General features: G+C 46.2%; 36 protein-coding genes, 3 tRNA genes and 1 pseudogene. 6 read left to right on the top strand and 34 right to left on the bottom strand.

Annotated features, from left to right (window positions below):
* From QZZ36_RS10750 to QZZ36_RS10650, 21 genes and pseudogenes are all read right to left on the bottom strand, one after another.
* Nucleotides 1-81, bottom strand: a pseudogene (locus tag QZZ36_RS10750) (30S ribosomal protein S17); the annotation flags it as partial.
* A 19-nt stretch (nt 82-100) separates the two neighbouring features.
* Nucleotides 101-301, bottom strand: coding sequence for a 50S ribosomal protein L29 (gene rpmC, locus QZZ36_RS10745; protein ID WP_019680107.1), 201 nt, complete (start codon nt 299-301; stop codon nt 101-103).
* The gene (gene rplP, locus QZZ36_RS10740) at nt 301-726 is read right to left on the bottom strand and encodes a 50S ribosomal protein L16 (protein ID WP_295081304.1); all 426 of its coding nucleotides are present in this window, start codon (nt 724-726) and stop codon (nt 301-303) included. The genes rpmC and rplP overlap by 1 nt, the downstream gene beginning before the upstream one ends.
* Nucleotides 726-1,508 carry a 30S ribosomal protein S3 gene (rpsC, locus tag QZZ36_RS10735; RefSeq protein ID WP_295081302.1) on the bottom strand — a complete coding sequence of 261 codons (783 nt, stop codon included), beginning with the start codon at nt 1,506-1,508 and terminating at the stop codon, nt 726-728. The genes rplP and rpsC overlap by 1 nt, the downstream gene beginning before the upstream one ends.
* Before the next feature lie 19 nt (nt 1,509-1,527).
* A complete protein-coding gene (rplV, locus tag QZZ36_RS10730) occupies nt 1,528-1,863 on the bottom strand; it encodes a 50S ribosomal protein L22 (RefSeq protein WP_295081300.1) in 336 nt (111 codons plus the stop codon).
* Between the two features lie 20 nt (nt 1,864-1,883).
* A complete protein-coding gene (rpsS, locus tag QZZ36_RS10725; protein ID WP_009984992.1) occupies nt 1,884-2,168 on the bottom strand; it encodes a 30S ribosomal protein S19 in 285 nt (94 codons plus the stop codon).
* A 22-nt stretch (nt 2,169-2,190) separates the two neighbouring features.
* Nucleotides 2,191-3,024: a 50S ribosomal protein L2 gene (gene rplB, locus QZZ36_RS10720; RefSeq protein ID WP_295081298.1), complete on the bottom strand. Its 834-nt coding sequence runs from the start codon at nt 3,022-3,024 to the stop codon at nt 2,191-2,193.
* A gap of 74 nt (nt 3,025-3,098) precedes the next feature.
* Nucleotides 3,099-3,392 (bottom strand): 50S ribosomal protein L23, encoded by a 294-nt coding sequence (gene rplW / locus QZZ36_RS10715; protein ID WP_295081296.1) that lies wholly within the window; start codon nt 3,390-3,392, stop codon nt 3,099-3,101.
* Nucleotides 3,392-4,015, bottom strand: coding sequence for a 50S ribosomal protein L4 (gene rplD, locus QZZ36_RS10710; protein ID WP_295081294.1), 624 nt, complete (start codon nt 4,013-4,015; stop codon nt 3,392-3,394). Before rplD ends, rplW begins: the two co-directional genes overlap by 1 nt.
* A 17-nt stretch (nt 4,016-4,032) precedes the next feature.
* Nucleotides 4,033-4,665, bottom strand: a complete 633-nt coding sequence (gene rplC, locus QZZ36_RS10705; RefSeq protein WP_295081292.1) for a 50S ribosomal protein L3 — start codon at nt 4,663-4,665, stop codon at nt 4,033-4,035.
* Between the two features lie 110 nt (nt 4,666-4,775).
* Nucleotides 4,776-5,090 carry a 30S ribosomal protein S10 gene (rpsJ, locus tag QZZ36_RS10700; RefSeq protein WP_009985001.1) on the bottom strand — a complete coding sequence of 105 codons (315 nt, stop codon included), beginning with the start codon at nt 5,088-5,090 and terminating at the stop codon, nt 4,776-4,778.
* A 465-nt stretch (nt 5,091-5,555) separates the two neighbouring features.
* Nucleotides 5,556-6,776, bottom strand: a complete 1,221-nt coding sequence (locus QZZ36_RS10695; protein WP_295081289.1) for an acyltransferase family protein — start codon at nt 6,774-6,776, stop codon at nt 5,556-5,558.
* A 54-nt stretch (nt 6,777-6,830) separates the two neighbouring features.
* Entirely contained in the window at nt 6,831-8,648 is a 1,818-nt protein-coding gene (locus QZZ36_RS10690; RefSeq protein ID WP_295081287.1) for a glycerophosphodiester phosphodiesterase family protein, read from the bottom strand.
* Between the two features lie 139 nt (nt 8,649-8,787).
* Nucleotides 8,788-9,792, bottom strand: coding sequence for a carbohydrate ABC transporter permease (locus QZZ36_RS10685; RefSeq protein WP_295081286.1), 1,005 nt, complete (start codon nt 9,790-9,792; stop codon nt 8,788-8,790).
* Between the two features lie 13 nt (nt 9,793-9,805).
* Entirely contained in the window at nt 9,806-10,735 is a 930-nt protein-coding gene (locus QZZ36_RS10680; protein ID WP_295081284.1) for a sugar ABC transporter permease, read from the bottom strand.
* Nucleotides 10,736-10,751: 16 nt separating this feature from the next.
* On the bottom strand, nt 10,752-13,553 hold the full coding sequence (locus QZZ36_RS10675) for a DUF5696 domain-containing protein (RefSeq protein WP_295081281.1): 2,802 nt from the start codon (nt 13,551-13,553) through the stop codon (nt 10,752-10,754).
* A 12-nt stretch (nt 13,554-13,565) separates the two neighbouring features.
* Nucleotides 13,566-14,195 (bottom strand): Yip1 family protein, encoded by a 630-nt coding sequence (locus QZZ36_RS10670; RefSeq protein ID WP_295081280.1) that lies wholly within the window; start codon nt 14,193-14,195, stop codon nt 13,566-13,568.
* Complete coding sequence (locus tag QZZ36_RS10665; protein ID WP_295081278.1) at nt 14,192-15,694, bottom strand: hypothetical protein; 1,503 nt, start codon at nt 15,692-15,694, stop codon at nt 14,192-14,194. Before QZZ36_RS10665 ends, QZZ36_RS10670 begins: the two co-directional genes overlap by 4 nt.
* 195 nt (nt 15,695-15,889) lie before the next feature.
* On the bottom strand, nt 15,890-16,768 hold the full coding sequence (locus tag QZZ36_RS10660) for a carbohydrate ABC transporter permease (protein WP_295081275.1): 879 nt from the start codon (nt 16,766-16,768) through the stop codon (nt 15,890-15,892).
* Between the two features lie 12 nt (nt 16,769-16,780).
* Nucleotides 16,781-17,698 carry a sugar ABC transporter permease gene (locus QZZ36_RS10655; RefSeq protein ID WP_295081273.1) on the bottom strand — a complete coding sequence of 306 codons (918 nt, stop codon included), beginning with the start codon at nt 17,696-17,698 and terminating at the stop codon, nt 16,781-16,783.
* 106 nt (nt 17,699-17,804) lie between these two features.
* A complete protein-coding gene (locus QZZ36_RS10650; protein WP_295081271.1) occupies nt 17,805-20,717 on the bottom strand; it encodes an extracellular solute-binding protein in 2,913 nt (970 codons plus the stop codon).
* A gap of 463 nt (nt 20,718-21,180) precedes the next feature.
* Between QZZ36_RS10650 and QZZ36_RS10645 the strand changes: the two genes are divergently transcribed.
* Nucleotides 21,181-21,921 (top strand): ABC transporter ATP-binding protein, encoded by a 741-nt coding sequence (locus QZZ36_RS10645; RefSeq protein WP_295081269.1) that lies wholly within the window; start codon nt 21,181-21,183, stop codon nt 21,919-21,921.
* Nucleotides 21,908-23,254: an ABC transporter permease gene (locus QZZ36_RS10640; protein ID WP_295081267.1), complete on the top strand. Its 1,347-nt coding sequence runs from the start codon at nt 21,908-21,910 to the stop codon at nt 23,252-23,254. Before QZZ36_RS10645 ends, QZZ36_RS10640 begins: the two co-directional genes overlap by 14 nt.
* A 420-nt stretch (nt 23,255-23,674) precedes the next feature.
* Here the strand turns inward: QZZ36_RS10640 and deoD are convergent, their stop codons facing one another.
* The 8 genes from deoD to QZZ36_RS10600 form a co-directional block, all read right to left on the bottom strand.
* Nucleotides 23,675-24,385 carry a purine-nucleoside phosphorylase gene (gene deoD / locus QZZ36_RS10635; protein WP_295081265.1) on the bottom strand — a complete coding sequence of 237 codons (711 nt, stop codon included), beginning with the start codon at nt 24,383-24,385 and terminating at the stop codon, nt 23,675-23,677.
* Between the two features lie 66 nt (nt 24,386-24,451).
* Nucleotides 24,452-25,882 (bottom strand): polysaccharide biosynthesis C-terminal domain-containing protein, encoded by a 1,431-nt coding sequence (locus QZZ36_RS10630; protein ID WP_295081263.1) that lies wholly within the window; start codon nt 25,880-25,882, stop codon nt 24,452-24,454.
* Nucleotides 25,883-26,001: 119 nt separating this feature from the next.
* Nucleotides 26,002-26,394 carry a DUF2752 domain-containing protein gene (locus QZZ36_RS10625; RefSeq protein ID WP_295081260.1) on the bottom strand — a complete coding sequence of 131 codons (393 nt, stop codon included), beginning with the start codon at nt 26,392-26,394 and terminating at the stop codon, nt 26,002-26,004.
* A gap of 178 nt (nt 26,395-26,572) precedes the next feature.
* Nucleotides 26,573-29,200: an extracellular solute-binding protein gene (locus QZZ36_RS10620; protein WP_295081258.1), complete on the bottom strand. Its 2,628-nt coding sequence runs from the start codon at nt 29,198-29,200 to the stop codon at nt 26,573-26,575.
* 55 nt (nt 29,201-29,255) lie between these two features.
* On the bottom strand, nt 29,256-30,392 hold the full coding sequence (locus tag QZZ36_RS10615; protein ID WP_295081256.1) for an ABC transporter permease: 1,137 nt from the start codon (nt 30,390-30,392) through the stop codon (nt 29,256-29,258).
* A gap of 15 nt (nt 30,393-30,407) precedes the next feature.
* Nucleotides 30,408-32,141 (bottom strand): biotin/lipoyl-binding protein, encoded by a 1,734-nt coding sequence (locus tag QZZ36_RS10610; RefSeq protein ID WP_295081254.1) that lies wholly within the window; start codon nt 32,139-32,141, stop codon nt 30,408-30,410.
* Between the two features lie 39 nt (nt 32,142-32,180).
* Nucleotides 32,181-33,086, bottom strand: a complete 906-nt coding sequence (locus tag QZZ36_RS10605) for a carbohydrate ABC transporter permease (RefSeq protein ID WP_295081252.1) — start codon at nt 33,084-33,086, stop codon at nt 32,181-32,183.
* Entirely contained in the window at nt 33,086-33,973 is an 888-nt protein-coding gene (locus tag QZZ36_RS10600) for a sugar ABC transporter permease (protein WP_295081250.1), read from the bottom strand. The genes QZZ36_RS10605 and QZZ36_RS10600 overlap by 1 nt, the downstream gene beginning before the upstream one ends.
* Before the next feature lie 757 nt (nt 33,974-34,730).
* Here QZZ36_RS10600 and QZZ36_RS10595 point away from each other — a divergent pair.
* From QZZ36_RS10595 to QZZ36_RS10585, 3 genes are all read left to right on the top strand, one after another.
* Nucleotides 34,731-34,804: transfer RNA gene (locus tag QZZ36_RS10595), tRNA-Gly, on the top strand.
* A 35-nt stretch (nt 34,805-34,839) separates the two neighbouring features.
* A tRNA-Arg gene (locus tag QZZ36_RS10590) sits at nt 34,840-34,916 on the top strand.
* 64 nt (nt 34,917-34,980) lie between these two features.
* Nucleotides 34,981-35,056, top strand: a tRNA-His gene (locus tag QZZ36_RS10585).
* 149 nt (nt 35,057-35,205) lie between these two features.
* Here the strand turns inward: QZZ36_RS10585 and QZZ36_RS10580 are convergent.
* The 5 genes from QZZ36_RS10580 to QZZ36_RS10560 form a co-directional block, all read right to left on the bottom strand.
* Complete coding sequence (locus QZZ36_RS10580; protein ID WP_295081248.1) at nt 35,206-35,607, bottom strand: hypothetical protein; 402 nt, start codon at nt 35,605-35,607, stop codon at nt 35,206-35,208.
* Nucleotides 35,608-35,912: 305 nt separating this feature from the next.
* The gene (locus QZZ36_RS10575) at nt 35,913-36,659 is read right to left on the bottom strand and encodes a hypothetical protein (RefSeq protein WP_295081246.1); all 747 of its coding nucleotides are present in this window, start codon (nt 36,657-36,659) and stop codon (nt 35,913-35,915) included.
* Entirely contained in the window at nt 36,656-37,291 is a 636-nt protein-coding gene (locus QZZ36_RS10570; protein ID WP_295081244.1) for an ABC-2 transporter permease, read from the bottom strand. The genes QZZ36_RS10575 and QZZ36_RS10570 overlap by 4 nt, the downstream gene beginning before the upstream one ends.
* A 1-nt stretch (nt 37,292) precedes the next feature.
* The gene (locus QZZ36_RS10565; protein ID WP_295081242.1) at nt 37,293-38,123 is read right to left on the bottom strand and encodes an ABC transporter ATP-binding protein; all 831 of its coding nucleotides are present in this window, start codon (nt 38,121-38,123) and stop codon (nt 37,293-37,295) included.
* 13 nt (nt 38,124-38,136) lie between these two features.
* Complete coding sequence (locus QZZ36_RS10560) at nt 38,137-38,508, bottom strand: GntR family transcriptional regulator (protein ID WP_295081240.1); 372 nt, start codon at nt 38,506-38,508, stop codon at nt 38,137-38,139.
* Between the two features lie 758 nt (nt 38,509-39,266).
* Between QZZ36_RS10560 and QZZ36_RS10555 the strand changes: the two genes are divergently transcribed.
* Nucleotides 39,267-41,285, top strand: coding sequence for a dockerin type I domain-containing protein (locus QZZ36_RS10555; RefSeq protein ID WP_295081238.1), 2,019 nt, complete (start codon nt 39,267-39,269; stop codon nt 41,283-41,285).
* Nucleotides 41,286-41,441: the final 156 nt, after the last annotated feature.

Genomic DNA, 41,441 nt, shown 5'->3' with positions numbered 1-41,441 from the left:
AGCAACTACGACGGTTTTATCCATCTTATCGCTTACAACCTTACCTACTCTTGTTTTTCTAAGGTTTCTCTCAGTAGACATTAGCTAAATCCTCCCTTTCTTACTGCTGTGCAGCAAGCTCTGCCTCGCGCAGAGAAGTCTTGATGCGTGCAATATCCTTCTTTACAGCCTTGAGTCTTGCTGTGTTATCAAGCTGATTGATTGCCAGCTGGAAACGGAGAGCAAAGAGCTCTTCCTTGAGGCTGGCGAGCTTCTCGTTGAGCTCATCAACTGACATTTCTCTGATTTCCGATGCCTTCATTACTGCTCAACCTCCTGCTCTTCCTTTTTAACGAACTTACACTTGATAGGAAGCTTGTGCATAGCGAGACGCATAGCTTCTCTTGCAGTTTCCTCAGCAACGCCCTTGATCTCAAAGAGAACTCTGCCGGGCTTTACAACTGCTACCCAGTATTCCGGTGAGCCCTTACCTGAACCCATTCGTGTTTCAGCGGGCTTTTCTGTGATAGGCTTGTCAGGGAATATCTTGATCCAAACCTGACCGCCTCTCTTTATATAACGGGTCATAGCGATACGGGCAGACTCGATCTGGTTGGATGTGATCCAAGCAGGCTCAAGAGCCTGAAGACCGTAATCACCGTAAGTTACCTTATTTCCTCTGTATGCCTTGCCCTTCAGACGTCCTCTGTGGACTCTGCGGTATTTTACTCTCTTTGGAAGCAGCATTACTGATTACCTCCTTCTCTTTTCATTGAGCGAGCCTTGCTGAAATCTCTGCGGGTATCCTTTGCTCTCTCATTGCGGCGCTTGTCGAACTTTTTCTGATCTGTTCCCTTGCGCTCGATCTTTTCTCTCTGAGCAGCAGCCTTTGCAGCGTCGCCCTTGAGAACCTCGCCCTTGTAGATCCAAACCTTTACGCCAAGCTTTCCGTATGTTGTATCAGCCTCAGCGAAGCCGTAGTCGATGTCAGCACGGATAGTCTGGAGCGGGATTGTACCCTCGTGGTAGCTCTCGCTTCTTGCGATCTCGGCACCGGCAAGTCTGCCTGAAACCTTGACCTTTATACCCTTTGCGCCAAGGCGCATTGTTCTGCCGATTGACTGCTTCATAGCTCTTCTGAAGGATACTCTGTTCTCAAGGTCGAGAGCGATCTTCTCTGCTACGAGCTGGCTGTCCATATCGGGCTGCTTTACTTCAATGATATTGATGAAAACCTGCTTGTTCATCATCTTTTCGAGCTGTGCTCTGAGCTTCTCGATTTCTGCGCCGCCTCTTCCGATTACGATACCGGGCTTAGCGCAGTGGATGTGGATTCTTACCTTATCGGCAAAACGCTCGATCTCTATTCTCGGAACACCTGCAGCGTACAGGCTCTTCTTTACGAAATTACGAACGTTGTAGTCCTCAACGAGAGTGTTGCCGAAATCGGACTTGTTTGCATACCAACGAGAATCCCAATCTTTAATAACGCCGACACGAAGACCGTGCGGATTAACTTTCTGGCCCATTCTTCAAACCTCCTTGGGATTATTCTTTTTCTGTGAGAACTACTGTGATGTGTGATGTTCTCTTTAAAATTCTATATGCTCTGCCCTGAGCTCTCGGCATGATTCTCTTCATTATCGGACCGGGTGTTACGAAGCACTCGGAAACCACGAGATTATCCTTATCCATGCTGAAGTTGTTCTCAGCATTTGCCTGAGCGGACTTGACAAGCTTTGCAACGATAGGGCTTGCAGCCTTAGGAGTAAGATCTAAAGTAGCTAAAGCGAGATCAACAGGCTTGTTTCTGATAAGATCCAGAACAATCTGCACCTTTCTGGGTGATATACGAGCATTTCTTAAATAAGCTCTTGCTTCCATCTCTGAACTCCTCCTTCCGCTTATTTCTTACCGTTGTTGGATGTCTTAGAGCCTGCGTGGCCCTTATAGGTTCTTGTAGGAGCAAACTCGCCGAGCTTGTGACCTACCATATCCTCTGTAACGTATACCGGAACGTGCTTGCGTCCGTCGTGTACAGCGAATGTGTGACCTACGAAATCAGGGAATATTGTTGAAGAACGGCTCCATGTCTTGAGAACCTTCTTTTCGCCTGCTTCGTTCATTGCAACGACCCTCTTCAGGAGAACTTCCTGGACATAAGGTCCCTTTTTGATGCTTCTGCTCATTTAATCAGTTCCTCCTTTCAGATTACTTGCCGTTGCGGCGCTTTACGATGAACTTGTCAGTTCTGTGATGCTTCTTACGTGTCTTGTATCCGAGAGCCGGTTTACCCCAGGGAGTAACAGGTCCGGGACGTCCGACAGGTGACTTACCTTCACCACCACCGTGAGGGTGATCGCAGGGGTTCATAACTGAACCACGAACTGTAGGTCTCCAGCCCATGTTTCTTACACGACCTGCCTTACCGTAGTTTACGTTCTCGTGGTCGATATTTGAAACCTGACCGATAGCAGCCTTGCAATTGATCGGAACCTTTCTCATCTCGCCGGAAGGAAGTCTTACGAGAGCGTATGTGTCTTCCTTGCCCATGAGCTGAGCCTGGTTTCCTGCGCTTCTTACGAGCTGAGCGCCCTTGCCGGGATAAAGCTCGATAGCGTGGATGAATGTACCAACAGGGATATCAGCGAGCTTGAGAGCGTTGCCGGGCTTGATATCAGCCTCTGCGCCTGACTCGATCTTGTCGCCGACCTTTAAGCCGTTGGGAGCGAGGATATATCTCTTCTCACCGTCCTCGTACTCAACGAGTGCGATGAATGCGCTTCTGTTAGGATCGTACTCAAGAGTCTTAACGACAGCGATCATGTTGTCCTTATCTCTCTTGAAGTCGATTACACGGTACTTTCTTCTGTTACCGCCGCCTCTGTGGCGAACTGTTATACGGCCGTAGCTGTTTCTTCCCGACTTCTTCTTCATGGGTTCGAGAAGGCTCTTCTCCGGCTCAACCTTTGACAGAACCGAGTAGTCAGTTACAGTCATCTGACGTCTCGAAGGTGTCGTAGGCTTATAAGTCTTTATAGCCATTTTTAATTTCTCCTTTAATGCGTTTTTTGCGGGAGCATTACTCCCATAACTCTCTTACTTATTTAATAATGGGATCAAACCATGCCCTCGAAGAACTCGATAGCCTTTGAATCCGCAGTAAGAGTAACGATAGCCTTCTTCCAGTCGGGTGTCTTGCCGACATATCTTCCGACTCTCTTGTCGCGTCCGTTGCAGTTCATTGTGTTGACCTTGGCAACCTCAACGCCGAAGAGCTGCTCAACAGCCTTCTTGATCTCGGACTTGTTAGCGTCCTTAGCTACCTTAAAGGTGTACTTTCCAGCCTGAAGGTCGTCCATGGACTTTTCAGTGATCACGGGCTTCAGAATGATGTCCTGAGCTGTTTTCATTATGCGTACACCTCCTCGATCTTTCCTACAGCATTCTTTACAACGATGAACTTGTCATAGTTGAGAATGTCGTATACATTAAGTGTATTTACAGCAGCAGTCTTAACACCGGGGATGTTAGCTGCGCTCTTGATTACCTTTGTATCAGCCTCTGCTGTTACGATGAGAGCCTTGCCCTCAACGCCGAGAGCCTTGAGCATATCAACAACTGTCTTTGTCTTGAAGCCTTCAAGTGTAAGAGCGTCAAGAACGATCATGTTGTTGTCGATGACCTTAGTAGAAAGCGCGGACTTCATTGCAAGTCTCTTTACCTTCTTGTTAAGCTCGTATCTGTAATCTCTGGGCTTGGGACCAAGAGCGATTCCTCCGTGTACCCACTGAGGAGCACGGGTCGAACCCTGTCTTGCATGGCCTGTACCCTTCTGTCTCCAGGGCTTTCTGCCGCCGCCGCTTACTTCTGTTCTTGTAAGAGTGGACTGTGTGCCCTGTCTCTGGTTTGCGAGGTAATTAACAACTGCAGCGTGCATAACGCCTTCGTTGGGAGTGATTCCGAAAACTGCGTCATTGAGCTCAGTCTCGGAAACCTGCTTACCTGTCATATCAAATACTGAAATAGTAGACATTTACGCTTCCTCCTTCCTTAAGCCTTAACGCTGTCAACGATATAAACGATACCGCCCTTAGGACCGGGGATAGCGCCCTTGATAGCGATGAGATTGTTCTCAGTGTCTATTTTAACGATCTCGAGATTCTGAACTGTTACCTGCTCAGCACCCATGTGACCAGCCATACCCTTGCCCTTGTAGATTCTTGAAGGGGATGAGCAGGCGCCCATTGAACCAGCCTGTCTGTGTACAGGACCTGTACCGTGGGTCTCCTTGAGTCTGTGCTGATTGTGGCGCTTGATAGCACCAGCGAATCCCTTACCTTTGCTTGTGCCGACAACGTCGATAGAGTCGCCCACAGCAAATGTATCAGCCTTGATGATGTCGCCTACGTTAAGAGTGTCGCAGTCGTCAAGTCTGAACTCCTTGAGTTCCTTCTTGCAAGCTACGTCAGCCTTGTCGAAGTGGCCCTTCATAGGCTTGTTAACTCTCTGTACCTTTACGTCGCCATAGCCCAGCTGAAGTGCTGCATAGCCGTCGTTCTCAACAGTTTTCTTCTGTACAACGACGCAGGGGCCGGCTTCTACTACTGTTACAGGAACAACTTTTCCTGCTTCGTCGAAGATCTGAGTCATACCGATCTTCTTACCGATAATGCCTTTCTGCATTTTCTTTTCCTCCTGTTAGGTTATTGGTTGATGATTTACGCATCAACTTGACCGACGGATCACCGCCATTCCGCTTCCCAAGCGGTATTTTCAAGCGTAACGGCGGTTAATTACTTAACCTCCATAACAACGTCTACGCCTGCGGGGATCTCAAGCTTGTCAAGAGCAGCAGTTGTCTTGTCTGTAGGACGGATAACGTCTACGAGTCTCTTGTGAGTTCTCATCTCGAACTGCTCACGGCTGTCCTTGTACTTGTGTACTGCGCGAAGGATAGTAACAACTTCCTTATCTGTGGGGAGCGGGATAGGACCCGAAACTCTCGCACCGCTTCTCTTAGCTGCCTCCACGATCTTAGCTGCTGCAATATCAACAGTAGCGTGATCGTAGCCCTTGATCTTGAATCTGATCTTTTCGTTGACTGCCATTATTTTCGCCTCCTTGGAATTAGTTACGGGGACGCAGATTGGAATATCACACGTTTCCGTGTGTTTCATGCTTCATCTCATAAAAAAACTCGAAAAACTGATGTTTTCCGAGCGGTCTTAGCTAAATATGAGCACAAAAAGAGCATAATCCACGCATACGCAAGCTGCGTGAATGATAACCACAAACTGTGTTCGATATCCCATTCGCCCGGTTTAAAATCGGACATACTCCACGGAAATTACCTGCCATACCGGCAGCAACCTTCCGTTTCAACGCATATCTTCTGCAGTCAGTGCGCTCACGGCGCACTCAACGTAGACTATTATATCATATATATGGGGATAAATCAACAATTTGCAGAAATTGTATTTGTAAATTTTTGATGAACAATAATTTTGTTTTAACCAAATGTGCATCCCCTCCGGCAAAGAGTCGAAGGGAATGACGTTATGCCGTAAAACAGGCTATTTCCTCGCAGCGGGAGCTCCGCTCTCCTTTTGGCTTTTCATAGCCGCCGCCCCTTTCTTTACCAAAAAGGCACAGAGGTCATAGAGCTTATGCACAGCAAATCCGCATATGAGAGAGCAGATGAATATCTTAGGTATTATCTCGTACCAGTGGGCAAAACGATCCCCTACTTCCGCGTACTTCTCGTTCAGACCCGTATGTCTCGGAGAACTGTCATTCAGTCTCCAGCCTCCGTAAAACATATTGTCGAACACGTAAGAGATAAGATATGTTCCGAGAGTAACTCCGGATATCTGACGGAGGACGAACTTCACGCCTTTGTTCTTTGTGGTGATATCAAACAGAAGCAGGAATATGCAGACTGACAGCGCATAGACCGGATAAGCTCCGTAGTTGTTGAAGTTCCATGAAATAAAGATATTGTCATTGAACTCATCAGCCAGAGTCTGCTTGTAGCTGCTGCAGGTGAGAAAGCTCAGTGAAACGGCACCGGCTGCAAGTATTATCAGCTTATTGCGTAAATTCCTCTTCGGCGGACAGTCGCGTATGAAAGCTCCCGTGAAGTAATAGGCTATCGGCCATGCCTCCGCAAGATAATCAGGGAGCAGCTTTATCTGGTCATACTGTTCAAAGCCGATATAAAGTGACTTCGCAAGTACAGTAACGATAACGGTCATCGCAACCAGGAAGAACTTCTGCACACCTGTTTTACACCCGTTTACCGCAAGGTTCAGGAAAGGTATGATAAGGAACAGCGCGATGTAGTAATTGATGTACCAGCCGTACTGCGCATTGCTGTACTCAAGATAGCCCTTCAGCATTTTCCACGGTGTAAACACATCATGGAAGTGATGCTCCTTGAATTTGATACAGATAATGCTGATGACGATGTATATAAATATCACCTTTATCAGACCGGTGTAGAACTTCGCGCTGAAGGTCTTGTTCTTCATAAGATATCCCGTGGATATCATAAACAGAGGCACGCAGGTGTATGACACCCATCTGAATACTATAGGACCTATCGCTGACGGATTCGTCAGCGGAAAAGCATAGAATCCGTTATAAAGATAGAAGTGTATACATATCACAAGAAGCACAGCAAGTATTTTTATTATGTCTATGCCGGCAAAATACGGTTTTTCCGTAACCGCCCCCGCCGCTGTTCCTGTTTTTTTGTTTTTGACCGCAGCAGCGGATTTTTTTACATGATCCATTATTGAATTTTACCTCCGGTAATTAATATGCTCTGAATCCGGGAATACTGACCGTCAGCTTCCGAAAATATATTTAAGGACAGTCAGCACCGTATCACCGACCTTTCTTGAATCCACTATCTCAAGTGCTTTATCTGGACGGTCGGTAATGATGTTGTCAACGCCGAGCGCTATCATTTTCTGCATCTCACTCTGTCTGTCAACAGTCCATACAAAGATACGCTTTCCGTGATGATGTGCCGAATTCACCACGCTCTGGTTCACGAAAAGGTAATTCATGCTCACAGCGTCTATATACGGCAGCTGAGCATAGGAAGTAGCCGTTGCGAGATTTGCGATAAAAGCCGTTTTTATCTTTGAGTTGAGCTGCTTTACCTTCTTCAGCGCGGGATATGAAAATGATGTTATATAGCACGAATTCACTATACCGTACTCCTCTATTAGCTCAACGGTCTTTTCCGCAGTCTTTTTCGGATCGCCGGATTTCTTTATCTCGACATTGAGCATTATATCCTTTCCGACAAGCTCAAGAACGTCTTTGAACAGCGGTATCTCAACGTCGTCATACTCTCCGTCACTGCCGAACCAAGAACCGGCGGACAGCTCTTTAAGCTGTTCGTATGTGTGCTTTGAAACAAGCCCCTTTCCGTTTGTGGTACGGTCAAGCTTTTCATCGTGTATGACAACGAGCTGACCGTCAGCCGTAAGCTGAACATCAAGCTCTATATAGTCCGCTCCGCATTCCATAGCCGCCTCGAAAGCAGGCATGGTGTTCTCCGGAGCTATCCTCGAAAAGCCTCTGTGCGCCGTGATCTGCGTACGGCTTATGATACCTACGTTAAGGCTGACATTTCCTCTTGTAAGCGCTAAAATATAGGATATGTTCATCAGTGAGCTGACCGCTATGATGCTGACGATCACAATGGCGCTCTTCTTCTTGCTGAACTTTTCATAGCCCTTGTTGGGAAGGACAAGCTTTTCTTCATTTTCGTCCTTCATAAATTTCTCCGTCAGCAGCCATACTATGGAGGGAGCCGAAAAGAAAGCGGAAACAGCAACAAAGACGCTCCATGTGTAGCGCAGTATCCTCAGTGCCGTGCCGAAAGCTGCATTAGGCTTTGAAAAGCCCTTGATAACAAGCACTATGAGGAAGCTCACACCGAATGTGACTACAGCTATGAACGCCATTATGCCAATGCTCCACAGCAGCGCTGACAGTATCATCTTCATACGCTGACCACGCATTTTTTCCTTGCTCTTTTTTATGCACTCCCTGAACGGTCTGTCAGTGAGTATCAGGTAGTGTATACTGTAGCAGACCCCTATGATGAGCATTATGAACAGCAGCTGTATAAGTACATAGCATACAATGGCAACTATGCCATTGTTGACGGCAGAGAATATCCTCCTGAGGACCGGCAGCAGCGGCGCCATGAACATACCCGACGACAGTGAGAACTGCGCAAGAGGCATTATAGCCATATATGCGAGGAACGACGGTATGCCCGCTCCCCTGAAGGCTTTTCTGAAGGCTTTCAGCCCGGTCCTGAACATTCCGCCTGTGTGTATCCTCTGCTTTTGGTTGAAGCAGGAGAAGCAGGCTATCAGCGCTGAGAGCTCCACAAAGGAGAAAAACGCATAGCAGAAAAGCATCATAACTATAACGATGAGAGTTGACGGATGTCTTAAATAGACAAGCAGGTTCTCGTCGTTAAGATAGGTCACTCCCGAAAGCTTCATGGTAAGTTTGAGCAGCAGCGCGAGTACAGGAGTGCCTACCGCAAGCAGAAGAAGTTTGAATATAAGTTCAAACACAAGGAAATGTGGCATTGATCTCAGAAAGACCAATACAGATCCAAATATTTTTTTCATTTTCTTTCTCCGGACAATCAATATACATAAATTATACGCCATTTACAGCCAGTTGTCAATATCGCCCCGTAAGCTTGCTGAAAATATTTTCACTTTTCTCAGAAAAAATATCCGCCCCTGAAAACAAGGGCGGACAGTATCAGCCGACGATTCCGGAACGCTCTATCCCCTCCGTGAAGTGCTTCTGCAGGAAAACATACATAAGCAATACAGGAGCTATGGAAAGCAGGCAGCCTGCTTCCTTCCAGACTATCTGGTCGCGGGGACTTATCTGCACCGTCGGATCGTTGAAGAGATTCAGCTTCAGCTCGTTGTCGAGATTTGTCAGCATGAGCGCTATTGTCTTTGTGTCCGTAAAGAAGGTACTGCTGACATAATAATCGTTCCAGTACCACACTACCGAAAACAGGAACACCGTCAGCAGAGCCGCGGAAGCATTGGGCAGCATTACCTTCACGAATGTCCTGAATGGTCCGCAGCCGTCTATGTATGCCGCGTCCTCAAGCTCTCTCGGCATACCCTTGAAGAACTGCCTGAAAATATATATCATAAGACCTGCGCGTATGCCGTTCGCGGTCATGGCAGGCAGGTACATCGTCAGCCTGCTGTCGATGAGGTTCAGGGAGAACAGTCCCTTTATGCCGAAATATCTGAACTGGGTATACAGCGGCAGTGATATGACCTGAGCCGGCACGAGTATCATCATTATCACTATGCCGAAAAGCAGCTTACTGCCCCTGAATCTAAATCTTGCAAAGCCGTAGCCCGTCAGCGCACAGGAAAACACCTGCACCAGCGAGCAGCCTATATTCAGGACAAGGGTATTCCAGAGAGTCTCCCAGTAGTCCATTGCGTCCATGGTCTCCTTTATCACCCTGAAAGTGTAATGCCGAGGTATCCACATGACCGTAGGGTCACTCATATCCATCCTGTCCCTGAAAGCGCAGCTTATCATGTAAATAAGAGGATACATGATGACAAAGCCAAGTCCGAGCAGTATCACCGCTCTGAAAAACGGCCATACCCTGCCGGCAAAAGCCCTGCGGCGGAGATATTCCCTGTCCTCGGCGGAAGCCCTGTCCATGCGCCTGCGCTTTGCCTCACGCATTTTTCTTTTCTCAGGTGCAGCTGTTCCGTCTGTCATTTTCCGCACCTCCTCATTCGTTCTCATAGTATATGAACCTGTTTATCAGTGCTGTAACAATGCCTATAGCAGCTATCACCACAGCAAAGTATATCCATGCCATTGCTGAAGCCTCTCCGAAGTCGAACTGGCTCCTCATGGCGGATATACGGTTCATTACGCTGTTCATCGGATTCGTGAAGGAATCTATTACCGTAAATATAAGATTTGCAAGTATGAAGGGACTGACATAGGGGAAGGTTATCTTCCAGAAATACTCCCATGAGGTAGCTCCCTCCAGCTCTGCGGCTTCCCTTGCTGAAGCGGGTATGTTCTGCAGAGCAGCAAGGAAGAGTATTATCTGTATGCCTGAATTCCATACAATTCCGAAGATATTGTCCGCAACGGTCTGTATGAACGTGCTCATGCTGTCGCTAAGACCGTATATGCCCAGGAACTGCATGAGCTGCCCCACAAGGTCAGCCGAGAACATGGTGGAGAACTGCTCCGCACCGGCGTTTCCCGTGGAATTCATATCCCCGCTTATTATCCTGAAAACAGGACCCGTGGCGATAATTACCGGCAGGAAAAATACAGCCCTCGCAAGGGTGCGCCCTTTGAACTTCTGATTGAGTATCACAGCTATAAAGAGTGAGAATATGAGTATGAGCGGAGTCTTCCATAATGTCTCCAGCAGAACGCTGCCGAGATACTCTGTGTAATAAGGATCCTCATTGAGTACAGTCCTGTAGTTCTGCATTCCGCTGAACTCAGTGCGCAGGGCTCCGGGATCAACGGATACGTCGCAGAAAGAATACCACAGTGACTTTACGAGAGGTATAAGAAAGAAAAGTACCGTACCAACGAGCCACAGTCCGATAAAACCATAGCCGTACATTGATTTTCTGCGCTGATACGACATTATGCGGCGTCCACCGCTGCTTTTTTCCGGCTTTGCGCTCACTTTTCTTTCCTCCTTTCTATGATATACCGTCAAATGAGGCAGTTGTGCCCTCCCACCTGACAATCTTTTTATCAAGGTCTGTCACTACCTTTACTCCGTTTGAATAAATCGTTGTTATAACATCGCCGTTCCTGCGGTAATCCGTGATAAAGCTGTCGGAGACCCTCCTGAGCACAGGCTTTATCAGCGAATACGCCTTTGCGGCTTTTTCGGTATTATGTCTGTAATTCGCATAATACAGCACATCAAGCTCTGTATCCTTCAGCTCGCTGGTATCCTCGTATATCATGTCATAGCTCAGGCTGCTTCCTGAAGCGGCTGACATAAGTATCATATCCACCGGGTCTGCACTGCCGTTTACGGCTTCAGAAGAATATGGTATCACACCATGCATGACGATCTGATAGAACGGTATGTCCTCATCGAAGAGGTCAAATCTGCTCGAAGAAAGCGGCACTCCGGTTATATGGCTGACGTAGGGCAGAGCGTATGCATTAGCACCGTCTGCAAGAATACCGTTTTCCAGCTTTTCGTCTATACCGCCATAGCCCTCCGTGAGCAGCTTCTCGGCGTCGGCTCTTGATATGCTCTTCTTTCCGTAGTCTCCGTAAAGGGACGTGGTAAGATCAGCAATCGATACACCTTTTAGTCCGGCTCCGGAGTAGCTGTCAGAGATACTGCCGAATATCTCACCGTAGTATCCGGGAGAGAGCAGGGACATGTTCTTCCTGAAGCCGTCAGGAACACCGTAAGCCCTGTCATAGCTGACTATGCGCGAATACGAGCCCGATATCCTTACCGCCGTATCCGTAAATGAGAAGAAGCCCTTTCCCGAACTGAAGTCCCTGTTGTCCGATACAGGATAAAAACTGTATCCGCATTCGTCTATAAGGTCTGTCAGGTCCTTGAAGCTCCTCTGACCGCCAAGCTTGCCGGAGGGTCTCGCGCCTGTGTCGATATTTTTCTTTATGCCGTCGTTTGTCCAGTTGCTGTATGAAACTACCATATCGTCAACTCCGGCATCTCTGAGACTGCCAATTATATCAGCCGCCTGTCCGTAAGAGGTAACAGGAGTTTTCATGGACAGAGGTATGCCCAGAACCGATTTTTTTCTCATGGCGCCGCCGTACAGGTCAAGATACAGCGGTGCGCTGTCAGCCCTGCTTTTTATACCGACTCCCTGCTCTTCAAGAAGATACTTTCTGTATCGTGCCGCGATGCTGGTATAGTCCGCACCGTTTTCAGCAATGGGATAGTAGAGCATTTCTATATCGTCTGATTTTATGGCTCCGCGCTCGAATACCGTATACTTGTCATGGCTGTTGCCTGACATATAGAAGCTGTCTGTGCCGCGGAGAATGAAGGTAAAATTGCATATATTGTAGCTGCTTCTGGACTGCTCCGACACATTTGCGGTAAGATATGCGTTTGAATCTCCCTTTGCCGCAACTGCCAGCAGAGCATTGCCGTCCTTGACTATACCGTATACAGGCAGGTATATCTGCTCCGTAACAGCTCCCCTGTTCTGCGGCACAGCCGTAATGTCATTTCCGTAGACTCTCTGCTGATAGATATTGTTCTGGAAGCACCGCTTATTGTTGAAGCGTATAAGTGCGCCGCTGCCGTCGGGGATAACGAAGTATCCCTCCTCCTTGTCGGTCGCCGCGCCGAAGCTGCCGAGCACTGTCATCTCGGTAGCGATATTCGCAGAATTGCTCTCCTCTATCTCAGAGACCTTAACGCTCGCCCTGAGGTGATCGTCCTCTATGGTGTACTCCACAGGCACTGTAAAGCCTGCAGCGGGATAATCATAGACTACCCGTATACCGTTGACTATATCGCTTACGCTGAAGCTGCAGTCATTAGCATTGGCTGAACGCAGCATATTGTTTCCGGAACGGCTCATTGGTATGCCATACCGGAGCACATTCGAGGAGCGAAGCTCGTCGGCGACAAGTCCCGTGGCGAGCCTGTCCTGTGAGGCTTCAAGCGGCGAAGACCACCATATATACCCGTTTTTCTTGTTTTCAACGCCGAAGGAAGCGCTCCTGTCATCAACTATCATGCGAAGGCTGTCACTTTCTGCGCCATACCGGTAAGCTCCGAGATAATGGCTGCCGTCCCTGTTGAGCCACGCAAAGCTGCCGTCAGACGATTTGTACACTCTTTTTCCGTTCTCTGTGCCGCTGTATGAAAAGCTCTTGTCCGGACTCTTCATGTCCCTGTCAAGAAGCTCCAGCGTTTTCATGTCAGCGGATATGAAAGCGTAGCTGCTGTCAAGAGAGGAAACTATCTCCCTGAGCCTTATGACCCTGCTGACGTCCTCGTCGGTAATTACAAAATACCTGCCTGCGTCGCTGACATAGAGCTTTCCCTCATCGCAGCTGCTGCCCTTGTCGAAGGAAGCAGCCGCCCTGCCGCTCCTGCTGTCGATGATGACCAGCTCTCCAAGCTTTTTCAGCTCGTTTATCTTGTCGGAAATGAGCTGCTGCTCATCGGTATAGTCCTTTTTGCTTTTCGGCTTGCCGCCTGCGGACTCCCACATTTTATCGTCGAAGTCCTTCTCCTTGAAGTATACGTCATAGCCGTCGCATGAGCCGATCTTTCTGAGATATTTCTCTGCGTCAGCCGCCGTAAGCTCCGCCTTTTCTACAGTTTCCGAACGCTTTGACGATTCTGAGCCGTCCTCCGCAGCAGTCTCCGCCGCGGTCACGTTATCAGCAGTATTGTTCTCACCGTCAGCATAAACGCTGCCTGAGACAGTCATTGACGCGACGACCAGCAGACACAGCAGCAGCCGTTTTAATCCTGTTCCCATAACCGCCGCCTTTCAGGCCCTTGCCCTGTAGGAGAGCTCGGTGTAAACGGTTGATATGAATATGTATACCTGCTGTATCAGCGACATGAAGAGTACGAGCAGGAAAAGCATTATGAGCATAGCCGCAATGGTGAGCAGCACCGCCAGTACAGTCTTGTCGAAGGAATACTGATGAACGGTCTTTATCGCCGAAAACAGCAGTATTACCGTCCAGCAGGTGCCGATAAGCTCTATTACCTGCATGAATACAGCCTCGTCGCGTATGAGTATATGGGACAGCACGACATTTATGTAGAGCTGCGCTACGTAGGGTATCAGCGCATAAGCACTGTATATGCATATATTCCTTAGTGTGCCCTCGCCGTCAAGGAGGGTACACACTGCCCAGTTGCCCACGACCCATGCTCCGAAGAGTATGAAGCTGCGCACTATATATGGTATGATATTGAAGGTCTTGTCGTAGGATATATAGAACTGAAATCCGTAAAGTCTTCCGTAGGCTATCTGACCGAAAAAGAGCAGCCATACTATCAGCATGGCTATTTTAAGGGAGCCGGACTTCTTCCAGCGCATATCCTCAAAGCCCTCGAAGGGATGCATCACAGTATGCTTTACCCACTGCCGCTGCGTAAGATCCATCATTGCCGCACTTCCTCCTTTTCCTCAGTGTCCTTTGACGCTCTCCCCTTCTTCCTGTATTTTCCAAAAGCCGCAAGAGCCGCCACAGCCAGTACCGTCACAGCCGCCACAGCGGTAAAATTCTCCTTCAGGAACTCCCTGCGCCAGCCCTCGAACGCCTTATTGTATATATCCTCTGCGTCCGCAAGCTTTGCGTACTTCATAGCGCCTCTGTAATCGCCCTTTCTGAGCAGCGCGGAAGCAACACCTATATAAGCCATGAGGTAGTTTCCGTCCCTTGCGAGGACCTCCTCCCACGGACCGAGAGCTTCCTCATAGTAACCGTCATTATAAAGCGCAGACGCTCTGTGTACTGTTTCACCGAAGGACGTCTCCCTGAATATCGTCACCGTGTCCTTTGACGAGTCAAGCACATAAAGCTTGTCGTCAAGGGATTCCACAGCCGCGGCATGATCGAAGCCGCCTGTCTGCTTAGCCGTTGCGCCGGTTATGAAAAGGAGGTTGCATTCCTCGTCGTACTGAAATACCCTGCCCGTTGTAAAGTCGAGACAGTTTATGCAGCCGTCCTCTGCAATATCTATATCCACAATTGACGTGGAGTACATCTTATTCTGCGTTGAGTCATAGATAGGGTGATGGTCGCCGAAGAACAACTCCCTGTCCGCAAAGATGTTCCTGCCCGCCGCATTGAGCTTCTTTACGGTGTCTGTTGACTGAGTTGATGAAGAGGTACAGGTGAATATGAAATCCCCGTCTATGTCAAAGCTCGTTATGCCGGAGGGAACTGTCCTTTTTCTAAGGGCTTTCTTCTCATCGGACATAAACAGCCCCCGGAAGTGATCCCATGCCACCTTTGCCGTGGCTTCAACGCGGTTGGCTCCGTAAAAGCCGGTAAACTCCCCATCAGGCGAAAACATCGCCGCGCCTGTGGTTATGTTGCCGAGCACGGTATAGATATTGCCTGCCTTGTCCGCAACTACCCTCTGCGGCATAAATGTACGCTTACTGTCGTATACCTCTGATTCCGGCTTCAGTATCTCCTTTTGGATATTCCCGCCGCTGTCTGAAACAAGTATGCGCGAATTCTCGGTATCCGCTATGTACATTGCGCCGCTATCAGCCGAAACAAATACTCCCATCGGTTTCCTGAGCCGTGTTTCCGTGCCGTCAGGCATGGTGAAGCTGTCATATATACGGATCACATTTTTCAGTTCGGGATCCGCAGCCACGATACGGTCATTCCCGGTATCAACTATGTATACCGTGTCATCTCTGCCGATGAATATATCCGAGGGATTGTCAAAGCCTCCCACGCCGAGATCATATCCCGAAACAGCGCGGTCGGCGGTATATCCTGCCTGAGAGGGCACAGCCTCGCCCCACTGGTCGTAATTGTAGCTTTCGGAGGGAACACCTGCCGCTGCTGCCGGTGATATGCTCATGGAAGCAAGTGCAGCAAATGCAGACAATGCTGTGATAAATCTTTTCAGTTCTGACTTCATTTGCTTCACTTCCTTTCTTAAGCCGATATTCGGCGCCGCATTATATCGGCTCAGTTGAGAGTTGAGAATGGAAAGTTGAGAGTTAATGTGTTCGCTTCGCTCAAATTATTTAAATTATATCGCCGAAGGCGACACCGCAACTGTCAACTCTAAACTCTCAACTTTTAGTCTATAATGTAGTACGCCGTGAAATTATCACTCTTTGATTCCCGAATGTGCCATAGTTTCGATGACCTGACGCTGCGCCAGCATGAATATCACTATAGGCGGTATAAGCAGGAATACCGCAGCCGCCATAGCTACGCCCGCCCTTGCAAGTCCTGAGGCAGCCGCCTGAGATACCACGGTTGGGAGAGTCTTATACTCCTCCCTGAATACCACCGAGCCGGTCTGTATGTTCCATGCGCCCTGAAACGCGAATATTATCAGTGTCATCAGCGCCGGCTTCTGGTTGGGTATGACTATCTGCCAGCATATCCTGAAAAGTCCTGCGCCATCCACCTTCGCGGCTTCTATCATGGAATCCGGCACCTGGCTTATGGACTGCCTCATTAGGAAAAGCCCCATAGGCGAGGCAACTGCCGGGAATATCAGTGCCATGTAGGTATCTATCATGTGCAGCTTCGCCATGATGATGTACTGCATTATGTATATAACGCTGCTCTGATAGAGGAGAGCAACCACTATGATGCCGTTTATGAGCTTGCTGCCGGGGAATTTACACTTTGCCAGCACGAATGCAGCCATAGACGAAAATATGCACTGCAATACCGTCACCGCGGCAGTTACCAGTATACTGTTGAATACATAGCGTGAAAACGGTACACGGTTCTGATGAAGCACCCTGAACATATCCCTGAAGTTGTCCATGGTAGGTCTTACGGCATAGAGCTTAGGAGGGAACACGAAAAGCTCCTCCACAGGCTTTACCGACATTACCACAGTGAGGTATACAGGCATAGCCATAAAAAGTCCGAGTATCAGAAGAAGCAGGAATATCGCGGCAGTGCCGAACCTTTTCTTTCCTGCCTGTCTGTTTGAAGCGCGAAGCTTCAGCGTATCAGTTTTTTCCAAAGCTCCGCCTCCTCAGTCCATATACTTTCCAAGCACTCTGCTAATGAGCTTGTTGCAGACGAACATAGCAATGAAGAGTATCATGCATATCGCCGAGGCATAGCCCATCTCAAAGCGCTGCCAGCCATAGTCGAAGGCGTGGGTCATGATAGTATGCGCCTTATAGTCGGTGCTGGGGAAGCCCACAAGGTTCTGCGCCACAGTGCCGGCGGTAAATGAGCTGACTATCTGCATCACCGCTGCGAACATGAGCTGCGGTCCCATAGAAGGGATAACTATATATATAAGCTCCTGCCAGCGGTTGCGTATACCCTCTATAGCGCCTGCTTCATACATTGAACGGTCTATGTTCTGGAAGCCGGCACGGAGCGCGAGGAAGCCTGCTCCGAGAGATATCCACAGCTGTACGACTATGGTCACTCCGAGGACATATCTGCCGTCGGTGAGCCACTGCACGGGAGAATTGATGATACCGAGATTAATAAGGAAGGAGTTCATATAGCCGTTCATGTCTCCGCTGAATATGAGCTGCCATACCGTATATACGTTAGCCATTGACGGCGCGTAGAATATAAGCGTGAACAGCGTTTTCAGCTTAGGGTGCATCTCGTTTATCAGCCATGCCAGCAGAAAGCAGAGCACGTAACTGACAGGTCCTGTGAGAAGCGCGAATACCAGCGTGACTCTTATGGAACGTATGAAAATCTTGTCCGAAAGGAAGAGTGTTGTGAAGTTGGAAAGTCCTACATATTTCGGCGGACGTACCATATCGAAATCCGTAAAGCCCATAGGAAGTGACATAAGAACCGGCACCACCGTGAACAGTATGAAAAATACCATGAACGGCGCTATCATGCCATAGCAGGCTTTATTGCGCTTTATGTCGCGCCAGAGCTCGCCTTTTCCGCGCTTTTTTGATCTGACTGCCATTTTCTTACACTCCTTTCTTTACAACACTTTGTAGGGGGCGATGCTCACATCGCCCCGATATACCAATCGTTCATCAGCGGGCGGATAATATCCGTCCCTTACAAATTTAAACCAAACCGAGGTTTTTACGCTTTCGCGTTATCTCGTCGTTTATATCCCTGTTGTACCATATAAGCGTATCACGGGGATTCCTTTTTTCGTTTATGGTCTCCCTGAATGCGTTCATAATATTTCTCGTCACCGCATAGGAAGCAGGGGTTATCGGTATCTCCTCCAGCTCCTCCTGCTGTGCGCGGAGCCTTTCAAGCTCGCCGTCAGACCAGGACATACGTCCCAGCGCTTCAACATTAGCGGTATCAAAGCGCCCCATAGTTCCGAGAAGCCCCTCTATCTGCGACGCGAACTCCGCCTGCGTTTCCGTATCCGTGAACCACTTGACGAACTTCCAGGCGTTCTCCTTGTTCTTCACCTTTTTGAATATGACCGCTCCTGCGCCGTTGGAATTTGCCGCATGAGAGACCGTTCCGTCCTCTCTTTCCGTACCGGGCACCGGACAGAAGTCCCACAAGCCGTTTATTTCCGGAGCAGCCGCCGTGAGCTGGTTAAAAAACGTGTAATTTGCGATAACTATGGGATATTCGCCTGTTCTGAAACGGCTGAATGCGTCGTAGGTCTGCTCAAAGCAGTATTTCGTATAGAAATCCGTCCACTCTTCAAAAGCCTGAACCGCTTCAACGGTATCAAAGACTGAAGCTGTCTGCTCTGCGTTGTAGTAGTTAAGCCCCTTTTGCAGCATGAGCAGGGCGAAGGTATGACCTGTTTCCGTAGCCGGAGATATATTGTTGGGTGGAAGCACAAGTCCTGCGGACATATAGTTCCTTTGGAGGGCAGGCAGCATATCTTTAAGATCCTGCCACGTCTCCGGTGGCGAGCTGTATCCCAGCTCCGTGAGGACGTCAGTCCTGTAGAACATCATGGGGAAGGACTGGCTGATAGGCAGCCCGAAGCAGCCTCCGTTGTAGGTGTACTGGGTCATGGCATTCCGCTGGAAGCGTCCCTTTACATCTTCAAAGTCGGCAAACTCCGACATATCGACAAGCAGATCGCGGGCGGCAAGGTTCACGGGGAACTCTCCGCCGAGAAAAAGGGCAACATCAGGTCCCTTTCCTGCGAGAGCCGCTTCAACTACTCCGCCTGTAACAAGGTTCACCGAGACCGGTATACCGGTTTCCTGCATGAACCCATTCTCCGCCATCTCCTTGACTACCTGAGCCTGATCCCTTCCGAGGGAGACCCATACCTCAATGGCGTCCTCTCCTTCCACATCGGAAAGAGTAGTATAATCCTCAAAAAACGAGCCTATAAAAGCGTCAAATCCGAATTTGAGCGACTTTATAAACTTTTCGTCACAGCTTGAAAAATCCATGCCGGCTGTGGCAAATTCAATATAATCCACCTCAAGGGGCTGATCGCGGTTTTCCCTCATCCATGCGGACAGGGACGCGATACCGTCCTTTATCTGTGAAAGATAATCCGGTATCCTCAGCGGCTTTCCGGTACACTTGTCCAGTATCACCGCCATATTCTCCAGTGCAGCCGCCTCTGTGCCTTTGCTTCCCGAAATGGACTCTATCCCTTTCTGTATCTCTTTCAGCTCAGAAGATATACTGCCGAACTGTTCAACAAGTCCGGGTATCTTTTCATGTACATAGTAATCAGTGTATTTGTCGGGAGAAGGTCCCGTTATCATAAGCACCCTGCGGTAACAGGTATTAAGCTCCTTTACCGTGCCTTCGAGCCTGCGGAGGTACTCTCCTATATCGCCCGGAACCGCTTCCATTGAGATCGTGTGGCTCATGCCGCCCTCCAGCCATATGTATACGCTGTCGGGACTTACCACGGACCAGTCAGTATCATAGCTGAACTTAACGCAGTCAAGCTCCCTGCACGGCACTTTTCCGTCGATATATATGCGTCTGTTTGAATCAAATCCGCGTATCTTGTCCTGTCTTGCCTTTATACCTATTTTATACCAGCCTCCTGCGCCGGTATCCTCCGCGGATATCTCCCACGTCACCGTTTGCAGGGCTTTTTTCCAGCTGCCGCTGCCGAGGGTATTGTATACCATTTTTCTCGGATCAGAGGGCGAGGCAAGATAACTGCTGTTATCAAAGGTAGGATAAAGAGTAGGGTCGGACTTGTATACCGCGTCCTCTCCCTCTATCCTGAACAGCGCGGGGGGAGTTTCCTCAGCTGTAAACGGAGCTCCCGCTGACGCTTCGTATTCGCTGTATGACGGCAGTTCCTCAGGATTGAAGAGCTTTATGCTGTCTATAACGAACTGCGCCCTTTCCGAGCTCAGGCTGAGCTCATGCCTGCCCTTTTCAAGATATACGAACAGAGGCTCGCTGAAAAGTCCGTCAGCGTCGCCGAATACCGAGCTTTTCCACATAGTGCGCTGGACCTGCGCAGGGCGCACCTGATTTCCGCGGCTGTCGGTGTATATCTCATGCTCGTTTGTCCAGACTCTTCCGAGAGAGATGCGTGAAGCCGTATCATAAGGCAGCTTCCCGTCGATCCTCAGTTCAAGCTCTATATCAGGACTGCCTGATATCATCGGGCAGTAATCCGCCATAATGCAGTAATTGCCTGTTTCCGGCACATTTATACTGTAGGTGAGAACTCCCGAAGCGCTGCTCCAGAGAATTACACCGTCTCTCGTTTCACCGTCATCAGAGGTAAAGCTGCCCTTTGTTATCTGCCCTTCCCTTACGGGAGACATATTCTCGGCACTCAGCACTATCTCACAGCCGGGACGTTCCTTGGCAGAATATATATCATAATACTCGCTGAAAGTGAGGAGACCGCTGTCCAGGGGTTCTATCCTGTAATAATCCTCCGCCGTGTCCGCAGGCGCCGTATTTTCAGCCGCAGAAGCTCCGTAAGAAGTCAGGCAGCAGGCTGCCGACAGCCAAAGCGACAACGCCCCCGCAGCTATCCTGCGAATATATCCTTTCATCGTTCCCTCACCGCCTTTCCGCGAATCTGCGCTGTTCCGGCTGCCTCAGCAAACAAAAAAGCGCACGCTCCCCTGTGTCGGGAATTATGCGCACAGACAGCCGCAGGCAGCTTTTCGTTACTGCCATTATCCATTAAAGTTAGTATATCAAATTTATTGTACAATGTCAAGAAAACAGGTATGCCCTGAATATAAATAATATCTTTTACCTGTTATGGTTTAGCTTAATTATACCATTTTATAATAATGCTGCACAAAACAAGCCCTTTCAATCTGTGAAACCCTCCAACTTTTTTCACCCCGTTTACGGTTTTTCGGGCAGAGTTTGGATTATTATTAAAAAACTGTAAAATTTGAGTTCGTTTCTACGTTTTGTATTGACTTTTCGTGCTTTTTGTGGTATTATAATTATAGTAAAAGCAACAGTTTCAATATAAACTCCACATAACAAAGGAGAGATATTTTGGCAAACGTTTTAGAAGTAAAGGAGCTGTCCAAGCAGTACACAAAGGTACTTGCAGCGGATAAGGTCTCCTTTGAGATAAGCGAGGGTGAGATATTTGCTCTTATCGGTCCCAACGGCGCCGGCAAGACTACTACTATACGCATGATATCCACTCTCCTCACACCTACCTCCGGCGACGCGGTCGTAGCCGGAAACAGTATTATAAAATCACCCGAAAAAGTCAGGGAATGCATAACCTATCTTCCCGACGAAGCGGGAGCATATAAACAGATGACAGGTATCAAGTACCTGAGATTCATGGCGGGGCTCTTCACTACCGATATCGACAAGCTCAACTCCTACGTTGAACGCGCAAAGAATATCTGCGGTCTCGGAGACAGGCTCAATGACAAGATCGGCAGCTACAGCCGCGGTATGATACGCAAGCTGCTCCTTTCAAGAGCGGTAATGACAAAGCCTAAGCTTGCGATACTTGACGAGCCTACAAGCGGTCTCGACGTTCTGAACGCCATAGAGATACGCAAGATGATAAAAAAGCTCGCCGCAGAAGAGGGAATGTCCTTCCTTCTCTCATCACACAATATGCTTGAGATCGAATTCGTTTCCGACCGTATAGGTATCATTTCCAAAGGACACCTTATGGTAACAGGAAAAGCAGACGAGCTGAAGGAACGCTATGGCGTTTCCAATCTCGAACAGGTCTTTGAAAGGGTGGTGAATGAGAATGAAGTTCATTAACCTTCTCAAAAAAGAGCTCTCGGAGCTCATAAACAAACAGATGATAATATCCCTGGTATTCGTTCTGAGTATATTCCTTATAATGGGAAATGTCATGCAGAGCGCTACCAATGAGATAGTAAACGACGCTAAGAATCCTCAGATCAATGTATGCGATATGGACGATACGGATTTCACACATGAAATGCTTAACTCGTTCAAAAGCAGTGATACAAAGATCAAAACCGTAAATGTAAACGGCGATGATTACGCCTCGGCATTCAAGGACAAGGATATCAAGAGCTTCGTTATCATACCAAAAGGCTTCACCGAATCCGTAAATTCCGGTAAAAAGCCGGAAATACTGTCAGTAAACAAGGTCCAGTCGGTTTCGACATTCAGTGGAATGACAGGCGGCACAGAGGGTACGGTATCACTTATCAACGGATATGTTGCCCTTAAACTCGCAGAGCAGCAGGGCGTGTCCGAAGAGGATCTCGCCGTTATCGAGGCTCCCCTTATTGTTACGGAGCATACGGTAGTCGCTGAAAAGTCAGCGAAGATATCCAGCTCGTCTATAATGACTAAGCTGCTCACGCAGAATATGATACTTCCTCTTATCGTTATGATGCTCATCATGCTGACATCGCAGTCGCTGATAGCTTCAATATCAAACGAGAAGATCGACAAGACTCTTGAAACACTTCTTTCGGCACCTATTTCAAGAGGTTCTGTAATAACAGCAAAAATGCTGGCAGCAGCTATCGCCGCTCTCCTCAACGCAGGAGTAATGATGATAGGCTTCTCCTCTTATACAAAGGGCATGACGGGAGCTGTCTCCGAAGAGATAAGCGACAGCGTACAGTCAGCGGCTTCAAATGTCATTTCGTCCGGCGACGCTATCAAGCAGCTGGGACTTACCCTCAGCGCAGGAGATTATCTGCTCATAGGCTTACAGCTCTTTATCACCATTATGATATGCCTTGCGATATCCATTATCCTCGGCGCACTGGTAAACGACAGCAAGTCTGCACAGACAATGCTCCTTCCCATTATGATGATGGTAATGGTACCGTGGCTGGTAACTCTGTTCACCGATGTGAACAGTCTCCCGACAGCTGCCAAGCTGATCGTATGGGCGATACCCTTTACTCACACGTTCACAGCTATGCCAAACCTGATGTTCGGTAATTATGCCGCATTCTGGGGCGGTCTGGCTTATCAGATAATCTTTTTCGCAATAGTGATGTTCTTTGCTCTCAAGCTTTTCAAGTCAGACAAGATACTCACTATATCACTTAATTTCGGACAGAAGTCCAAATTAAAGAAATCTATGAAAAACAACGAGGATTGATCCTCTTCCCCTTTCCCCATGAAAAGGCGCAGCAGTTCCCGGGCGGGAGCTGCTGCGCCTTTTTATACGCCTGTAAAAAAGCCTGTATTGTAAGTAATTCACAATACAGGCTTTGTAATTTTGTGCAAACCGCAGAAACTTAAAGCTCTGATACTCCCCGTTTCAGGTCTTTATAAAAGCCCACATATCGCCCTTTTATCATGTCCCATCCGATCATAACATATTCCATCGGAAAAGACAATTATAAAAGTAAAAAGCTATGCATAGAAACAATGCATAGCCTAAACAAATGAAATGAATAAATATAGAAGGGGAATTGGGGGATTACTTAATCCACTAATAATATACCGTTTCAACCTTAAAATAATCTTAAAGTAACCTTAAACTAATATTAATTTTTAAATTTCCTGTTTTCCCCTTTTATTCGAGAGATACAGCCGCTTCAAGCGCGATCTCCATCATGTCACGGAAGGTTGTCTGACGCTCCTCGGCACTGGTGGACAATCCTTTAAGCGGACAGTCCGATACTGTAAGTATGCAGAGAGCATTTTTTCCTGCTCTTGCAGCATTCATATACAGTGCGGCAGCTTCCATCTCTATTGCAAGGACACCCATCTTCTGCCAGTCAGCAAGGCTGTCTGCGTCGTCGTAGAAGGTATCGCTCGAAAGAATATTTCCGACATGGAAACGGCTCCCCTTTATCTCAGCAGCCCTGACAGCTGACGAAAGCAGCTTCCATGAAGCAGTCGGCGCATAAGTGCCGGGAAGTCTGTACTGTGAAGCGTAGGCTGAATTTGTGCTTGCGCTCATTCCGATAACTACGTCCCTGAGTCCGACATTATCAGCAACTCCGCCGGCAGTACCTACACGGATTATATTATCAACATCATACTCGTTGAAAAGCTCCCATGAGTATATGCCAATGGAAGGCATACCCATGCCGCTTCCCTGCACGGAAACAGGTACTCCCTTATATTTGCCCGTAAAGCCAAGCATACCTCTGACCTCGTTATAGCAGACAGGATCATCAAGGTAATTCTCAGCGATGAATTTTGCTCTCAGGGGATCTCCCGGCATGAGAACAGTTTTTGCGATATCGCCTTTTTGGGCATTGTTGTGTGGTGTCGGCATAATAAGCCCTCCTTTTATTTTTAATTTTTCATTGTTTAATTACGCAGGTGCAGAGGCCTCACGATTTCAGCGCCTTTTGAGGAGCTTGTTCACGGTTATCAGCAGAGCCTTGTAATTGAGGGCTGCGATAACCGCCGCAAGGAGCAGCATCCATACTATATAAAGCTTGACTTCAAATATCATTATAATGCACATCGCAAGCAGTATGGCTGTATTCGCAAGGTTCTTCAGACCGTCAAAGCGGAATGGCACATAATACCTGGCGTCGATTATACGCGCCCAGAAGCATATCAGATAGCTCAGGAGAGTTGCGACTGCCGCGCCCTGTATGCCCCATACGGGTATGAGGAAAAAGTTCATGGGGATATTCACTCCGCAGGCAACAAGAGCCGTCCAGAAGGAGTTCTTCTGATGCTTAGTAGCCGAATAGATACTGCCGAGGAACTGATTGAAGCACATGAACACTACTGCCGCAACAAGTATGGGAGTATAGATATACACACTGGCATACTCTATATTCTTGTCGGACGGCACCAGGAAGGCCGTTACCGGCTTGATAACAACGAGCAGGGCTGCCGCAGCCATGAACATCATTGCCTCATATGCAGAATATACCTTTTCATAGAAACTGCTCCTGTCAGCAGATTCGTTTTCCGTTATGGCCGACATACTCCACGCCTGAAAGAATATAGTTGAAACAACAGATATAAGGTTTGGTATCTTATTGGCGAAGCTGTACATTCCTACAGCGCTTTCGCCAAGCGAATGATAATCACTGTGCATCTGCCTGATGAACAGTCTGTCGGAGAGAGAGGTTATCGCCCACATTACTATAGTAGGGATAAGCGGTGTCGCAAAGCGCATCATCTCCCTGCCCAGCTCCTTGTTGAAATACTCAAAGCCGGTATATTCCCTGAGTCTTGCAACAGCAAACAGGAATATCGCGGAACAACCGTCAGAAATAATTGTCGAGAGTATGAAGCCTTTTACGCCCATATGCAGCTTTGCAATGAATATCACATTGAGTATCAAAAAGGTCAGTGTCGCAAGGATACCGTCAATCGAGAATATCTTTACCATATCCCTTGACCGTACGCAGTTCTGGCAAAACATTCGTATCGACGACATAGTCATATACAGTATGAACAGGAGCGTATATCCTTTAAGGAAATTGAAAGCCGTTATATTGCTGATAACAGGCACCGTGACTGCCATGAGCATCATGCCTGCAAAAGTAATGATTCCGGAGGTCGTGAATACCTCATGCTTATCATAATTCTTGTCAAGTCCGAAACGTATAAGGTACTCCTGCAAAGCAAAGGTAAAGACAGGCTGTAAAAAAAGCAGCATATTTTCAAGGAGCTCCTTTACGCCGTTGTTTGCGGCGTCCATATTGTGCGCATACAGCCTTGAAAGCAGTATTATGAGTATTTTTGAGCCAAATGTGCCTATTGCGAATATACCTGTATTGAATACAAGCTTTTTATATTTATTCATTTTTAACACTCCGAAAAAGGTAATACACTATATTATACCACATTAATTGTGATTTGTCATTAATTTTTGAAAGAACAAAGCTCCCGGACTTTCAGGGAGCGGTTATTGAGCACACTGTTTTATACAGGTCCCAGGGCTGGTATGAAATTCCTGAGTATATAAAAAGCCGCAAGCAGACATGAGACTGTCACCCATACGCTTGTCTTTCCAGACAGAAGCTTTATCCTCTTTCCTGCCAGCGCTCCGAGATTCTCGATATACACAAGTATGAGCACCAGAAGCAGTAACGGGAGCAGTGGATTGTTCCTTACAGAAGTAATTATATGACCGTGCAGGAGCGCTTCTGCGCTTCTTGTGTTCCCGCAGCCCGGACACCAGTATCCCGTGATATTATAAAATGAGCAGCTCCTGAAATACCGCTTCAGACCTATAAGATAGTCCCTGAAAAAAAATACCGCAGCCGCCGCACAGGGCATAAGAACTGCAAATAATATCCTTATTCCTTTTTTCATATCCCGCACTTTCCTTACAAAGTTTTCCGAATACCGTTTTCTGCATAATCAGTATATCATTTATGTGTTTTTTTGTCAACACAAGCCAGGTTCAAAAGTAAAAGGCACCGCCGCATTTCTGCGGCAGTGCCATAAATTAAGGAGGTTATTAATATATACGAATTTATCTTGTTTTTTATCAGTTGCGCTCGCCAAGGATGAGTGAGATACGGCTCTGAAGGTTGCCCGCGATCTCGTCAGCTGACTTCTCGCCCTTCATATAAGCCATAGCCTCTTCAGTGATTATATTCTGGATATCAGCACTGAAATCATTTGAGATCTTTGTTGAATTCATTATATAATCAGCTATAAAATCTCTCTGCTCCTTTGTGAGAGGAGATATCTCAACAGAATTGTTTCCGTCGTAGTATGAATACTCATACTCTACCTTCTTGCCGGTCTCAGGATCATTATATGAAGGCTTGCTCATGCACTTGTCGAGTTCTTTTTCAAATTTAGGTCTGTAAGATGAGAAACCAAATGAGTATCCGCCATTATCGTCCTCTTCCTCAGTGCTTTCGTTGAAGAAGCTCTTGATGAACTCCCAGCAGCTGTCCTTGTTCTCTGATGTTGAGAAGATAGCATAGTTTGTATATACCGACATTACGCCGCCCATTCCGTCATTTGAAGGGAAGCCGACAAATGTGACATCCTCTCCAGCAAGAGTGCCGTTCATAGCGTCAACAATACCCTCAGGATAGCTGAAATCTATTGTCTGGAGCAGTACCTTGTCCTTTTTGAATGCTGCACCGCCGTAGTATTCCTGCATCTCATTGCTGTAGTCTTCATCAACAGAGATCTTGCCGTCCTCGTCAAATATCTTTGATGCACCGAAACTGTCACAGAATGTCAGGAGCTTCTTGAACTCAGGATCATCAAAGCTGCAGGTGCCTTTTTCGTAGTCAATGCAGTTGCCGAGTGAACCTGCAAGGAGATCAAGTACAGAATCCTTTGTATCATTGCCCATAAGATGCATATCCTTGTTTGAGCGGTTCTCGTATGTGCTTATAAGATCATCAACTGTCCAGTTAGCCTTGTCAGCATTCTTTTTCTTGGCAGCAACAGTAGATACTGAGAACTGGGGAGAAATTGTGATGAGCTTTCCTTTATACTCGCCTGCCCTGAGAACATTCGGAAGAATATCGTCTTTCTTGAGTTCGGTATCCTTGTTAAGATATTCATACATATCTACAAACAGGTCCTTGTTTGCCAGTGCCATTATAGAAGCAGTGCCTGTTGAAACTACCATATCAGGAACATCTCCGGCAACTATATCCTTCTTGAACTGATCTTCGCCTGACGCTTTAAGAGCATAGGTCTCTTCGTCGTATTCATCATACTTTGAGTAATCGATAACCTTGAAGCGGATATCGTCATGTGCCTTGTTGAATGCGGAAACCTGTTCATTCAGATCCCATGAACCGCCAAGAGAAGCGATGGTCATTACCTTCATGTTCTCAAGCTCGGAAGCATCACGCTTTGTAAGCCTGTAGAGCGTACTATCGCCGTTCATGTAGTTCTGGAATGCCATTATGTAATCACCGTTTTCCATTGGGATGAACGATGATATACTTCCGCTTCCCAGGTCTGAATCTATCCAGTCGATAAGCTTTTCGCTCGTTCCGTCGGTTTTTATACCATAGAAGCCATCGGAGGTTGAAGAATAGAATCTGTAGTCTCCGCTTCCTGCATAGAAAGAACCGCTGAGGATATCGTTATTTGATTCTTCAAACTTTATTTCTTCGCCTGTGGGCTTGAATGTATTTATATCAAGCAGTTCGAGCTTCATGCCGCCTGTCATGCCATAGCCGTATAAAAGAAGAGTTTTTTCATCAATAGGAGCAACTCCTCCGCCGTACTCCATCTGGTCGCTGTCTATCTTGTCTCCGACAGTTCCGTCAGCGTTCAGCACAAAGAACTCCTGACCGTTCATACCGTAAGAAATTGCGATAGCCCTGCCGTTTCCGCAGGCAATAATATCATTTATGCCGTACTCAAACTCGTCAAGACCTGAAAGCTCCTTCTCAGACTTGATCTTTCCGTCAATGTCAACTACATAAAGCGTACTTGTGACCTTTGTATCGTCCTTATAGTCCTCGTAGTCATCGAAGTCAGCTTCCTCAACTGAAACAGCTTCTTCGGATGCTCCGCTTGTCTTTTCAGAGCTGTCATCTGTTTTTTCGGATCCGGTATCCTCTGATGCTTTGTCTGCGTCAGCGGCTGTTGCAGGCTCGGAAGCATCTTCCTTCTTTTCCTCAGCCTTGTCCTTTTCGCCGTCTGCCTCAGCATCTGCCTTTGCTTCATCGTCTTTATCCTTTGCGTCATCTGCGCTATCAGCATCTTTGTCATCTTCATAGAGCTCCGGATCACCGCCGTACTCATAGAATGTGGCAAGGATCATTATCTCTCCGTCATTTGCCACTGAACATCGCATATCAGAACCGGCATTCTCAGGTGCTTTGATATCCAGATCCCACTTATTGAAAGCAGTGAACTCGTTATCGGTCGTATAGAATACACTTGAATAGTCTGTCTTGGTTCTTCCTGTCAGCAGTATGGTTTCATCGTTCAACCTGTAAATGTTCTCGATAATATCAACATCGGTATCGATCTCAACTGCACGGTAAGCCGCTGACATGAGCTGCTTGACATCCTTTGACTTTACATTCTGTTTTTCCTTCTTGGAATTACATGATACAGCACTTCCGGCAACTACAGCAAGCGCCGCTGCAAGTGCTGCGATTCTTCTGGGCATTGTTTTTTTCATAATTATTCCTCTTTTTCTTTTTTATTTTTTCTTCCTTTTGTCTGCTCACTTTCTTTTACTGAGCTTTTTCTTTTTCGGTCTGCTCCGCATTCTTATGCAGCTTTTCTCTCAGCTTTGTCTGTATTTCCGAGAAGTAATTTTCAGCAGATCGTTTAAGAGCTTGTTTTTTCCGCTTAAACTTCCTGTACTCCATTATTATCAGGCATACAAGAGTTATAAGCAATATAGCAAGGAGTAGCCTGCGCACTCCGTAGATGAATGAAAGCCTGAGCTCCACAAGACGTGAAGCGTTCTCCCAGTAGGGATATGTAACGCTGTCCTTTCTTATTACGAGCTGTTCAAGCTTTTTCAGAGCCTTTGTCCTGTTCTCAGGCAAAAAGCGCTCTGTGTTGTTTACAATGCTGATCTTTCCGCTGTACGTATCGGAAAGTCTTTCCTTTACGATGTCATACGTGAAATTCTCAACAGGTTCGGGGGAGACACATTCATAACTTGTCACCTTGGTGAAGTCGGATTGCTCGCCCCTTTCAAAATCAACGGATCCGAATATCTGTCCCGCGGCGTAATATGATATATATGCCTGAGGTACTTTATCCCGGCATTTCTCTTCCGCATTTGTAGACGGAACAGCTATTACTCCGGAAACGAACAATTCGGTATTTCCGATATATATCTTCTTTCCGGCTATATTATCAGAACCGTAAAGCGCAAACGCAAGATTCCGGTCGATCACCGCGCCGTTCTTCAGATAGCTCTCATCGGAGAAGAACGCCCCGCTGAGAAGTTCAAAGTCCCTGAACAGGAAGAAATCTCCTCCTACAGCTGTTATTTCTGCCTCCGACTGACCGTATATCTCACAGCTGACATTTCTTCTGCCTGCTACGGCACTGTATGCCTGAGCTACGAGAGTCCTGCCCCCATCTGAATCAACACCGACATTTTTAAGCTTGCCGGTGATCTCATTTCTGACGCCGTCCGCTTCCTTTGCTGTAAATCCTGCGTCATCGCTGAAGAAGCAGCTTACCTGCGAACATTGCTTTCCGCTGCCGTTGCTCCAGCGATCCGCGGCATAATTATATCTCTGGGACTCAGCCATATTGCTGCCTGCAACAGACAGTATCACTGTTCCTATGACAGCGGCGGCATTTACAGCCGCTATTATCATCTGTCCCAGTCTGTATTTGTTTCTCATAAGGTCCGCACCGCCTTATTTATCCTTCATACGGACCTGAACTCCCGGATCAATGGGTTTGCTCGAAGCGGTTATAACGTAGTCGCCTCTGCTGATGCCGCCTGATACGGCACAGACCGTCTCGTCCTCGGCTTCAAGTCTTACCTCGACTTTTTCAACGTAATAACGGTTGCCGAGCGGAGTATTCTTTGATTCGACCACAAAAACATAATTTCCGTTGAGATCTCCCTTGTAAGCGCTCTTAGGAATGATAGCGTCATATGTACCGCTTCCGCAGGGAACAGAAAGATTAAGGCTGTCGCCTGCGACAACATCGCCCTTGACATCAAAGACAAGCTGTCTGTATTTTGAACCCGCAGAAGTGTCCGGCTTTATCTCCTTGAGAATTACCTCAACATCACCTCTGTAATTGTTGAGGACCTCAGCCGAAATGCCCTTCTTGAGCTTCTTTGCCTTTTCGATCTCTACTCCGTACAGTGTAAGAGTAAAGCCTTCGTCAACAAGGTCTATGGTTGCGGAAGGAACGCCCTCCATAGGCTTCTCGTCGATCTTTGCGTTTACAGCGCTTACCACTCCGCCGAACTTTGCGGTAAACTCTGTGGTTTTTGCTTCCTTTTTCTTCTGCTCGAACTTCTCCTGCATCTTGTCAAGAGCCTTTTTCTGGGCTTCAAGGTCAAGCGCAGCCTTCTTGTCGTCGAGCGAATTCTTCCTCTTGGTCATATTAAAGGAATTGAGTTCGGATTCAAGCTCATTCTGCTTTGCGGTAACGCTTGCGGCAAGTGTTTCATAGGAATCCCCGCTGTTGTTTCCGAAATTGGCGTTATACTCATTTATGCTGTTATTAAGGTCGGAAATACTGACCTTCAACTCAGCTATCCTTGCAACGAGATCGCTCCGTACAGAGCTTTTTGCCTGCTCGTACTCAGCATTTGCCGCGTCTCTGACAGCCTGCTTTGAGTCGGCGTCAGCCTTTGCTATCTCGGCGTTCTCACCGGACTCAACAGCATTTTTGTATATTTCGTAGGCTGCTGTATACTCTTCCTCAGCTGCGCTGCAAGCAGCATAAAGTGAAGCAAGATCGCCGATAAGCTCTACATCAGCGTCCATGTAGGAATTGCTGTCGAGCTGCCTTACTGTGCTCTCATAAGTTTCCTTTTCCGCGGTAATTCTGTCGAGCTCTGCCTTGTTTCTGTTGTATTCGCTCTTTGCATTTGCGTATATTCCTTCGTTGACTCTTGCAGCGTCACGCTTTGAGATAAGTGTGCTGAGATCCTCGCGCAGTATCCTTATTTTCTGATTCTCGCTGGTGTAATCCGTAGGTTCAGTCAGCAGAGCCTTTTCATATTCGAGCTTTGCCTTTTCGAGCGCTTCCTCTTCCTCTTCAAGCTCCTTGCTGCTTACAGTATCCAGAGTGAACAGTACATCGCCTGCCTTTACCTCCTGACCGACCTTAACGTGTATCTTCTTGATTGTCTTACTGCTGTCAACAAGCACATCATAGGACTGGTTGGATTCAACAACGCCGCTCTTGCTGATACGCTCAACGAGCTTTCCTGCTGTTGCAGCCTCTGTACTTACCTCCGCAAGAGACTTGTTCATTATCGTGTTCGAGAAGAAAGTAAGTATAAGCATTATCACAAGAAAAACTATGATGAGTGTCTTTATAAGCTCTCTTCTCCTTAGGGGAGATTTTATTTCTGTCTCTCCTCTCTCCGCAAGTATTTCCTTAACTTCTTTTGTTTCGTTCATATCAATGCTCCTTCTGAAAGAATAGCTCTGTTTTCAATCTTATCCCTTGATGCCGCCGGAATAGGCAATTCCCTCCACAAGATAATCCTCGCCGTAAAGGAACATAAGCACCGTCGGTATCATATATACCGTTCCCACCGCAAACGCAAGTCCGATATCTCCCGTATTTATCTCTGACAGGAACACCGAGAGCGGATGCAGGTTATTGTTTTTCATAAGTACGATCGGCTGCTCCACCATATTCCAGTAGTCGATGAATACCAGCATCGCTATAGAAACGATAGCGCCCTTGCAGAGCGGTACGTATATCTTTGTGAGTATCTTCAGCTCGCTGGCGCCGTCAAGCTTTGCAGCCTCGACGTAGGAAACAGGTATCCTTCGCATTACCTTTGTCAGCAGGAAAATACTGAAGGGCGAAAATATCGCCGGAAGTATGATCGCTCTCCGCGTGTCCAGCATATTGAACTTATCCGCAACAAGGAAATTAGGTACGAGAGTTACCTGATACGGCATTATCATAAGTATGATGTACGCAAAGAAGATAATGCTCTTGAATTTATTCGGATACCTTGAGAATCCGTATGAAGTCAGTACAGCAACAAGTATCTGGAACACGGTTATCGGAACTGTGAGTATAACAGAATTCCAGAACTTCATAAGATAATCCGAATTCTGTATCAGCACCGCCTTGTACTGAGCAAAGGTGACCTTGTCGGGAATGAATTTCAGATTGACGTTCTTGGAAATGATATCCTTTTTTGCTGATGTCATATTTTTGAACATCGCACCGTAGTTAGTGGTTATCTCCTTCGACGTCATAAACGAATTGGCTACCGTCAGCACGGTAGGCATCAGGAACATCAGTGCCGCAAACAGCACGAATACAAGTATCATGCAGTTGAAAGCCCTGCGTCTGTTCCTCGGTGTAAAAAGCCTGGTCCTCATCAGTTCTCCACATCCTTTCCGAAAATGTTTTCGGCGATGAGAAGAACCGCCATTATCACTATCATCACGAGCGCGAGCAATACCGCAGCAGATGACAGCTTCTGGTAGTCAAGGCTGTTGAAGGTATTGTTCATAAAGTGCTGAAGCATATACAGCTTATCCTGAGGATAGTTTCCCGTGAGGAGGTATACCTCACGGAATATCTTGAATGAATTTATCATCGAGAGTATGAGAACGAAAAGTATCGTAGGCGAAAGATATCTCAGCTTGATATGTATGAACTTGTACCAGCTTCCCGCGCCCTCAAGGTCCGCGACCTCGATTATATCCCTCGGTATCGCACAGAGCGCCGACATGAACAGTATCATATTGTATCCGAGATTCTTCCACAGGAACATACATATTATAATGACCTGTCCGTACGGTGACTTTATCCAGTCTACCGACTGACCGCCGAAATGCTCTATCAGCTGGTTCAGGGTTCCGTGATTATGGAATATTACCTGCCACACAAGAACTACCGAAGCAGTCGGGACCATGAGCGGACTCAGGAAAAATGTCCTGAAAATACTCTTTCCGGGAATGTTCCTTTCAAGCAGCATCGCCAGTCCCAGCGAAAGGATCACTGCCAGCGGAACAGACACGACCGAGAAGAACGCAGTGTTCTTCACAGCCTTCATGAACGCGGTATTGCTGAAGAGCTTCGTGTAGTTCTCTATACCCACGAAATCCTTCAGTACCGGGTTGTTTATAAGAGAATAATATATAACTATGCAGAACGGAATGAAAAAAAACAGCATTACGCCGATAAAACTCGGAAGAACGCAGATATTGCTGAATACTCTTTCTCCCTTTCTTCCGCACTGGTTTTTTGTCTTGTTTTTCATTTGAACACAACCTCAATGATTTCTCTTGCTCTTGAATTTTTTCTTTAAATTACCGCTTCTCCGCAATGAAACGGCAGCGGTGCTTTCATCGCTCTTCCGCAGGATTATCTCCTGATCCTCCATAGGCGATCTGTGTGTAAAAGGTATATGTCTCTGCCGAAAGACATATTATGCAAGCTGTGCCTGTAATGTAACCGATCAATAAATAAGATGTGTTTATATGCTTTAAAAATACCGCTACCTCAAAACCGCATAATATGCACCGATCGATTAGTCAGACATATGCAGCCGGGATTACGGCTATAAAGCACTTCAGCTAAAACGCTTAATTACTATAATACAACTTTGATAAAGAGTTGTCAATAAAATGAACGGACTTTTAACTTATTCTTTACCAAATACTATATCTGTGTTAGATAATAAAGGTAAGGGCACGTTTTTTTTGTTGATTTTTCCCGTCATTATTATCACGCTTTCACAGCACATTTATTATCTTACATCACAAACGTGACAATAACGTGACTTATAAATTACAAAACCGTCACTTTTGCCTTAACTCTTCTAAATAATAAGACGTTCATAAACAGGCTTTTGTGACATTATTTTCCGAAAAAAACGAGCTATTCTTAGTTAATCGGCATTTTGACTTTCACCAAAGTGCGGAAGGCGAGTTTTTTTAGTCAATGTGACTGTTTTTCAAATGTGCTATTGACATTTCATTTTCAGTATGGTACAATATTTTCTGTTGAAACGCCGTGCGGGTGTAGTTCAATGGTAGAATGTCAGCCTTCCAAGCTGAACACGTGGGTTCGATTCCCATCACCCGCTCCAAGTACTTAGCAGCTTTAGCTGCTAAATTTTTCTGTGCGCCTTTAACTCAGCTGGATAGAGTAACTGCCTTCTAAGCAGTAAGCCGCTGGTTCGAATCCAGCAAGGCGCGCCATTCCGAAACTCTCCGTTACTTGACTCCATCTAATGGAGAGCTTTCGCTTTTACTTACTGAATATGGTGGGTGTAGCTTAGCTGGTTAAAGCGTCGGATTGTGGTCCCGAAGACCGTGGGTTCGAATCCCATCTCCCACCCTCATGAAATAGGCACTTTCGAGAAATCGGAAGTGCTTTTTTCTAAGATTTTTTCTAATATAAATGTCCCCGCAATTGCGGGGACTCTCTGTACCTATCCCATAAGCTTTGCTCTATCATGATACTAAACAAATCAGAATTTAAGGCATTTTATTTTGCGATATTTTCATTGAAATCATCAACCGCTTCTATGATGTCAGGATTTGTTGAATCTGCGCCCAATGTTATTGCCCATTTTAAAAGATCAGTAGATATAAGGTCGCACAATTCTAATAATCGCCGATAATCCCAGTCATCAGTGATATTTATAAAACGAAATACTGTTTGTTTGATCTTGGGAAATACCCATTCAACAGGAAACTGTTTTAGGCAATTTCTTCCGATCGTGATCGGCATAACACTCGTTGGATTACAAGCCCAGAAAACAAGCTTTCCTACAATTTCAGAAGCCACTTCATCAGAAAGATCCATAATTTCAGACACGCTGAAATAAATTTCCTTATTGGCAATTTTGTTAAGAGATTCTGCAATTGCTTCTTCATAAGGATGCATACAATACCTCCTAAATCCCGTGTTTATAATATTAACCTACTTACTATCCATATTATACACTCATTGACGTAAGCGTTACAAGAGATAATAGAATAGCAATTGCTTTTTTCATTGCTTCACCTTCCTTTTTAAGTCTTTAACTATTAGACGTCCGGGAATAAAAAAACTCTCACATTTTTTTATTTCATTACAGCCAAAAGTCAGGATCGCTGCCGTAGCTGCACTTAGAAGTGGCATAACATTCCTTCCGGTAAAGTACATACAAAATATGGAAGTCCCCGCAGCCGCGGGTACTTTATGCACCGTTATTTTCCGTAAGCAGCAGCAAAATCCGTCCCGTTATTGAGCTCGTCAAGCAACTCTAGCAATCCCTGCTGTCCGTGTTCCTCTATCCAGCCGGCAAGCTCATGCTTAGCATTCAGGTAGCGGAAGCGTCTGTCCTCCGCTTCTCCTGCATAGAACTCCGCAGGAGTGTCCATATCTTCAAGGGCAATGATGTTTTTTCCGCTGTCCGTCTGCTTTATCCACTGTTCCTCGCTGTACTGCTCACGGTAGTCATTCTGCGTGGCAAGTCCCTCATCGAACCATGTCGGTATACGTTTCAATGCCTCATTTGAAAGCCGTGTGTGCAGCTCTGCATGGGTGATCTCATGCGCTATAATGTCAAGCTTCAGATACTCGTCCGATATGCATATATAGTGCTTTTTTGAAGGCGCAAAATAAGTGGGAGTGGCGTGATCTTCACCAAGCTTTGAGATAAGTTTTTCGTCATCGCATATAATGATGACCGTCTCGTCCCAAAAATCAAGTTCTCCGAAGAAAGCCCTGTCACGCTCCTCTGCCTGCCTGATAAGATCAAGAACTTCCTGCTGATCTCCTGAATAATCTTTGTTGATATAGACCTTGTCTGCGATTTCTGTAAATGAAGGTCTGTACGGCACGGTCATCAGATAACCGCATTGATTGAACTGGAAGAAATAAACAGCTGCCGCTGTGATCAGTAACAATATTGCAGCAATAAAACAGCTAAGGAGCTTCTTCTTTGTCTTCATATCTCTCTTGCCTCATATATCTTCGCAGAAACAAACCACGAAACAATGAATATTATCAGAGCAGCTGCAAGGATAACTGCAATAAATACCGGCTGAGTAACCCTTGAAATATAAGATGTCAGATCCTTCTTGATAAAAAATGCTGTCAGACCTGCAATGGCAACACCTGTTACAGTAAAGTATACCAGTCTGCCCTTGGCAGTACCGAATTTAAAATCAAAAGGATACATAATTGAAGGAAGAATGATCGAAGCAGAAGCTGCCGCAGTGAGATAGCCCACAATATCATTCATGCCGATAGTTTTATCCTTGTTTACGATATTTATGGCGATCAATGCTGCCAGCGACAATATGACCGACAACAATGACGCCATAAGCGCAACGATATATTTTGAAGAAACGATATCTTTTTTATCCACCGGGAAACACACCGAGTATTTGTCCCATCTGCTTGTTTCATCAACAGTCAGTACCTGATTTACAAGCATTGGGAAAAGCAGCGGTATAAACATGATATATGCGGCGCTGTTCATGACTACTCCGAACACCGCCATTAATAATATGCAGAATAACTGCATTTTGTTATTCTTTATCAGTACAAGAATTTCCTTTGTAATAAGACCCTTCATCATTTCAGTTTTCCTCCTTAGCCATAAATACGAACAGATCCTCTATCGAAACAGGTTTTGTAGTGAAGGACTGAGGTATCATATTTCTGTCAACGATAGCCTCTGTGCTCCACTTGTTCGAGCGCTTGCCCTTGATCGCGTTTGCGTCAAGTTCCGCAAGCTGTTCTTCGGTAGTGTTTATAAATACATACTGCTCCAGCAGATTGTCCTTTTCTTCGCAGAGCATGAGCTTTCCCTTATGCATAAAAGCGATATAATCGCAGAGCTTTTCAAGGTCGCTTACGATATGTGAGGATATCAGTATGGAGTGGTTTTCCTCGCGGGTGAAGTCATTGAGAATGTCGATTATCTCATCTCTTACAAGTGGATCAAGTCCGCTTGTAGGCTCGTCGAGTATGAGAAGCTCAGCATTATGTGAAAGAGCCACCGCAATACCGAGTTTCATTTTCATGCCTTTTGAAAAATCTGAGAAAGCCTTGTTCTTAGGAAGGTCAAACTTGTCCAGATATTCATTGTACAGCTTTTCGTCCCAGTTGCTGAACATATTCTTCATTATCTTATTTATATCGTTTGCGTTCAGCTTATCGGGGAATCCGACTTCATCAAGAACAACGCCGATACGGTTTTTCAGCTTTGCCGAGATCGGCTGTCCGAGGACTTCTATGCTGCCGTCATATTTTATGGAGCCGAGAATAGAACGGATAGTCGTACTTTTTCCCGCGCCGTTTTCACCGATGAGACCGAGGATACAGCCCTGAGGCAGTGAAAACGAAACATTATCAAGTGTAAAGCCCTTGTATTTTTTTGTAAGATTATTGATATTTAATGCGTTCATAAAAGCATCTCCTTTAGTTTTCGCTGAGGTATTTGTACATATCTATTATATCTTCAGTAGAAAGACTGCACGAGGCGGCTCGCTGCCGGACTTCCGTCAGAAGCTCCTCTATTTTTTTGAGGTTTTCCTCGCGCAGAAGCTCGGTATTCTTGGGAGCCACAAAGCAGCCCTTGGCAGGCTGGGTATATATGAATCCCTCGCGTTCGAGCTCGTCGTATGCACGTTTTGTAGTTATCACGCTTATACGAAGGTCTTTTGCAAGATTTCGTATTGACGGGAGCGGATCGTTTTCTTTCAGTTCTCCGTTTATGATACTGCTTTTGATCTGATTGTAGATCTGGTCATAAATGGGAGCGCCGTTTTTATTATCAATGAATATATTCAAAACATCACCTCTTGAAGCAGAACTGTTAATCAAGTTTCATCTGTATATGCACAGTATACACAGATGAAACAGATTTGTCAATACAGCTGGATATTCTTTGTATGATATTACAATTTAGAGAAAAGTAATCAGTATATTTATGTGCGTTATATACAAAATGTTATTCTCTTTCAAGGGCAATCAGCATAAAAAAATTTCATGGAGCTTTTAGTTGTTCAGCAGTGGTAAGACCAATTTCAAAAAGGCAATTTTACTGTTTGCACCTGAAAACAAAGTCCGAAACAAAGCTGTTTGAACTCCAAAACGGCAGTTATACTAAGAGCACTTTTTTGTTATAATAATTTTATATCTCATGTGTACTCACAAATACTAATACGCACTGTAAATCCGCATATCTCGTGGCATATACCCCAGCAGACGTATTTTGTGAATAATGCTGCATTATAGTATTTTAATTACTTTTTCATAGGGAATATTAACAAAAAAAGGGTTGCTCTTTAACATTCCCTGTGGTATAATGGTACTATAGTATTTTTAATCAGTCGGCCCTCACCATATAACTGATACCAAAACTAAAAAACCCACTCTGACATCAGGATCGCAAAAGACATAAACAGATATATTTCAGTGCAAAATAAAACGAGGATACTATAATTTTACGTTTCTGATATGGATACAGTACACACAAAGTCAGTATACAGGCGGTACCGACATATTGTTTTTCACTGTACACACAAAGTTATAAAGGAGGAAGAAAAATGAAAAAACTGATTTCAAAACTAATATCCGCTTCTCTGGCAGCAGCAATGCTCATCATGACCGCACCGCGCGGTATATACGCTCCGCGTGTTAAAGCCGAAAGCTCTGTCACCTACACAAAAACACTTTACGGCGAGAAAGGTTCACTTAACTATGGCTATGTAATGGCTCCCGAAGGGGACGAAAAGCTGCCGGCTGTGGTTTTCTTCCACGGTCTGGGAACTCCGAATGAAAATCTGTCAAATTCCATCATGTCAAAAATGACTTCATGGGTAAACGCAGGCTACCTTCAACCTATAATATTTGTATCACCTTATATCGAAAAAACAAAACGATATAACAATCAGAACGAAGATTTCCGCGTATACGTCCGTAACGAATTCTCTTCTGTATTGAAGCAGATGGAAAACGGAACGCTCTGCGACCGAATAGATACTTCAAAGGCTTTTTCAGTTGCCGGTTTTTCAATGGGCGGAGCTGCCTCGCTTTATGTAGGCAGCAAGTTCAGGGATAAATTTCCCAACGTAGGTTCACTCAGTCCTGCTCTGCAGTATTTGTACTATGACAATAAGAACAAAAAAGAAGAAGGCTGGGCATTGTCCGATGACGCTACCAGAGATTTCGGATTCGCTTCAAAGAGCCAGAATCCTCACCTTCTCTTCTCATGCAGCTATACAGAAGCAAACCACGCACATTATCAATACGTTGACTATTTCAACGAGAGATTCGGTAAAAAGAATAATTTCCAGAATCATATTTTCCCGTCCGGAAATCATGATTTCACCCAGCTTTCAAGAGGTCTCTTCTGTTTCCTTTATTTTACGCAGCACGATAAACTTCCCGATGAAGATACTATAAGAGCTGCGCTTGGTTCATCAGCAGTCGGAACAGTAAAGCTCCCGTCAGATGATTCATCGGACGATATGCAGATCATTAGTCAGGTTATAAACGCCGGTCCGGCAACAACCACTAAGGCTACAACTAAGGCTACAACGACCACTACTAAAAAGCCTACTACGACTACAACTAAGGCTGCCACAACAACTACTAAAAAGCCGACTACGACTACAACTAAGGCTACAACGACTACTACTAAAAAGCCGACTACAACTACAACTAAGGCTACAACGACTACTACTAAAAAGCCGACTACGACTACAACCAAGGCTACAACGACTACTACTAAAAAGCCTACTACGACTACAACCAAAGCAACAACTACTACTAAAAAGCCTACCACAACTACAACCAAGGCTGCCACAACTACTACTAAAAAGCCGACTACGACTACAACTAAGGCTACCACAACTACTACTAAAAAGTTAACCACAACTACTGCAAAGCCTACAACCACTACTACCAAGGCTACCACAACCACAACAAAGCCTACTACAACTACCACCAAGGCAACAACAACTACTACCAAGCCTACTACAACTACCACTAAGGCTACCACAACTACTACAAAGCCTACAACAACTACCACTAAGGCAACTACGACTACAACAAAGCCTACAACAACTACTACCAAGGCTACCACAACCACAACAAAGCCTACTACAACTACCACTAAGACTACAACGACCACAACAAAGCCTACTACAACTACCACTAAGGCTACCACAACTACTACAAAGCCTACTACAACTACCACTAAGGCTACCACGACCACAACAAAGGCTACCACTACAACTGCTCATGTAACTACCGCAGTTACTACAACTACAGCAAAACCGATCAGATATATGCTCGGCGACGTTGACGGAAACGGCGAGATCAATGCTGTAGACGCTTCACAGATCCTGAAACATTATGCACTTATCTCAACAAGTAAAAAAGGCATTTTCAGTAAGCTCCAGGAACTTGCAGCAGATATAAACGGCGACGGTGAGATAAATCCTGTAGACGTTTCTCCTGTTTTATCATATTATGCTTTCGCTTCAACAATAATAAAAGTATTCATCTCATTTGAAGACTACGTGTCAAGCAGATGGAACGATATAGCTAATAAGAGCTGAATAATGTATCAGCTTCATCAAAAAAGTCCCCGCAAATGCGTAATGTCATTAAGCTAATCAAATACGTAAAAGAACAGGAGTATGTTTGGAATATGACCAGACATACTCCTGCTGTTACATTCGCAAAAAATGCATGACGAAAAGACAGATCCGAGA

The sequence above is a fragment of the Ruminococcus sp. genome (assembly GCF_016287535.1).
Classification (GTDB): Bacteria; Bacillota; Clostridia; order Oscillospirales; family Ruminococcaceae; genus Ruminococcus.
This window is presented reverse-complemented; position numbering and strand designations above follow the sequence as displayed.

What these genes read in the sequence shown, in the direction of transcription:
- rpmC (WP_019680107.1), bottom strand. Translation starts at nt 301, where the DNA reads ATGAAGGCATCGGAAATCAGAGAAATGTCAGTTGATGAGCTCAACGAG.
- rplP (WP_295081304.1), bottom strand. Translation starts at nt 726, where the DNA reads ATGCTGCTTCCAAAGAGAGTAAAATACCGCAGAGTCCACAGAGGACGT.
- rpsC (WP_295081302.1), bottom strand. Translation starts at nt 1,508, where the DNA reads ATGGGCCAGAAAGTTAATCCGCACGGTCTTCGTGTCGGCGTTATTAAA.
- rplV (WP_295081300.1), bottom strand. Translation starts at nt 1,863, where the DNA reads ATGGAAGCAAGAGCTTATTTAAGAAATGCTCGTATATCACCCAGAAAG.
- rpsS (WP_009984992.1), bottom strand. Translation starts at nt 2,168, where the DNA reads ATGAGCAGAAGCATCAAAAAGGGACCTTATGTCCAGGAAGTTCTCCTG.
- rplB (WP_295081298.1), bottom strand. Translation starts at nt 3,024, where the DNA reads ATGGCTATAAAGACTTATAAGCCTACGACACCTTCGAGACGTCAGATG.
- rplW (WP_295081296.1), bottom strand. Translation starts at nt 3,392, where the DNA reads ATGAAAACAGCTCAGGACATCATTCTGAAGCCCGTGATCACTGAAAAG.
- rplD (WP_295081294.1), bottom strand. Translation starts at nt 4,015, where the DNA reads ATGTCTACTATTTCAGTATTTGATATGACAGGTAAGCAGGTTTCCGAG.
- rplC (WP_295081292.1), bottom strand. Translation starts at nt 4,665, where the DNA reads ATGCAGAAAGGCATTATCGGTAAGAAGATCGGTATGACTCAGATCTTC.
- rpsJ (WP_009985001.1), bottom strand. Translation starts at nt 5,090, where the DNA reads ATGGCAGTCAACGAAAAGATCAGATTCAAGATCAAGGGCTACGATCAC.
- QZZ36_RS10695 (WP_295081289.1), bottom strand. Translation starts at nt 6,776, where the DNA reads ATGGATCATGTAAAAAAATCCGCTGCTGCGGTCAAAAACAAAAAAACA.
- QZZ36_RS10690 (WP_295081287.1), bottom strand. Translation starts at nt 8,648, where the DNA reads ATGAAAAAAATATTTGGATCTGTATTGGTCTTTCTGAGATCAATGCCA.
- QZZ36_RS10685 (WP_295081286.1), bottom strand. Translation starts at nt 9,792, where the DNA reads ATGACAGACGGAACAGCTGCACCTGAGAAAAGAAAAATGCGTGAGGCA.
- QZZ36_RS10675 (WP_295081281.1), bottom strand. Translation starts at nt 13,553, where the DNA reads ATGGGAACAGGATTAAAACGGCTGCTGCTGTGTCTGCTGGTCGTCGCG.
- QZZ36_RS10670 (WP_295081280.1), bottom strand. Translation starts at nt 14,195, where the DNA reads ATGATGGATCTTACGCAGCGGCAGTGGGTAAAGCATACTGTGATGCAT.
- QZZ36_RS10665 (WP_295081278.1), bottom strand. Translation starts at nt 15,694, where the DNA reads ATGAAGTCAGAACTGAAAAGATTTATCACAGCATTGTCTGCATTTGCT.
- QZZ36_RS10655 (WP_295081273.1), bottom strand. Translation starts at nt 17,698, where the DNA reads ATGGCAGTCAGATCAAAAAAGCGCGGAAAAGGCGAGCTCTGGCGCGAC.
- QZZ36_RS10650 (WP_295081271.1), bottom strand. Translation starts at nt 20,717, where the DNA reads ATGAAAGGATATATTCGCAGGATAGCTGCGGGGGCGTTGTCGCTTTGG.
- QZZ36_RS10640 (WP_295081267.1), top strand. Translation starts at nt 21,908, where the DNA reads ATGAAGTTCATTAACCTTCTCAAAAAAGAGCTCTCGGAGCTCATAAAC.
- deoD (WP_295081265.1), bottom strand. Translation starts at nt 24,385, where the DNA reads ATGCCGACACCACACAACAATGCCCAAAAAGGCGATATCGCAAAAACT.
- QZZ36_RS10630 (WP_295081263.1), bottom strand. Translation starts at nt 25,882, where the DNA reads ATGAATAAATATAAAAAGCTTGTATTCAATACAGGTATATTCGCAATA.
- QZZ36_RS10625 (WP_295081260.1), bottom strand. Translation starts at nt 26,394, where the DNA reads ATGAAAAAAGGAATAAGGATATTATTTGCAGTTCTTATGCCCTGTGCG.
- QZZ36_RS10620 (WP_295081258.1), bottom strand. Translation starts at nt 29,200, where the DNA reads ATGAAAAAAACAATGCCCAGAAGAATCGCAGCACTTGCAGCGGCGCTT.
- QZZ36_RS10615 (WP_295081256.1), bottom strand. Translation starts at nt 30,392, where the DNA reads ATGAGAAACAAATACAGACTGGGACAGATGATAATAGCGGCTGTAAAT.
- QZZ36_RS10610 (WP_295081254.1), bottom strand. Translation starts at nt 32,141, where the DNA reads ATGAACGAAACAAAAGAAGTTAAGGAAATACTTGCGGAGAGAGGAGAG.
- QZZ36_RS10605 (WP_295081252.1), bottom strand. Translation starts at nt 33,086, where the DNA reads ATGAGGACCAGGCTTTTTACACCGAGGAACAGACGCAGGGCTTTCAAC.
- QZZ36_RS10600 (WP_295081250.1), bottom strand. Translation starts at nt 33,973, where the DNA reads ATGAAAAACAAGACAAAAAACCAGTGCGGAAGAAAGGGAGAAAGAGTA.
- QZZ36_RS10580 (WP_295081248.1), bottom strand. Translation starts at nt 35,607, where the DNA reads ATGCATCCTTATGAAGAAGCAATTGCAGAATCTCTTAACAAAATTGCC.
- QZZ36_RS10575 (WP_295081246.1), bottom strand. Translation starts at nt 36,659, where the DNA reads ATGAAGACAAAGAAGAAGCTCCTTAGCTGTTTTATTGCTGCAATATTG.
- QZZ36_RS10570 (WP_295081244.1), bottom strand. Translation starts at nt 37,291, where the DNA reads ATGATGAAGGGTCTTATTACAAAGGAAATTCTTGTACTGATAAAGAAT.
- QZZ36_RS10565 (WP_295081242.1), bottom strand. Translation starts at nt 38,123, where the DNA reads ATGAACGCATTAAATATCAATAATCTTACAAAAAAATACAAGGGCTTT.
- QZZ36_RS10555 (WP_295081238.1), top strand. Translation starts at nt 39,267, where the DNA reads ATGAAAAAACTGATTTCAAAACTAATATCCGCTTCTCTGGCAGCAGCA.